We start from the raw sequence: 57,019 nt of genomic DNA on the forward strand, positions 1-57,019 counted from the left end.
ATGCGAGGACGGCAGCGTCGCGGAGGCTGATTTCTAATGGCGATCAATGCAGTGACAATCGACCAGAACGGAGGCGTCTCGGTCGCAAGTTTCGTGGAAATCCGGGAACAGCTGGCGACGGATTACCGCGCCATCTTCGACAGCGAAGGGGAAAGCATCGACCTTGACCCGTCCACTCCGGACGGCATGCTGGTGGACCTTTTCGCCTTCGCATATACCGCCATCGCCGAACACTTGCAGGTGGTCGTCCAGGGAATGAACCCGGCGACGGCTTCGGGGATTTTCCTCGATTACCTGGCGAGCATCACTGTGGGCGGAAGGAACGAAGGCGAGACAGACGAGGAACTGCGTGACCGAATCCAGAGCGCGGACCATTACGGATTCGCCACATACTACGGCATGCTCACGTACCTGCGAGACAAGATCGCATCCGGCGTATCCTTGCAGGTCAACGAAGAGGACGAGACCGTGGACGGGATCCCGGCGCACCGCTTCGAAGTATTCGTCCCGGACGGGGTGACCGCGACGGCGGACGAAATCGCCCAGTTCATCTGGGACTGCAAGCCTGCCGGCATCCTTTCGCACGGGAACAGCTCGGGAACGGCGACGGACAATGATGGATTTACCCATACGGTGAAATTTTCGTCCATTACGGGGACTCCGGTCCTTGCAAGGATCACGATCACGGAATACGAGGAAGAGGACCTTCCGGACGATTACGTCGACAGGATCAAGACGGCGGTGGCCGATTGGGCAACGACCGAATATACGGTCGGAAAGGACGTCATCCCGCAGCGGATCACGGTCCCTGTTTACGGAATCGCGGGCATCGACAGCGTCTCTGTGGAGGTTTCCATGGACGGAGGCTCCACCTGGAGCGGCACACGCCAGGCGGTCGGTGCAGGCGCATACGCCAGTCTTCCGGAAGAGAACATCACGGTCCTGCCTAGCGACCTCTAAGGGGGACCGATGCAATACACGGGCAAGATCGATCTTTTCGAAAAAGCTTGGGAACTCGCGCTGGACCAGTACCAGAGCAGTCCGAAATTGAAGGCCCTCATCCAGGCCATGGTCAAGAACGGCCAACCGTTCGAGCACGCCATCGACAGGTTCACCCGATGGGCGAACATTGACGAGGCGGAAGGCGAATGGCTCGACATTTTAGGCTCTTTGCGGAATTTCCCGCGAGAAGCGGGGGAAAGCGACAGCGACTACAGGCAACGGCTGAAGTCCGACATCCTGGTCGACAATTCAGGCACGCCGGACAACGTGATCGACAACGCCCGGGAACTCAGCGGCGACGAAAAACCGCAGTACATGGACGAAGACAATCCGGACGACCCGCTCGACGTGGCGTTCTTTGTCTATACGCCGAACGGAAGGCAGATCCTACAGGCGAAAGTGCGCAAGCTCGCCCCGGCAGGGGTGCTGGGGATTGCAGGCGCCGCAATCGGACAGGGTGACGGGTCGTTATTGGCGGATGCGGATGGAAAACTTTTCCTGATGGCGGCGGAAGACGCCAACATCGGTACAGGATCACTGCTCGTCGCGGAAAGCGACGGGACACGGCTGGTCGCCGAGGACGGCGTGACCCAGCTCATACCGGAGGCATAGATGGCAGAAGCAAAATTAAGCTCGTATGGACAGAAGACGCTGGCCGAAGCGCAGGCAGGCGGCGCGCTCTTCCCGGCAACGATGAACGGGGCGAACATCAACGTCCCGGCGGATGACTTTCCGCAGGAAAGCGCCTATCAGCCGCACGCGTTAGATGCAGTCAAGGGGGGACTCGTCGTTTCCCAGGGACGCTATACCACGCACATGAAGGTCACGATTGGCAATTCCCCGGTATTGGGGGCTCTCGTTCCCATACCGGGATCCACGGACGCTGGCAAGGTACTTTCCGTGAGCAATGGGATGGGCGAGCTTGAATGGTCCGATACGGGCGCATCGGGAAAGGTGGCCGTGGAATCTGGAGCCGTCGCAGGCTTCCTCAAGGACGTCCTCGTCTCGGATTCCGACCTTTTGGATTTGGTCCCGGTCGGCAACCAGCTCCGCGTCCAGATCAACCTGGAGTACTCCGCAGACCCGAAGATCGCCACGATTGACGAATCGCAGGTCAACAGCGCGACCGCGAACTACGGATCGTACGCTCTCCAGAGCGGAGCGGAACGCCTCGCATGGGGCGATACGTCGTCCGAGACTTACCAGTGGCTCAACGCAAGCGTGCACCAGTGCATGCGTATCGCCGACGCACAGGGAAGCATTACGAAGTGCAACGTTGCCCTTTGCGGATCGCTCAGTTTCCAGAACCCGCCGCCATGCTTCAACGTCGGCATCTTCGACATGCAGGGGAACCTTCTCGGACAGAGCGGGCTCCGGTTCCTTGGAGTGGATTTCCAGAGCGGGGAGGAGCTTTGCGAAGTCGACATGGAAGAGACGAATGAAGGGTCGCTCTCGATCAAGCGCAACACGAGATACATCATCCAGGTATGGACCTGCGGGCTCCAGCTCGCTGCGCTCGACAGACACGACACTTACAACTATACGTACGACTACACTCTCCGTCAGAACCTCGAAGGCACGGTCTCGCAGCCTGCATTCCTGCCCGTCGACAGCGCCATGGGCAGGGCGGACAAGATCCCGTTCGTCACTTTCGGCGCGGCAAGCCTTGTATAGGAGAATGAGATGTACTCAAGAAAGGAATATCTGGAATCTACCGACTGCAAGAAGCAGTGCCTGGCACGCAACAACGAAGGGCTCGACTGGAACTACGCCATCGCGCCGAAGATTGACCGTGACCTGCACGAAAAGCTGCTGAAAATCGACAGCTCCGAAGTGCTCCCGTTCATCCAGCTGTTGCCGCTGATTTCCAGCGGTTATTTCGGGACGGCTGTCGAAATTTTACATGGCGTGACGGCGGAAACCGAATCCTTGGCGGAAGTCAAGGGATGGCTTATCGCTTCGCTCGATGAAGCAAGGGAGGTATAATCATGGCGGAAAACATCACTACACTTCTCGAAAAACCGGATGCGGAAAACGTACAGGGCTCGGATTACCTCTACCTCGTGCAAGGATCAGGAAGCAAACGAGACAGAAAAATCAAGCTCGAGGCCCTCTTCGCGAGCGACCCGGCGCACACGCTCGTCGTCGACGAGCAGGACGACTTCAAGAAGCGTTATCTCGCTCCGGCATTCTTCCGTGGATCCGATTCCGGAAATTTCGACATCTTCTTCTCGGCGTCCGACATCACGCGTGACGGTGCCAAGGTGCGCGTAATCGGCGCCTTCATCGGCATCGAAAAGGTGACGACGAACAAACTGGCGAACGACGCCGTGACGAACGCGAAGATTGCGATGCACGCAGTATCCAACGGAAGTCTCGCGGACAAGTCCGTCAGCACGGAAAAGATCATCGACGGCAATGTAACCACCGCCAAGATCGCGGACGATGCCGTGACTCCGGAAAAGATCGACGAGACGGGCGATTATACGGTCAAGTCGATGACCGTCAAAACCTCGTTGGACGCGGTGGTCTTGAAGGGGAACGTGTCGACGGACAACATCTACCCCAAGACGGTGGGACAGAACATAATCGTTAACGGTGGATTTACGATTGCCATGGATGTATCGGCGAAATCCGTCGCCACGGAAAAGATATCCTGTTCGAAGCTGTCCATGAAGGACAACGGAATGGCCTACGCCCCGGCATTGCCCTACTTTGTCGATACGGCCTACTACTACGACGGCGACCTCTCCAGATACTGTGCCGGGGCGCCGTCCGGCGGGCGCGTGACGTTCGTGAACGCGACCGGGAGCAACCAAACGTACCATTTCAACGGCGGCGCGAACGGCAAGAGCGGCTACTTCACGCTTAAGGACGGACACGCCGTGGACCTGCTGGTATTCGAGGCGCAGTCATCGACGCAGGTATCGCTCGTCCCGATAGGCATCGACTTCTCGACGGTAGACTAGACATGAACGCAGCCACTTTGACCTCCATTGCGAACGAAATCGGAGCTCCCGCCTTCGCCGTTCTCGTATGCATCGCGCTCTTCGGGTTCGGGCTGTACAAGATACTGCCGCGCCTGCAGGACGGGCAGAAGGCGACCGAAGACATCCGCAAGGATCGCGAACGTAAGCAGAAGGAATACTCCGAACGGTTCGACAGGATCGAGCGGTCGGTCATCGAGGAGCGCTCCGCGCGTGAGTCCTTCGAGGCTCTTACGATGCAGAGGCTCAAGGAAGGAAACGACAAGTTCGAGAAGCTCGACTCAAAGGTCGACGACCTCCGGAATTCGGTCGGCAAGGTGGACAACGGCGTGGCGAAGCTTTCCGGACAGATTGACTTGCTCATCAAGATGAAGGAGGCTTGAGGGATGCTCGAATTCGCAATCGCTATCGCGATGGCGGTGGTCGTCGCCGGACTCGGTCTTATCGTGGCCGCGTTTGTCGGACAGGCAATCCTCGACGGCATCGATGACGTATGCAAGGACAAGGACAATGAAGAAGATTCTCGAATTGCTAACAAGCATCGGGATACGGATCACGATCCGTTTCTGACCTAGGAGAAAAAATGGCAAGACGAAACCGCATCACCGTAGACAGCTTCTCGGCGTCAAATTTCCACACGACAGAATCGCGGCCGTACCTTTTCACAGATCCTTCCACAATATGGATCCACTTCACGCGCAGGATGACCGACGGGCGGAAGTACCGTGGCGTCATCAGCATCTGCCTGCTCGACGGCTACGTGACGGACGGTGCGTCCACGAAGTGGCCCGTCTCGCTCCTCGTGCCGAACTGGCGTCACGGCGACGACCGCTACAACGCCGCACCGACGGCGCACGACGTGCTCTACAGCGTCCGCGGCCTGATTCCCGGGCTCGTCCGCGACACGCCCGTCCTCGACCTCTCCCGTGAAGAGTGCGACGACATCATCCGCGGGATGTGGAGGTGCTGGGGCATGTCGCGATTCCTCGCCGGTTGCGCCGACAAGGGGCTCGAATGCTTCGCAGGCGGCAATCAGCACTGGGGCAACGACGGATACAACGTGCGCGACAGGGCCGTCGTCAGATGGAGACGGACGGAAACATGCAATAAGGATCGAAAATGACAAACTATTTCACCGTACTCGAAAGCGAAATCCAGTCCACGGCTAACCGCGTGTGGCGCCTTGAACAGGCGTGCACGGACGAATACGCAGAACTCCACGAGCTCACCGTGGACGACCGTAGAATCATGCGAAAACGGCTCGAAGCGACGAAGGCGCTCTACCGAGTCCTCGTCGAACAGGCGAGCTGCTTCCACGACGAGGAGGAAGGGCTGAAGTTCGACCCTGCGAAATGGGATCTCGACACGGTCGTGGACGTCGAGAATTCACCGAGTCTCTACCGCGACGCCATCACGGATGGCGAAATCGACGACTCGCTTCTCGACATAATGGACCCGCTGTCATTCATGAAGGTCAGAAAGCATGGATAAGTACTTCACCTGCGAGGAACCGCGCTATTTCAGTTTCGCCGAAATGACCCGTACGGACACCGGTCTCGACAACCGCCCGACGACATGGGATCAGGTCGAGAACCTGATGGTGACCGCGAACAGGCTCGACACCGTCCGAGGGAAGTTCGGCAAGGCGGTGCGGGTCAACTGCGCATTCCGTTCCGAGGCGGTAAACGCGCGCGTTGGGGGCGTTCCGACGTCCGCCCATACGCAAGGGCTCGCCGCCGACATCTGCGCCTACGACGGCACGGAAACGGGCAACAGACGGCTATACGCCATCTGCCGGGAGTCCATTCTTTCGCTCTCCATCGACCAGCTTATCCTGTACACGGAAAAGCCCGGCGTGGAATCGTCACGGATCCGTTTCATGCACGTTGGTTTCCGTGCGTTCGGCGAGAAGCCGCGCGGGCAGATCCTTTTCAAGTGAGCCGCGCATGACCGAAACGTTCGCCTTCGAAATTTCGGGAGAGGTCCCGAGCAAGAAGAACAGCAGGCGTCTCGCGATGGCGGGAGGACGGCTCCGCTCGTTCCCGTCGAAGGCGCACGAACGGTGGCACCGGACGGCGATGGCGGAAATCGCCATGCAGAAGGCGGGGCGCATAGGCATCCCGCTGGGCATGCGCCTGCGGGTGGACTGCACGTTCTATCACGCCGACAGGCGCCGTCGTGACCACAACAACCAGATGGCGTCGGTCCTCGACCTGCTCGTGGATTCCGGGATAGTCAAGGACGACTCCTGGGACATCGTGGCGGAGGAATCATGCCGTGGCGAATTCAGGAAGGGGAACGGGGGCGCAAAAATCGAAATCAGGATTTTATCGGAGGTTACGGATGAAAAATGTCGAGATGCATCAAGGATTTCGGGTGCACGAATCCGTTGATCCTTGACAGGAACCCGTCTAGAAATTATTTGTTGCGGATTTCGAAGGAGACCGAATTCACGAGGGTGCTGGTGTCGATGAGAGGCTTGTCGCCGCCATGGCGCCGGTTCGCGATTGTGTAGGGGGAGAGGGCGACCCACTGGCCGTTGCGCATGGAATCCTTGATCTCGTCGACACCTTTCTGCCCGAGGGACTCGAACACCTGGCGGGCGGTCATCTGACCGGAAATGTAACGGTGGAGCAGCCTGCGGAGGATGGCGTCCGCCTTCTTTGCGAAGTTGGCGGAGGCAAGGTCCATGAACGGACGTGGCGGAATGGCAGGATAACGGTGGCCGGAAACGGTGCATCCAGCCTCGCGACCGTAGTTCAGGGTTCGGGCGACCATGGCGAGCGATACCGGCTTCCCGGCAGGGATGGACTTCCCGTTTTTCATGTTTTTCCCGGTTTTCTGCGCGGCGTAATAGACTGCGGTCTTGTTGCCGTCAGGCCATCCGACGGCGAGCTCGCTGTCCTTGAAGAATGCGGAATCCGCGATCTTTGAAAGATTTCCCTTGCTTAGAATTTTCATGGTGCTTTTTTTGAAAAATATATTACATTTTAAGGTAACAAGAACGGACTTAGTGGGAGAATTTCTCACCTTAAAGGAACTCGCCGCCCGGATTGGTTACAACTACTGGACGGTACACGGATGGGTCGATAGCCGGGGGCTCCCGGTGCACCGCGCGACGCCGCGCGGTCGAATGACCGTAAGCTGGACAGAATTCAACTCCTGGTGGGCGAAAATCGGGGCATAGCCATGGTAGACAAGGCTATGCACGAAAAGATGTCGGCTCTCGCGCGACTCGGCGCGAAGGCGTCAAACGGCGGAGAGACACGCCGGTTACAGAACCTTGTCAAGAAGGGGCTCAAGACCAATATCCCCACGAGCGGGAACCTCGCCGATATCCTGTACAAGGTCGGCGTGGACGCCAACGAAAAGGTGGACGCGGCCAGGGGCATCATTTCCGTATTCATATCCAAGGCGCTCGCCGGTGACCTTTCGGCGGCCCGCTTCATCTTCGAGGCGGGAGGCTTGACGCTGAACGCAGCAGAAAAGCGCGCAAGGATCGCCGCAATCTCGAAGATGGCGGAAAACCCGCAAAGGGTCGAAGTCCGTGATATCCAGGCGGTAAGCCCGGTCGAGATGAGGGCGGAAGCCGTGCAGCTCGGGATCTTCGAAGGGGATGCCTTCAAGAAGGGAGCGGCTGAAGCATGACGCCTGCGATGCTTGAACTTTCGAGAAGGAACCTGATGGCTTTCGTCAAGACGACGAAACCGGACTATTCCGTCGGATGGGTGCACCGCGAGATTTGCGGAAGACTCATGAACTTCCTTGCCGACGTGATGGAACGCAAGAGCCCGCGCCTCATCCTGACGATGCCGCCTCGCCACGGCAAGAGCGAAATCGCGTCGAGACGCTTCCCTGCCTGGGTTTTCGGCGTCGCCCCGCAGATGAAGATCATAACGGTCTCCTACAACCTGGACCTCGCGCGATCGATGAGCAGGGACGTGCAACGGATAATGACATCCGACGAATATCGCGAGATATTCCCGCATGTCAGCCTGGGATTCCGGGAAAAGGGCGTCCCTTCGACGAAACGGTCCGACATGTTCGAGATTCCTGGCTTTGACGGGGCCTATATCGCCGCAGGCGTTGACGGTGGCGTGACAGGCAAGGGTGCGAACATTTTCATCATCGACGACCCGATCAAGAACAGGAAGGAGGCGGACAGCCCCACCATACGCCAGAACGTATGGGAATTTTACACGGACTCGGCTCGGACGCGACTTGCGCCAGGAGCCGGGATCATCATCATCCAGACACGATGGCACCAGGACGACCTCGCCGGCCGTCTCATCGCAATGGACCACGCAGGCGTCGGGGAAAATTACAGGCTTGTCAACTACCCGGCCATCGCCGAACACGACGAGCCGCACAGGAAGGAGGGCGAGGCCCTAGATCCGCAACGGTACGACATCGGCGAACTCCTGAAACTCAAGGCCGTTCTCGGATCCTACAGCTGGGCTGCGCTTTACCAGCAGCGTCCGACGCCACGTTCAGGCGGCATCTTCAAGCGCAGCTGGGTGCGGTATTACGATACCGCCCCGGTGGTTTTCGACCGCGTGATTCAGAGCTGGGACTTGACGTTCAAGGATTCGGAATCGGGGGACTTCGTCGCGGGTTTCGTCATCGGACAGATTGGAGCCGACATTTACGTTCTCGACTGCGAGCACTCGAAAATCGACTTCACGAGCCAGATCCGCGCCATACTTCGGATGACGAAAAAATGGCCAATGGCGACGGCGAAGGTTGTCGAGGACAAGGCGAACGGGCCGGCCGTCATCGCTACGCTCAGGAGCAAGGTGCCGGGGATCATCGCTTTCAACCCCCAGGGCAGCAAGGAGCAGAGGGCGAACAGCGCGGCTCCGACGGTGGAGGCGGGGAACCTGCTGCTTCCAAGGAACGCCCCGTGGCTTACCGATTTCGAGAACGAGTTCTTCATGTATCCCGGCGTCGAGCACGACGACCAGGTGGACGCCCTGGACCAGGGCATCCTTTATCTTACACAGCACGCCACGCGCGGGATCGCGGCCTGGCTTTAGAAGGAGTAGACAATGAGCGGCAAACGGAAGACTTTCCAGGACGGCCCTTACAAGAACCTCGTGACGGGTCTGGGCGAAATCGGCATCGACAAGACCGAAGAGACGAAGGCGTCATCGTATACGCCTGCGGACCTCGCGGAACTGGCGCGGATGCAGATGCTCGACGGACTCGCCGACATCATCGTCTGCAATCCCGTCGAGACGGCGTTCATGAACGACCCGACGCTCTCCGGGGATGACGACGGGGAAATCCTCGAGGCAGCCATGCAGGCGGGGCTTGTCGAGGCTATCCAGAGCGCAGGCGAAGAAATGCGCCTGACGGGAGGCGCCGTCATCGTGAAGGAATACGAAGAGGAGCAGACCGGAAACGTCCCGGACTTGAAGGAAGCGCCCGACGACAGGTGGACACTTTCCGGATTCCGGGTGTACGGTGCCGGGGAAATTTCCCTGCAGTCCTCGGATTTCGAGGGCGACACGCCGACCTGTTACCCGGTGAAGCTGATGGACGGGAACGAGGTGCGCATCCATCCGCAGCGGTGCACCGTCTTCCACGGGAAACGGCTTCCGGGAGCGCTCAAGAATTCGGGCTGCATCCGGGAGAAGTTCTTCGGGACGAGCGCCTTGCGTCCGGTCGAAAAGGCGCTGAAGGACATCGCTACGGTCACGGGATCGGTCGTGAACATGGCGACGGAAACCGGGACACTTCTTGTCACCCTCGACGGCATCAACGAGCTGCTCTCGAAGCCGGACTGCGGCTTGAAGGACGTCCACGACCTGATCAGCATGGTGAAGCTATGCATGAACAGCATGCGCGCCGCGTTCGCAGGACCGAGCGACAAGTTCCAGATCCTCTCGCACAATTTCGGAGGGATCCCCGACGTCATGCAGAAGCTGTTCGTCCTTGCCGCCGCGAAGAGCCACATGCCGATGAGCCTGCTCTTCGGGCAGAGCGCCACGGGGCTCGCGCAGACGAACGAGGGCGACGCGAAGGAGTACGCCAAGACGGTGAACGCATGGCGCCAACGCTATCTCTACAAGCCGTCGGCTTCGCTTTTCGCCGATTTCGCGAAGCGCAACTTCGAGAAGGACGTGACCGGGTTCACGTGGGGCACGATCGACACCCGCACGATCACGGAAGAACTCGACGCAAGGAAGAAGGAAAGCGAGATCGACATCGCGTCGATCAACGCGGGAATCATCACGGCGGACGAAGTGAGAAAGGCCCGCTATGCGAACGGGCACTCGTTCGAACTTACGGTCGATTCGGAGGATTAAGGGATGGGAGCATTCCAGGAATTCGCACGTGCCGCGATGGCGGCAGGAACGAAACGCGGGCGTCGTCCCGTCATGAACGCGCAGCAGTTCTACCCGCGCGGTATGGAGCGAGAGCTCCAGCAGAAGACCGTCGCGGAGTTCATGCGCATCTACAGGCAATTCCTGGAAGCCGCCCTGGTCGGATTCTCTACGTTCAGGGACGACCAGGGCGATCTTTCCGAATCGCAGCCGGTGCTGTCCGACGCCTTCAAGGGCGAGCTCACGAGCATCGAGATGCGCACCGACAGGAAGGCTCGCGAGAATTTCAGCAGGCAGTCTGAAATGATCATCGGCGCCCCGTACTACCCTCCGGGATCGACCGAATGGATCCTGAACGACTGGCACGCCACGTTCCAGGACTTGTGCGTATCGGCATGCGCCCAGCAGAAGACGAAGATCGCCGTCATCGTCGCCGGAGCGAAGCAGGCGGGCTGGAACAAGGCGCAGCTCGAGAAGGCGATCGAGAAACAGCTGCCGTCCCAGTTCAAGCACAGGGCGGAACTCATCGCACGGACGGAGCTCGCGAAGCTCAACACGGCCGTGACGCTCGAGACGTACAGGAGCGCCGGGGTCCAGTACTACAAGTGGCTCACCACCATCGACGGGCGCGAACGCGAATCGCACGCGCTGATGAACGACCGCATCTGCTCCGTCACGGACGGAGACGTCTACTTCGAGCAGAACCCGAAGCAGCCGCTCCGCCCCATCGAGCACAGGCGCACGGGAGACATGTACCACGGCCATCCGGGGACGGACTTCCAGTGCCGCTGTTCCATGGTCATGTGGGACCCGGCCATCGACGGCGACTACGAGGTCAAGGACTCCGACCTGCTCGAACAGCGGGAAGCCGAGGAATTGGCCGAAAAGGAAGCGCAGGAACGCGCGGAAGCCGAAAGGAAGGCGAAGGAACAGGCTGAACGGGAAAAGGCCGCAGAGGCGCTGAGAACAGCGAAGGAAACGGCAAAACGGGCGGAAGCCGAAAGACAGGCCGCCGAAAAGGCGAGACAGGAAGCCGAAGAGAACGCAAGGAAGCTGGCTGAGGAAGCGAGAACGGCACGGCTCGAAGCCGCGGCGGTTAAACGCCATGCGGAACGGACCGAAGAGATGGAACGGGCGATCGTTTCCGCCTGGAACCGGCGCAGGATCCTCCGGAACGCGGAAGCGAGACACGCCGAGCGCACGCAGGAACAGGCCACGGCAATCCAGCAGCGCTGGGACGATCGCCAGGCGAAGATCAAGGAAGCCATCAAGACGGTGGACGACATCCGTGGCGAATACTCCGGCATCAAGGGGCTCGCCTTCCCGTCCACGGTCAAGAAGGCGGAAAGTCAGGGCAAGTACACGAAGGCGGCAGGCCTTGCGCAGAATTTCAAGGCGAAGGTGGATGCGGAAGCCTCGAAGCTCGACCTGCTCGCGGAGCCGCTCGAAGCCATGAGGAAACACGGGCTCAAGGAAGCCCAGGCGGTGCAGGATGCCGTCCGGAAGAAGCTCGAGTACCTGGAACAGTTCGACATCGACAAGAAGATCAAGAAGCTCGAGTTCGAGATCGAGTACGTCGAGAAGAACAAGAAGTACGCCACCTGGGAAGTGGCGAAGAAGGCGTACGAGAAGGCGCTCGCGGAAGTGGTCAAGAAGGCTGCCGAAGAAGCCGAAGTCAAGATCGATGTCTTAGCCAGCGCCGCAAAATTCGCAAAGACGAAAAAATTCGTGACGGAAGTCAGCAAACTCCAAAAATTGGCAAAGCCGACGACGAAGAAGGAACTCGACGATTTGAACGCCAAGATAGACAGCGTCGAACAGATGGCGGTAAAGAGCGTCCTTGACCCGAAAGCTGGCGACATTTACAATGAAGTATCGTTCAAGCCGAGTACGGCGAAACAGAGAAATGCAGCCCGGTTCATCGACAGCGGAGAATGGAAATCTCAGGATGCGTCCTTGATGCCGAACGCTTCTGCCGCATGGAGAACTGCCACGCTCGAACAGAAGCAGGCCGCCTACTACTACACGCAGGGATCGAAGGTCAACAACGAACCGCTGTACGGGGCGCATTATTATTCTTCTGGAAAGGACGTGATGGAGGCGGTCACGAAGCACAACCCGAATCTGACTCGGCTTATTGACAGGACGAGCCTGCCGCATGATACATGGCTGAGGAGCGGACAAGGATGGGGGACCTTTTCGGGGGTATTCGGTATTGACCTTGAAGCGGAAATAAATGCGCTAAATAATGGCAAGCGCTCTAATGATGATATAGCAAAGGCGCTGACGAAGAAGTTCAAGGGAAAGACCGGTACGCAGAAGGCGTTTTTGTCGACTTCTTTTTCAAGAAATACGGGATTTCTAAAAAGTGATTTGAATTTTAAAATATTCGCTCCGAAGGGAACAAAATGCCTCTATGCCGAACCTTTTTCTGCGTATGGAGTCCGAGACACGTCTCCGACAACATGGGATGGTAAGGAGGCTACTATGAGATTGCCTGCAACCGATCCTGAATTTGAAGGAATTCTACAGAGAGGAACAGAATTTAAGATAGTCGGATTTGAATACGATCAAATTAATGATCGATGGAGTCCTATCCTTGAAATCATTAAACAGGCCGTTAAACCTTATATCCCAGGGAATCCTGTAATTTATTAAATTCTTTTAACACAAACAGTAGTGCTCCAGCGCCGGGGTCGCAATGTCCCTCGGCGCGATTTACATATAGGCCAAAAAATTCTTTATTATACGGGAAAAAATAACCTTGCGGCAATTCAACGTTATAGCCTTTGGCTGTGCCTTCATATTCTGCCACAAGATCCAGCAGTTCTTTTTTTGTGTATAATTTTTCGCGGGCCATGGTTTCTAAGCCTGCAAAATAATCTCCCATTATTTTTTTACTGCTGGGATGTTTTTCAATTCTAAAATCACCATCCTTCAGAATCGTATATCTTTTTTCTTCCATTTTAAGCCTCCTTTAGGCAATAAAAATAAAGCGTTTTCCGGAAGGGTCTCCTTCCGGGTGACTTCTCACTTGAACCTGAAATAGGCGGCAGGGTCGGAGCCGAACACGTCGGCAAGCTTCACCGCCATCTTGCGGGAAACCGCCCGCCTGTTGTTTTCCATGTCGGAAACGACGGTCACGGCCACGCCGAGCTTCTTGGCGAGCTGCGCCTGGGTCATTCCGCGCATGTCACGGTCCAGGAAGATAGCCTCGCCGGGGGAAGTGTTCTCACGGGCTTCGACGAGTTCAGGAATTTCGTCCGGAGTATAGGTTTCCGGATTGATCTCCACGCCACCAAAATTCTTCCTGAGAAAATCAAGAAGAGATTCCGGAATGACCTCTGCCGAGACCTTAATACGGGGCTTTTTCGCGACTGCCAACATAATAAACCTCGATGATGACTTTTTCGTTCTCTTGACTCCAGCATGCCACCCAGCTGTAAGAAAGGTGTCAGTGGAAAGTATTTTCACCCAGCTTTGAAAAATTCCGGAATGCAGGCTGCATAGGACCGGTTTTCTTCAGGGAATCGACAAGACGGTTTAGACGTTTTCTGTCTATTTCCGAAAGATTGCGGATTCCTTTTTTTGCGGCCTTTGTGAACACTACTTCGAACATATTATCAATATACATTGTTTTTGTGTTCTTTGCAATAATTTTATAAAATTTTTGTCGGTAAAAAAGCGGTATCCGGATGTGCCTTTCGTGTGCCGTTTTTACGGAAACGTTGCTGTCAGTGACTTTTCCGGAAGCCGCGGACTCATAACCCGCTGGTTCCGGGTTCAAGTCCCGGAGGTCCCACGAAACAAGGCTCTCCTTCGCGGAGGGCCTTGTTTTATTGTATGTATTCAAAACCGCCGGCTAGGCCGGCGGCATCCTTTTTTGAAATCGACTTGCCAGGTTTTGACTTAGAAGCCGATTTCGAGTCCCACCTGCGGACCGTGCATGATGTGATTTTCGACCTTGTAGGTGGAGATTGCATATTCGGCACGGATGCGGAAAGTCACCGTGCTTGTACGGTTGAAGAGGAACCCACCGCCTAAGCGAACCCAAATACCGGCCTTGCTATCGCCATCTGGTTCATAAGAGTCGGAGTCATAAGAAGTAACGGTGGTGGCGAATGAAGCACCGCCGCCGAGGAACGGAGTCGAACTGCCGTCTAAGAACGGATAGTAAGCCGAGAGCCCGAACGAAAAGTTCGCGAGGGTTTTGTCAACACTAATGGTTGTTTTTTCGTCGCTGTAATAACTGGTGTAGGTGTAATCTTCCGAACCGTTGTAGAAATTGATAGAAGCATCGATCTGGAAGAAGATGTTGCGGGAATCGTACGACCAGAAGATTTCAAGACCCGGCTGGAACCACGGACCCGGATGGTTGAGCATCGTAAAGCCCATAATACCGAAGCCGAAGGACTTGTTTGCGCGCGTCTTGCGGAGCTTCTTTTCTTCCTTCTGGGTAACGGTGTAAATGTCGTCGGTCTTCGAAGCAACGTTTTCCGTTCCGATATTCTTTGCCATGCGTTCAAGAATCGGGTCAAGATCGTTTGGACCCGCAGCCTTCATCGCATCGGACCAAAGAAGCTTCCCGCTTTGAGTGCCGTACAGAGAAAGGGTGACGACCACGGTTTCTCCGAGACGGGTCAAGTCTGCAAGAATGAACTTGGTGCAACCCTTTCGTTCTGCCGTCTTCTGAACATCTGCCTTGGACGGTTGAACCTGGACAGAGTCCGTCTGAGCCGGGATGACCACTTCATAACGCCCGTCCTTGTCCGCATACCGCTGGAACAACTTGGACGTTGCGTACTGGTAGTCTTCATGGATGTTGGCCAATTCGAAAAGGGGCATATAAACCCTTTCCGAAGCGAATACGCTCATTGTCACTACGGCTACAAACAACAGACTAGTGCGGAACCCCATATTAAACCTCACTGATTGGTTAGTTTGTCTAAGAATATAGTTTATTTCTTTTTCTTACGGTTAGCAAACCATTCATCAAAGCTGATAGAACGGTCTAAATATCCGTTAGGAGTCAATTCGAGGATATGATTTGCCAAAGTTTCGGCAAATTCATGGTCTTCGGTACAGAAAATGACCGGCCCTTTGTAAGCGACAAGGCCGTTGTTCAGAGCGGTGATCGATTCGAGGTCCAGATGGGCGGTTGGTTCGTCGAGCATCAGCATGTTCGAGTTCGAAAGCATCATGCGGCTGAGCATGCAACGCACCTTTTCACCGCCGGAAAGAACCTTTGCCGACTTCAGGGCTTCTTCGCCCGTAAAGAGCATACGGCCGAGGAATCCGCGGATAAAGGTTTCGTCCTGTTCTTTGCTGAATTGACGGAGCCAGTCCACGAGGGAAAGATCTTCGCCAAAGAAGGCGTCATTGTTCTTCGGGAAATAACTCGAAGAAATGGTCGTGCCCCACTTGACCTTGCCGGACTTGATGTTTTCCGGATCCTGGATCGCTTCGAAGAATGCGGTCTTGAGAGTGCCGTATTCACCGACGAGAGCGACCTTGTCTTCGCCGCCGAGGGAGAAGTTCAAATGTTCGAGCTTGACACCGTCGCCTGCGTCGAGCGTTAAATCCTTGACTTCGAGAACGATCTTACCCGGTTCGCGGTCCATCTTGAAGCTGACCCACGGGAACTTACGGCTCGAAGCCGGCATTTCGTCGACGGTCATCTTGTCAAGGAGCTTTTTACGGCTAGTGGCCTGCTTTGCCTTGGAAGCGTTCGATGCGAAGCGCTGGATGAACGCCTTGAGTTCGGCAATCTTTTCTTCGGCGCGGCGGTTCTGGTCTTTGCGCTGTTTCTGGGCGAGCTGGCTTGCTTCGTACCAGAATTCGTAGTTGCCACCGTAGATGTTGATCTTGCCGTAGTCGATATCGCAGATGTTCGTGCAGACACGGTTCAAGAAGTGACGGTCGTGCGAAACGACGATCACGGTGTTTTCAAAGCGTTCGAGATAATCTTCGAGCCAGTTGACGCATTCGAGGTCCATGTGGTTCGTCGGTTCGTCGAGCAGGAGAATGTCCGGGTTGCCAAAGAGGGCCTGGGCGAGGAGGACGCGGATCTTTTCGTTCGCGTCGAGTTCCTTCATCAGCTTCGTGTGGGATTCTTCTGGAATGTCGAGGCCCTTGAGGAGCGTGCCGGCGGAGGATTCCGCTTCATAGCCGCCCATTTCGCCGAACTGGGTTTCAAGTTCGATGGCTTCCATGCCTTCGTCTTCGGTCATTTCCGGCTTGGCGTAAAGTTCTTCGCGGCGCTTGCCGATCTTGTAAAGTTCCGGGTAGCCCATCATGACCGTGTCGAGAACGGTATGTTCTTCGTAGGCGAAGTGATCCTGCTTCAAAACAGAAAGACGTTCGTTCGCGTCATGGGTGACGTCTCCCGTGTTCGGTTCGAGTTCTCCGGAAAGGATCTTCAGGAACGTGGACTTTCCGGCACCGTTTGCGCCGATAATTCCATAGCAATTACCCTTGCGGAAAGAGAGGTTGACATCTTTGAAAAGCACGCGGCTTCCATACTGCAGACTAACATTAGAAACATTGAGCATGGCGCCAAAGATAGTAATTATTCCGAAAGACTCATAATACAAGCCTCGCGAATGCGCCACATTTCTTCGGGCGAATAGGGGAGGAACATTTCATCAAGCCATTTTTCTATGAACTGCTTGTGGTAAGCGGTTTTTTCCACGGCGACGTTTTCGGGATCCGTAAGTTCTTTGGTGTCGAGAATCGTATTTTCGAAATCTTCGATGAACTTACCTGGACGCGTGTAATCTTCGAACTTCCCGTTTTCCTTTAAGTAGCAGTGCGCTTCCGGAATGTAGTCCAGGTGAAAGTGTTCAAGCACATCTTGGACCTTGGGCGTGCTTTCGGCGCTCATTTTGAATGCGGACACCATCAGATGTACGTCGGGAATGGAATTTTCCTTTGCGATGCAGGCGAGGATCGCGTGTTTTCCGCTGCAGGTTCCGCGCCCTTCCTGGAGAACCAAAGAGAGGTCTTTGGGATTCGAGGTTCTGCCGTAGGGAAGGTTTGCCACGTAATCCTTGAGCGCTTCCCAGGTGGTAACGCCTTTTTCCTTGGCGAGCTTTGTGAACGGAGCGTTTGCTGTCAGATCGGTCATGGAAATCCTTCGATTGTTACTTTGTGTGCAAAAAGCGGTCCCGCTTGGGACCGCTTTAAGTTTTTTACTTGGTTGCGGCAGTTTCTGGCTGTACACCGTGCGATTTTTCGAGATCGCGTGCGTTGATGATGAGCATCTGCAAGCGGTTTTCGATGTTCGCAAAGCTTGTATCCGGATCGTAGTCGAGAGAGAGCACCTGGATGTGCGGGTATCTCGCCTTCACAGCCTTGGTGAGTCCTCGGCCGGAAATGTGGTTTGCCAAGCAGGCAAACGGTTGCACAATGATAAAGCTGTTGATGCCGTGCGGAGCGTTGTAAAGGATTTCGCCCGGAATCAGCCAACCTTCACCGGTGTTGTACGTCGGATCGATGATGTCGCCGACGAGCTTGACGAGTTCGTAGCAGTCTGCGTGATGCTCGTAGAGCTTGTAACGCTTGTAATGCTTCTGGATCGTCTTCGCCGCATGCGAGTAGATCTTTGCCGTGATGCCGCCGATGAGCCAGTTTTCGATCGGCTTTGCTATGAGGCCGCGCTTGAGCTTTTCACGGCGGACAACTTCGTCCACGCGGAAGAAGTCTGTCATGCCCGGCAGGTAAACTTCCATGCCGTTGTTGATGAGGTATTCTTCGATGTGGCCGTTTGCGCCGGCGTGATAGTTCATGAGAATTTCGCCGAGTAGAGCGACGCGCGGTTTGCGGTAGCTCGTATCGACTTCAATCTGGTTGAATTCTTCAATCGCTTGGTCGAGCATCCGGAGCGCTTTCTTCGGATAGGCGATATCCTTGTTCGACGTGTATGCGATTTCTTCCATGATCTTCGGCATCCACTTATCGTAAACGCGCTGCGTGTCGCCTGCGTGAAATTCATACGGGCGGCTGCGACGGTAGATCGTTTCGATGCAGTCCATCGTGGTAAGGCCCCAGAGCATGTGCAGCTGGAACGGAAGTCCAAGCTTAAAGCCCGGATGCATATCCTTGGTATCCTTACCGGTCGTGATGATCGGGACGTCTGCGTATCCCATTTCGTCCAAAGCCTTACGGGCGAGTGTTGCATATTGAACGGCACGGCAGTTTTCGCAGTTTTTGGAAAGGCCGACACAAAGCTCGTCATGCGGAATTTCCGGGTGCTGCTGAATCCACAGGAGGTTTTCACCGATGTTCACCTGTGCCGGGAAGCAGATGTCGTTATGCACGTATTTTTTGCCGAGAGCGAAGGCTTCCGGACCGCCGAGCGGGAGCTGTACCGCGTTGTAGCCGAGGGAGCGGAAGTACGCTGTCGCGAGAATGCTGAACGAATAGGAAAGGTTTGGGACGAGAACTGTGCGCTTCTTCTTGTCGGCTTCGAGGAACTTCGCCGGGTAAAGCGGACCTTCCGTTTTCGGCGGGAACTTAACCTTGCGACGGGCGCGAACCGTTTCGATAAAGCTCTTGACGCGGATGCCGACCGGGCCGCGGGCGTCACCTTCGTCGAGCTTCAACATCAGAAGTTCCTTCATGGAAACTTCATGCAGCATACGGTTCATTTCATCGGTGAGGACCGAGTCATGACCGCAACCGAAGCTTACGATCTGAACGAGTTCAAGAGACGGATCCTTGCCGGCGAGCATTGCCGCACCGAGCATTCGCATGTGGAACGTGTTCTTTACTTCCATACGCGTGTGGTGGTCGAGATCCTGGTCGAACACTCCCGGGAGAGATTCCGTCGTAAGGACAGGAATGCCCATGCTCGTGAAGTGCTGCGCAATGTTGTGGTTGATGAGCGTATCGGCGTGATACGGACGACCGGCGAGGCAGATGGCGAATTCACCGTTCTTGCGGACGTCGGAAAGGATCTTTTCGCCTTCTTCTGCAAGAGTGGATCGGAAGGTGTCGAGAGCCTTTTCACCTTCTTCCACAGCCTTCTTGAGGATGCTCTTCTTGATGCCCCAGAATTCGTGGAAGTAGGCGACGGTCTGCTTTCTACGCTGATCCGTATCGGTCCAGTGGAAGACCGGCTGGATCATCGGAATGCCGTAGTTGCCTTCCGGATCATCGGAATTGCGGCTGATGTCCGGGTAACCTTGGACAACCGGGCAAACGGCTGTCGCCTTCTTAAACTTTGTGTGATCGCTCGGCATGGCAACCATCATCGGGAAGAAGATGGAATCGACCTTCTTGTCGACGAGGTCCAGAACGTGGCCGTGGACAAGCTTTGCCGGGAAGCAGATCGTGTCGCTCGCGATGCTCTGTAGGCCACGTTCAAAGAGCTTGTAATCGCTCTGCTTACTGATGACGACCGTGTAGCCGAGAGAGGTGAAAAATGCCTTCCAGAACGGCAGGCTCGACCAGAAGTCGAGAACGCGCGGAATACCGATCGTCTTGCCGGTTTGCGGAAGGAGCTTTGCCGGGGCGTAGTCCTTCACCAAAAGCTGGTTTGTGCGTTTGACCATGTCCGGCACGGCCATCATCTTCTTTGTGATTTCGGCGATGAGCTTTTTTGTTGCCGGATCGTCCGGGTTTGCTGTCACTTCGCCGCGTTCGCAGCGGTTGCCGGTCACAAAGCTCTGGCCGTCGCTGAAGGTGACGATGGTACGGGAGCAGTGGTTTGTGCAGTATTGGCAGATCATGCCGGGCTTGTTGTCCCAGCTCAAATTGCGCGCGGCTTCGAGGCCGATGAAGGAAGTTTTGTGGTCCGGATCTTCCTTCTTCTTCTCTTCCATGAATTTTTTGGTGAGAAGGGCAACGCCGATAGCACCCATTTCGCCCGGGCGTTCCGGACGGATCGGGGTGATGCCCGTCTGCTGCTCGAACGCGCGGAGTACAGCGTCGTTTTTGAAGGTGCCGCCCTGGACGACGACATGCTTGCCGAGGGTTTCTAGGTTGCGGATACGGATCACCTTCGTGAAAACGTTTTGAATAATCGAGCGGCAGATGCCGGCAATGATGTCTTCCGGCTGCTTACCGTCACGCTGTTCCGTGATGATGGAACTGTTCATGAACACGGTGCAACGGGAACCGAGCTGCGACGGATTCTTGGCGTCGAAGGCGAGCTTCGCAATCATTTCGAGCGGAACGCCGAGGGACTTCGCATAGGTTTCGATGAACGATCCGCATCCCGAGGAGCAGGCTTCGTTCAGAATGATACCGGTGACGACGCCGTCGTGGACGGAAATCGCCTTCATGTCTTGACCGCCGATGTCGAGAATGAAGGAAACTTCGGGGCAGAGGTGCTGGGCCGCGTTGGCGTGAGCCACGGTTTCGACCGTATGGTAGTCCGCGTGGACGGCCTTGGCAAAGAGCTGTTCTCCGTAGCCGGTCGTGCCGACGCCCAGAATATTCAGTTTGCAACCGTATTCTTCATAGCGGTCGGCGAGTTCGTTCAAAGCCTTCTTCAACACGGCGAGAGGTTCGCCTTCGTTACTTGCGTAGAAGCCGTCGATGACCTTTTCTTCTTCGTTTACCAGAACAAACTTTGTAGTCGTCGAACCGGCGTCGATGCCGAGGTATGCGTTGATTTCGGAGCCGGGGAGCGGCTGCGGGTAGTTCTTGTCGGCGAGCTTGTGCTTCTGCTTAAAGAGCTCGTATTCTGCTTCGTTTTTGAAGAACGGCTCGTTTTTGTCGGTACGGGCGGCGAGACGCTTCTCGTTGAAGTGGACGAGCATGTCGAGAGAACCGTCGCGGCGGTAACCGCAGTCCTTGTCACCGAACATGCTGCCGACGGAAAGCGCGGCGCCGTAGGCGACGAGCACTTCGGAGTGTTCCGGGCGGATCGCCTGTTCGTCCGAGATACCAAGGCGCTCTTTAAAGGCGCGCACAAGCGTCGGGTTAAACGTCAAAGGTCCGCCTTCGAAAATCACAGGCGGCTTGATTTCCATACCCTGGGCAAGGCCGCCGATCGTCTGCTTTGCAATCGCGTGGAAGCTCGAAAGGGCGACGTCTTCCTTGGAAACGCCGTTGTTCAAAAGCGGCTGAATGTCCGTTTTGGCGAACACGCCGCAACGGCCAGAAATTTCATAAACCTTTTTACCACGAGCTGCGTAGGATTCAAACTGTTCCGTCTTAATGCGGAGGAGTCCTGCGACCTGGTCGATGAAAGCTCCGGTACCGCCAGCACAGACACCGTTCATACGCATGTCGCTCGCAATGAGTTTGCCCGAACCTTTGTCTTTTTCGAAGAACACGACCTTGGCGTCCTGACCTCCCAGTTCGATGGCGACTCGGGATTCCGGATGGGTTGTTCTCACGGCGAGAGCGTTCGCCACGACTTCTTGCACAAAGAAGGCGTGCGTCGCTTCGGCAAAGGGCTGACCGCCCGATCCGCAGAAGGCGACACGGAAGTTCTTATCGGGGAACAAACCGTGGGCTGTAGCCAGCACATCGTGTACTTTCTGCGCCTGCATTGCATTATGGCGCTCGTAAGTAAAGTGAAGCAGTTTTTCAGTGGCCGGATCTACAACGGCGATTTTGACAGTAGTCGATCCAACGTCGACTCCAACCCACAAATCGTTATTCTGATTGCTCATAGTGCCCCAAATTTAGAAAAAAAGGCATGGATTCGAAAGTCAGGCGGTTATATTTGGCGCTTGCATCATTTGATTATTCCGGGCTTGAATAACTCGGGGGCTAGAACTTTGGCAATGTTTCTAGGAAAAGAGTCTTCCCGATACAAGTCGCGTTGTGCAGGAAAACAGGAACCTTCCGGAGAAAAACGATTGTGTGAGTACGGTGCTCGTGGCGCACCGTTATTCTTTTAAAGCTCGGCGTTCTCTTTTGTATTCCCAAATGAAAAGGATCAAACCCGCAAGGGCCATGAGAAGGCAAAGGGTTTGTCCTCGGCTCATTCCGATCAAATCGTTGCGACCGAGGAAGTTGTCCGGTCGGCGGAAAAATTCAATGAAGAATCGGAAGATGCCATAGCCCATCAGGTAAAGCGGAAACATCTGTTTTTTGAAAAGCTTGTAATGGCTGAGCCAGAAGAGGATACCAAAAAGGATGATCCCTTCGAAGACCATTTCGTACAGCTGCGACGGATGGTGCAACTGAAAATCTCCGGCCGCCGGAAAGATCATGCCGATAGGACTTGTCGTGATTTCGCCGAAAAGTTCACCGTTTACAAAGTTTCCCCAACGTCCCCAGCTGTAGCCGAGCGGTACCGCGAGAAATCCGAGGTTCAAGGTTCCCCAAACCGGAAGTTTGTTCTTTCGCATCCCGAGAATGCCAAAGAGAATCGCCCCGATAAGTCCGCCGTGATACGACATGCCCGAAATCCCGACAAAGTAAAAGCCGTGTTCTGCACTGTAGCGGAAAGGCGTGATGATTTCAAGCGGGTTTGCAATGTAATGCGCCGGATTATAAAAGAGTACGTAGCCGAGGCGCGCCCCGATCAGGATTCCTGCGATGACCCAGGTAACAAAGCTGTCCATCTGTTCTTTTTGAATGCCGATGTTCTCTCGGACATTCGTTTTCCAGATGATCATGTAGCAGGTGAAGAAGGCGAACAGGTACATCAGCCCGTACCAATGCACCGGGAAATTCAAACCGGGAATCGTGAGTGCGATGCCGTCAAAATGCGTTGGGATAAGATTCCACCATGTCAAATCTGTCGCTTGAGTCATTTCAGTTCTCTCTTTCCCCAATAGTTGATGATGAGTGATGCTATCATGGACGAAGCTTGTGTCCGGATTTTGCCGTGGGATTGCATAATGACAAGGACAATCGCCTTGTCGGGATTGGAACGGCTCTGGGCGAATCCCATGAACCAGTCGTAGCGGCCTTCGGGGTCACTTCCGTCGAGCGAGCCTGTTTTTCCGCCGATTTCCACGTCGTCATAGATGCTTCGGGAAATAAATCGCGAGCTCATGTATTTTTTAGACGTGCCTTCGGTCGCGGTCGCATGCAGCGCTGTTCGAAGCCCGAGGTAGGCGTTGTCGCTGAATTTTTCGATTCCGAGATGGAGCGGTTTTGTCGGTGCGAAACCCTTGGCCCCGTTTTTTTCCCAGGGAATTTCAAGGGCTTTTCGGGTGACGACGGCGCGCATCATGGCTGCTGCCTGCAAGGGGGAAATCGTGGTTTCCTGTGTAAAGCCGCAGGCGACTTCGGCAAGTCCGTAACCTGTATCCGGAGGATTGTAGTTGCTACGGTTTGGAACGCCTTGCGGATAGTTGCGGTTAAATCCGAATTTGCTCGCCGCTTTTTTTAGACGGCTTGCACCAACGTTCATGCCGATGAGCGCGATGGGCGGATTGTAAGATTTGGCAAAGGCGAGATGCAGCGGAACGGTCGGTCCGCGGTAATTTTCGGGGACTTTCAGCTGTCGCTTGTAGAGCGTGTGGGCGCTGCCGATCATCGGTACTTCCGTGTTGGTCGAATAGCGCTTCGAGTCGAAAGCGGCGGCGACCGTAATCGTCTTGGCGAGGCTTGCGGCGGGGAATGTCGCGCGGGAAAGGTAATCCGGTGTGCTTTGGATGACGCTGTCCTTGCGTTCTCCCCAGGCGAGGATTTCATTCGTTTTCGCATCCACGACGAGGTAAAGGGCGTTCCTTGGGTGATAGCGTCTTAAGTAGGTGTCGAGGGTGTGGGCAAGACCTGTATCCTTTTGGGCGTACACGTGGTCGAGGTTGAACGCCTGGAAGTTGTTTTGTTCTAGATGTTGCGGTTCGAGCGTGTCGGGAAGGATGCGCTGGGGGAGGGAATCTTTGACCGCTTCCGAGTTTTCGGAAATGTCGGTTTTGTAAGAGTCCGCTTCGTCTTTGTCTCTCAGGGCGCAGCGGATACATTGAACAACGCACAAAAAGGCGAGAACAATCAGAATAACCCGGTTGATACGTCGAATGAGTGGGGGTAGAGGCTTTTGGGCAAGCATCTTCTCTATTTAACAAGATGGAAAATGGTCTTCTTGTAATATTCAAGCTCTGCGATGCTTTCGCGTATGTCGTCAAGGGCTTGGTGACGTTCCTGTTTTTCGAATTCGGGCAGGTCCGGGAACCAGCGGAAGGCGAGTTCCTTGATGGAGGATACGTCCACGTTACGGTAGTTTAGCCAGCTTGAAATCTTCGGCATGTACTTGTACAGAAACCTGCGGTCCTGCGTAATGGAATTTCCGCAAAGGAGGTTGCCGCTGTGGTCCTTGTCGTGGCCGACGGTGAACTGCTTGATGAAGTCCAAGGTCACTTTTTCGGCGGAGGCGAGGTCGTACTGGGAATGGCGGACTCGCTCCACCAGTCCGCTCTGCGTATGATGCCTTGTGTTCCAATCGTCCATGGAACTCAGGACATTTTCCGGCTGGTGGATGGCGATTACGGGGCCTTCGCCCAAAATCTTTAAATTCGGGTCTGTGACAATCGTTGCGATTTCGAGGATGACGTCATGTTCGGGATTTAGGCCCGACATTTCGAGATCCATCCAAACTAAATTCGGTGCAGTTCTATTTTGAATACTCATTTAATACGAAATTTATAAATTTATGCCGTTATTAATGAAATCCAGCCACCTTTCGGGGTGGATCACCTGAAAACAAAAGGAATAAAATGGAAGAAGTTGTTGTTACTGGTATGGGCTGCGTTTCGTCGCTCGGTAATGATCCGGATACGCTTTGGGCGAATCTTCTCGCCGGTAAGTGCGGCATCTCGAATATCGAAAAGATGGATACGTCTGCCTACGAAGTGCATTTTGCTTCGGAAGTAAAGGACTTTGACGATTCCGAAAATTTTAACGCCCGAGACCAGAAGCGCTATTCTCGTAACATCCGTTATGCGGTCTATGCAGCCTTGAACGCTGTCAAGGATTCTGGTTTGAATCTTGAACAGGTGGACAAGACCCGTGCTGGCGTAATCGTCGCTTCCGGTATGGGTGGCATGGACATCTATTATGATGGTTCTGCAGCTCTTGCTACAAAGGGCCCGCGTCGCGTGTCTCCGTTTTTCATTCCGATGTCCATTACGAACATGGCAACGGGTGAAATCTCCATCCGTCTCGGCTTCATGGGTCCGAATTTTGTGACGACCTCTGCTTGCGCTTCCTCCAACCATGCTTTGATCGCCGCTGCAGACCAAATCCGTCTCGGTCGCGCTGACGTAATGATTGCTGGTGGTACCGAAGAAGCGGTGACGCCTGTCGCTCTCGCTGGCTTTGCCAACATGCATGCTCTTTCCCGTCGTAACGACGATCCGGCTCATGCTTCCCGTCCGTTCGACAAGAACCGCGATGGCTTCGTTATCGGCGAAGGTTCTGCTATCATGGTTCTCGAAAGCCGCAGCCACGCTGAAAAGCGCGGAGCAAAAATCTTAGCAACAATTGCAGGTGTAGGCCTTTCCGCTGACGCTCACCACATTACCGCTCCGCGTGAAGACGGCGCAGGTGTGAAGCTCGCTATCGAAGCGGCTCTTCGCGATGCAAAGCTCGAACCGCAGCAAGTCGGCTACATCAACACGCACGGCACTTCCACTCCGCTCGGCGATGTGGCAGAATGCGGCGCTATCTATGACGTTTACAAGGGCGACGTGGCCAACCTGAAGATCAACTCTTCGAAGGGGATGATCGGTCACATGCTCGGTGCTGCTTCCGCGATCGAAGGCATCATCACCATCAAGTCTCTCATCGACCAGAAGGTGCATGGTTCCATCAACATCGAAGAACAGGATCCGGCGATTAAGCTCGACGTCTGCAAGGACGGCTCTGTCGATCACAAGTTCGACTATGCGATGTCCAACAGCTTCGGATTTGGCGGTCACAACAGCGTTGTGATTTTTGGCAAGGCGAAGTAATTCTCGGTTAGGATTATGAAAAAGACCCGCGTTGCGGGTCTTTTTTTGTTAAGGAGATTGTTTCTGGACAAAGTCCCTCGCAATGACACTCGACAACATGCCACTACGAGGCTCGTTTCATTGTCATTGCGAGACCCGGAGGGTCGTGGCAATCTTCTGGGTCATCGCATCGGTAGTCATCCCGAGGTTTGCGAGGAGTTCCTCGGGGTTGTAGCGGTCGTAGAACTTCTTTTCAAGCCCGTAAACCAGAACCTTCATGGAGCTATCTCCGTAGAACGCGGCAATCTTTTCGCCAAAGCCGCCCTGCACAATGCCGTCTTCAAGGGTCACCACCAGCTGGTGATTTTCCTTTAACCTTTCCAGGGTTTCGCAGTCGATGTCGCTTGCAAAGCGCGGGTTCACGAGGGTCGGCTTAAAGCCAAGTTCCTTTTCGACCTGGCGCGACAAAGCTTCGCCGCGCTGGTAAAAATCGCCAAGAGCCATGATCGCCACCTTGGAGCCTTGTTCTTCCACGCGGAACTTCACTTGTGCGTAATCCTTGTCGGCGGGGCGGTTGTCGTTCACCACGCCATTCCCCGGAACGAGCACAATCGTCGGGTGGTCGTTCTGGTCAATCGCATATTCCATCATCGCCATGTATTCCGCTTTGTTCGTGGGCGCAAGCACTCGCACATTTGGAATATTGCCATAAATGGAATTGATGTAAATGCCGAGGTGCGTCACGTCGGTCATGGTGTTGAATGCGGAGAAGTTTAAAATCACCGCAATCGCGCTGTTGTTCAGAGCCGTATCTTGCGCCATCTGGTCGTAGGTACGCTGCAAAAAAGTCGCGTTCGTAATTACCACAGGCTTTGCACCGCGCTTGGCTGCACCCGATGCCATGGCGATCGCCTGTTCTTCGGCAATGCCGCAGTCGGTGTACTGCACGGGTCCGATCATTTGCCGCTTTTCCGGGCCAAGGCCCAATGCCATCGGCATCGCTGGGGAAATCACGAGCACCTTCGGGTCGCTCTTTGCCTTTTGCACCAGATAGTTGCTTGTGAGGTCTTCATAGCTTTCGCCGCCGCCCCAGTTTACGGTCGCCTTGCCGGTTGCTCGGTCAAAAGGCGGGTGCCAGTGCCAGGTTTCCTGGTCGGTTTCGGCGGGGGTATAGCCCTTGCCCTTTTGCGTGTGGATGTGCACCACCACCGGGTGCGAGGAATCTTTTACAGATTCGAAAACGCGCACAAGGCTTGCAATGTCGTTGCCGTTCGGTTCGTACACGTAGTCGAGCCCGAAAGCCTTGAACAGGTTGTGTTCCGCTTTGCCGTTCGTGTCGCGGAGTTCCTTTAGGTTCTTGTAAATGCCGCCATGGTTTTCGGCAATTGCCATTTCGTTATCGTTTACAATCACGATCAAATTTGAACCGAGTTCCGAACCTGCGTAATCGAGGCCTTCGAGAGCTTCGCCGCCGCTCAAGGAGCCGTCGCCGATGAATGCGATAATGTTTTCTTTGCCGTGTAGCAGGTCGCGGGCGCGAGCAAGTCCCGTGGCAAGCGAAATGGAGGTCGAGGTGTGACCGATGTTAAAAAAGTCGTGCTCGGATTCATCCGGGTTTGTGTATCCGGAATCTTCGCCAAAACGCGTATCGTCGATGTAACCCGCCTTGCGGCCCGTGAGCATTTTATGGGTGTAGCTCTGGTGGGAAACGTCAAAGACGAACTTGTCGACGGGAGAGTTAAAAACGTAGTGCAGAGCGATTTCTGCCTCCACGGAGCCTAGGTTTGGACCGCAGTGTCCGCCGATTTTGGTCAGTCGGTTGAACAGGGCTTCGCGGATGTCGCTAGCGAGGGTTGTCAGGGCTTGCAGATTGAGTTTTTTGACGTCTGCCGGGGAATGGATTTGGTTTAATACTTGGTACATGCTATTATAGATTAGGCAGATAAATACTTTACAAAACAAGCAAAGTTTACTATATTTGCATCATGGAAAAAGATGATGCAAGAAAGAATGTCCAGAGCCTTCTCGAAAAACGGAAGACAATCGTAAAAATGAAGAAGGCGGGATTCAAGAAAAGCAAGATCGCAGAGACCTGCGGCGTGAGCCGCCCCATGGTGGATGCAGTTCTATCGCTTTACGAGAAAGGCGGGATGAATGCGCTCAAGCCGAAGACAAGGGGCCGCAAGGAAAGGGAAAAAAGGCTCCTTTCCGCCAATCAAGAATCCGAGATACAGAAACTAATCCGGGACAAGCGTCCCGAACAGCTCAAGTTCAAGTTCGCCCTCTGGACCCGCGAAGCGGTTGCGGAGCTTGTCCGCAGCAAATTTGGAGTGAAGCTGGCCAAGAGAACGGTCGGCGACTACCTCAAAAGATGGAACTTCACCCCGCAAAAACCGATTGTCCGCGCGTACGAGCAAAACCCCGAAGCGGTGAAGAAGTGGCTCGAAGAGGAATACCCGAAAATAAAGGCCGATGCGGTATGCGAGAATGCGGAAATCCACTGGGCGGACGAGACCGCCATCGTGAACACGGATGTCCGTGGCCGCAGCTACGCCCCCTGCGGGCAGACCCCGGTCGTGAAGGCTCCCGGATGCAGGGAGCGCTTTTCCATGATATCGGCGGTGAACAATCGCGGGAAGTGCCACTGGATGATGATTGACGGGGCGTTCGACGCGACGAAGCTCATCGACTTCATGACGGCTCTGGTGAAGGATGTGTATGCAGACGGGAAAGGGAAGAAAGTGTTTCTCGTGATGGACAACCTGAGGGTTCACCACAGCAAGCCGGTAAAGGAATGGCTTGAAGCGAACACGGACAAGATAAGCGTATTCTACCTGCCCAGCTACAGTCCCGAGCTGAATCCTGACGAACGTCTTAATGCCGACCTGAAACACGAAATATCTTCCAACGCACCGGCTCGGACTCGCGAAAAGCTACGCTCCCATGCGGAATCCCACATGAAAATGGTGAGCAACAGCCCTGAACGAGTAATCAAGTATTTTGGCGACAAGCATGTCTCTTATGCAGCATGACTATGTAAAAAATATATCCGCCGGAGCAATAATATACGACTTTGAGTTAGCTTTAAGGCAAGATAAAACGCTAAAAAGGAAACAGCTGTAACCGATTTTTGTTTTCTACGCGGGTCATGAGACTCGCAGTGCGCCAATCGAGCTTACAACTTTCGATGATGCCTTCGTCCACTGCTTCCACGACTGGATTGTAGATTTCAATGCCGTCAATGTTGTAACCATCGTACCAGCGTCTGCATTTCTCGAAATCAATGCTGTGCTCGTCGCCAAGAGCCTTCGTCTCTTCGGCGGAGAATCCCACGAACTCCGCCAGCCGCCCGAAACCCGCCATGGTGAATTCCTTGAACACGTTCAGTTTGGGCTGCACCTTGTCGCGCACGACGAGCAGAATCCCGGTGAGGTAGGCAAGGGCTATTGCTGGAGCGAGGTCGGCATTTTTGAGCATGGCAGTCGGAATGATGTCGTCATCTGTCCGCCTAGAGCGGACTGTTCAAGCTCCTTTGAAAATTTGCATTGTTCGGATTGACGTAGATACCCATCCTAACGAACATAATAAAATAGGAGAGTGAATCTTCCTTGAAGTTTCCCTTTTTATTTCAAGGATGTCGAAAGCAAACGCAAAAAATGCGCCGAATTGTGAGTGGGGCTTGTCGGAAAAATGTACCCCATTCCCGACCAGGAAATCAAGATATACATTGAGCGCGTCTTGGAATCCTTCGATGATGCCGCGAAAAAATTGAACTGGGGAACCTGTGGGCTTCAAAGGCCGGCAATGAATATCGTTGTACAAATTAACACGCTTTTCGTCGGTGAGCATAAAAATATACCCATCTTTTCCGGATGCATACAAGTGCAAGTCCATTTTTGGAAATGCGACTCCCTCTAGTATTTCGTAACTCTCATACCGCAGTCTTTTATGTGACAACACGAATGTAGAAAATAGGCGTGGCAATGCTGCACAAGGTGAAAAAGCGATGGGCATCGCAATCAGAAATTTCTATCGTTGATGCATGAAAAAAATGCTTTCCATTTTTTTGATTCTGTTCAGCTGCGGGGCCGCTTTTGCAGAAAGCGCGGATTCTACGGCTGTGTCAGGAGCGCAAGTTTCGGCGGATACGGTCCACTGGCGAGATGTGAATTTTTCGTACCGTGAAGAAGATCCGGGGATGGATTCCTTGCAGGTTTTTTCTCCGCTCAAGTTCGGTGGCATGGTGGCGTTGACAGCGGCGAGTTACGGTGCGGCTTATGGGCTTGTCTTTGCGAAGGGTTGGTGGGACGAAGAAGGTTCGCAGTTCCATTTTGAAAATGATTTTGAGTACGCGAAAAATTTAGACAAGCTTGGACATTTTGCAGCGGGCGTTGCGATTGCGGAAATTTTTTACCAGGGGTATTACTGGTCAGGCCTTACGGAGTTTCAGTCGTACGCTGCCGCCGCGGTTTCGGCGATGCTTACCCATGTAGCAATTGACGTGAAGGATGGTTATTCTCCAGAATGGGGTTTTAGCATTTTTGACGTGCTTTCGGGAACGCTCGGCGGTCTTTATCCGATGGCAAAACGTTATGTGCCGGTTTTCCAGTATTTTGATCTCAAATGGAGCTATTGGGTTAATTCCAAGGCTTATTACCGCCAGAGCGATACGGGAGTCTTTACCGATGACTATTGTAATGAAACATTTTGGTTTTCGTTGAAGGTTCATAAGTTGCTCCCGAACGGCGCTCGTAAGTATTATCCGTCGTGGCTTGCGATTGCAGCGGGCTTAAGTATTGATGAAGGCGTTTTCCAGCATAAAAAGGGCAAATATGAAGTTTACATTGCTTTGGATTACGACTTTGAAGCGATTTTTCAACCACATAAACGTTGGGCGCGTAATCTCGTCCGTTGGATCAATTACTTCAAGCTTCCGGCTCCGACCATTCAGGTTTATCCGGACGTGAAGTTCTATTTGCTGTACCCGATCAAGTTCTAAGGCGTTGAAGTTTGTATTTTATGGCTATGAAAAACGCACTGATTACAGGAATTACGGGCCAGGACGGCTCTTACTTGGCCGAACTGCTTTTGGAAAAAGGTTACAAGGTCTACGGCCTTGTTCGCCGCAAGAGCAAGCTGGATTTTAACAATGCGGAACACTTGAAGGGCAAAGTCGAATTCATTTTCGGCGATATGACGGATTCCGCATCGCTTCTTCGCGCCATGGAAATTGCAAAGCCGGATGAAATTTACAATCTCGCGGCGCAGTCCTTTGTGACGACTTCTTGGGAAACCCCGCTTTCGACTGCCGACATCAACGCGATCGGTGTGACGAAGCTCCTTGAAGCAGTGCGTCTTGTAAAGCCCGAAACCCGCGTCTATCAGGCGAGCACAAGCGAAATGTTCGGCAAGGTTCAGGCGGTTCCGCAGAACGAAACGACTCCGTTCTATCCGCGAAGCCCGTATGGCGTTTCAAAGCTTTACGGCCATTGGATTATCAAGAATTACCGCGAAAGTTATGGCATGTTCGCCTGCTCCGGCATTCTTTTTAACCATGAATCCGAACGTCGCGGTGCAGAATTCGTGACGCGCAAGATTACGATTTCCGTGGCGAAGATCAAGGCGGGATTGCAGGAATGTGTGGAACTCGGAAACTTGAACGCGAGCCGTGACTGGGGACACTCGGCGGATTACGTCCGCGCGATGTGGCTCATGTTGCAGCAAGACGTGGCTGACGATTATGTGGTTGCGTCGGGTGAAACGCACACAGTGCGTGATTTTGTGACGCTTGCATTCCGTGCTGCGGGCATGGAACTGGAATTCCACGGCGAAGGCGAAAAGGAATATGCGACGCTCCAGGGAACGGACCGAGTGCTTGTGAAAGTGAATCCGAAGTTCTTCCGCCCGGCAGAAGTCGACCTGTTGATCGGGGATGCGTCGAAGGCGAAGAAGGTTCTCGGCTGGGAACCGAAGATCTCTTATGCGGACTTGGTGAAGCGTATGGTCGAAAGCGACATGAAGCTTCTTGCTGAAGGAAAGATTTAATGCCGCGGACTTTAGTCGTCGGCGCTACGGGATTTGTGGGCGGATATCTTGTCCGCGAACTTGAAAGCGCTGGGCACAGCGTGGTCCAGGCGAATTTCCCGGAATTCAACCTGCTGAATTTGGAACAGGTCGAAAAGACAGTACGAGACGCCGCCCCTGATTACGTGGTGAATCTCGCCGCGGTGAGTTCTGTCGGTCAAAGCTGGAAAGATCCGTTGATGACCGTGGACGTGAATATCAAGGGCTCGCTCCACTTGCTCGATTCCATTCAGAAATTTGCCCCGAAGGCGAAAACGCTTTTGATCGGCAGTGCGGAAGAATACGCTCCTAAGGATTCTCCGTTAAAAGAAACGGATGCGCTCGAAGCGAGCAATCCTTACGGCATTACGAAGGTCGCACAGGAAAACTTTGCGAACCTTTACCGCAAAAAGTTCGGAATGCAGATCGTTTGCACACGCTCATTCAATCACACGGGCGTGGGACAGCTGTTGAGTTTTGCCCTGCCGAGCTTCTGCAAACAGGTCGCGGATATGGATCGGAGCGGTAAGCCTGGAAAAATTTACGTTGGAAACCTGAGCGCGTTCCGCGATTTTTCGGACGTGGAAGATGTGGTGCACGTTTACCGCATGCTTCTTGAAACGGAAAACGATTACACGGTTTACAACGTGGGATCGGGAAAGGCGCATTCCATGCGAGAACTTCTGCAGATGATTATCGACCTTGCAAAGGTCCAGATCGAAGTCGTGCAGGATCCGGAAAAAATGCGCCCTGTCGATATTCCGTACCTTTGCGCGGATAATTCCCGTGTGCAAAAGTTCTTTCGTGGCACGGACATTCGGGAGACCATTCGAAAAATGTTCTCCGCTTTCCGCAACGCTTAATGCAAAACGTTAGGAATTCAGACAGGCTTCGACTGCCTTCTGCATTTTGTCCGTCATCGCGTCCCAGCTCATGCCGAGGGCGCGTTCTTTTGCATTCGCTTCGAGCTTAGCCAAACGTTCCTTGTCGTGCAGAACGGAGGCTGCCTTTTGGCAGAAGCCTTCCACGTCATCGTTTTCGTACAGAAGCCCAGTGACACCGTCGATGACGGAATCCTTGAGGCCCGCGACGTTATTCGAAAGGGAAATGGTGCCGCAGAGGTTTGCTTCGATGTTATTGATGCCCCAGCCTTCCTTCAAGGACGGATTGATGAAGAGCGAAGAACGGCTTAAAAGGTTGCGTTTTTCGTCTTCGGAAACGCGACCGAGGAATTGTACGGAGTCTTTGACGCCGAGCTGTTCCACCATCTGTTCGAGTTCCGGACGGAAGTCTCCGCTGCCGGCGATCTGCAACTGAATGCCCGGCACGAGTTCATTCAGGCGCGGCATGGCCGAGATGACGAATTGTGCGTTTTTGTACTTCATCAAGCGGCCGACGTAAGAAATGACAGGCGGATTTGCTTTGGCTTCGGTCGGGTGGAAATATTCCGTGTCGATGCCCGGTTCCACGACAAACATTTGCTTGTAGCGAATGCCCATATCGTCGATTTCTTCTTTGGTGCTTTCGGAGATGGCGAGGAAGTTCTGGTTGCGGTAGAAGAGCGCGACAGCGCGTTCCATTAAGTAAACGTACAGGGCGATAGGGAAGACCGTTTCGCGGAAGATGGACTTGCGGAAAAAGTGCATCACCATGTGGAGGCTCTTGGTTCCCTTGAGACAAGTCGGTGTGAAGAATGGGATCTTGTTCAAGTTTTCGACAACGAGATCGTATTCTTTGCAGTGTTTCTTGACGTAGCTGTGCACGCTGAAGTTGAACAGAAATTTGTTGCCGATGCGGACCGTGCGAACTCCATCGATGAATTCTTCGTTCGGGAGCCCTTTGACGCGGTGAGAAAGGAATGTGACTTCGTAATCGCGTTCATTCAGCCGCTTAAAAATCTCGTGATGGTAAAGTTCTGCGCCACCCGCTTCCGGATTTTTGATGTCTCGCCAGTTAATCGCTAAAATTTTCTTCTTTGCCACGTAAAACTCCGTTTTATTGAAAATTAACAATTCACAATGGAGAATTATCCATTCACAATGAACAATTGTCAAAAACTGGGAAAGGAGTTTTACGTCAAAGGTAAAGGTTCCTCGAAGATTGAAGATTGCCTTACAGCTCCGCTTCGATCAGCTTCAAAATTTTGGGAATCACGACGTCTGGATGTTCGCTTGTGCTTGCGCCTGCGGCTTTTGCGTGTCCGCCACCGCCGAAGGTCCCTGCGATCTTGTTCACGTCTACGATATAGTTCGAGCGCAAGCTGATTTTATACTGACCATTGACCGGATACATGAAAAGAGCCACTTCGGTTTCGCTGACTTCGCGGATCGTGTCGACGACGGAACCCAGATCCATCGGGGTGACGTCAAAGCGCTGCATGTCTTCTGGGGTGACGTAAGAGTAAACCACTTTGCCGTCCAAGCCGAGCTTGCACTTTTCCATAGCGAGGCCCGTGATGAGGGTTGCTTTGTAAGATCGTGTGTAATAGGTGTCGTTGATGATTTGTGCGAAGTCGCAGCCTTTGTCGATGAAGTCACCGACAGCGGTCATGGTGCGCTTGCTCGTACAGCTGAACTTGAAGGCGCCTGTATCGTGGACGATTCCGAGGTACATGCTGTTAGCTGTGTTTTTGCTTACTTTGTTCGAATCCAGCAGGAAGTAAAGAACTTCGCTTGCGGAACTTGCACTGGGTTCGACGAAATTGACTGTGCATAGGTTCAGCGGATTGCTGATATGATGGTCTATGTTGCAGGTGAATTTTGCTTTTTTCAAACATTCTACACCATTTGCACCGCAGCGTTCAAAAGACGGTGTATCCATGAGGAAAGCGAGATCTACATCGCGGCCATCGTATTCGTGCAAAATTTTGTCGGCACCGTTCAAAAGATTGTAACTCGGCGGGAAAGCTTCGGCAAAAACCTGCGCCTGTACATTCGGGAAATTGTCTGCGATATAATTGTACAGACCGAGGCAAGAACCGATACAGTCACCGTCCGGACGGACATGTCCAAAAATCGCCACGGAACTCGCTTTCGAAAGTATTTCTTCAATCGTCATACAGGTAAACCTTTTTTGGAGGAAAGTTAATAATTCTAAGGGAGGGGTTAATTGAAAATTCCTGCTAAAACTTCCCATCTTCAGCATACCTCAGCTTTTCGCATTTTTTCTTTTTTATAAATTTCTACTCAAACACATCTCACATCAAGAAGGTTTTTCATGTCTCGCTTGCGCGTTTTGGTTTTTATGGGCGGTTATTCCACGGAACACGATGTTTCTGTCACCAGTGGTACCGGCGTTATCCGCGCGATGGATCGTACTAAGTACAACATTCATCCGGTTTTGATTCAAAAGGACGGAACCTGGATTTGGTCTTCTCGAGAACTTTCTCCGTATCAGAAGGATAACTTTAGCGAGAATTATTTCTACAGCTTGGAAGGTCCGAGTGCAAGACAGGAAAAGAATCCGGCTCTTTCGGAACTTCCGAGTGCAGACATCGCCTTCCTCGCTTTGCACGGCAAGTGGGGCGAAGACGGCCACGTTCAGGCTCTTCTCGAAAACTGGGGCATTCCGTACACGGGTTGCGGCCTTCTTGCTAGTGCTCTCGCCATGGACAAGGTTCTTTGCAAGGCTGCATACCTTTCTGTTGGCATCGATACGCCTCCGTACCGAGTTCTTTTCCGCGATGATTTCTCGGGCGATAAGCTTGTGGATGCGGCAGACGCTTTGGGCTTCCCGCTTGTGATCAAGGATCCGGTGGGCGGTTCGAGCATCGGCATGGGCATTGCGAAGGATTTGGACGAAGCCGGTCAGATTGTGAACAATCTCTTCAAGAATTCGAACCGTCTCCTTTGCGAAAAGTTCATCCAGGGTCAAGAAGCGAGCTGCGGTTATATCGAAGGCGTTGAAACGCCGCTTCCGCCGACCGAAATGCGCATGACCACCCGTGAATATTTTGACTTCGAAGCGAAGTATAACGGTGAATGCCGCGAAGTGACTCCGGCAGAATTCCCGGAAGAACTCACTAAGCGCATCCAGCAACTTTCCAAGAAGGCTCATCTCGCAATCGGTGGCGCTGGCTACAGCCGCACGGACGTTCGCATTGACGCAGACGGCAAGCTCTGGGCTCTCGAAACGAATACGCTTCCGGGCATGACGCCGACTTCGATCCTTCCGGCAGAAGCCGCAGCTGTCGGCATTGACTACACTCATCTGATTGATCTGATCATCGACACAAGCCTCAAGATTGAGCGTTAAAATGGAACTCGATCTCATTCTTGATACATCGCGCAAAGGGATTGCTCTTGGCATCTACGCCGCGGGGAAGCCTGTATGTGAACATTTTGAACCGGAATCCCGCGGTGAAAACCTGGGACGGATTCTCGATGCTGCCTTGGAACAGGCGAAGGTGGCTCTTGACGACGTAAAACGCGTTCTCGTGACGCTCGGTCCGGGATCCTTTACGGGACTTCGCACGGGCATCGCCTTCTGCGAAGGACTTTGCTTTTCGGGAAAACGCTCCTTGTACGGGATTTCGACTCTGAAGGCGCTGCGCTCTCTTTGCGCAGATGAAAATTCCGTCGTTGTGCTGTATGCGCGTACGGGATTCTTCTACGTGGGAACGCAGACGGAAGAACTCTTTATTCCGGTCGAAGAAGCGCTTCAAAAGTTTGAAGATTTGAAGATTGCATCTTTTGTCGTGGACCATCGTTCCGCGGAAGAAGAACGGTTGAAGGCTTTGGTTCAAAAAACGAACGCACAGCTAATCGTTTCGGAGGGAAATGAAATCGCTCCGTTTTGCAAGTTCTTTGCGGAAGTGGAACCGAACATTGTGCAGAGTGCGAACTACATTCAGCCGTCTTATTACGAACGCCGTGGTGCAGAGGGGGTTATTCGCTAATGTCTGAAGTTGCAATGACAGTCCGTGAAATGGAAGATCGTGACATTCCAGCTGTGCTCGAAATTCAAAATGCGACGCACTTTGAAAACTGGGATGAAAAGACTCTCCAGAAATTCTTGTTGAAAACGTACACGTTTGCGTTTGTGGCAGAAGCTCCAGATTCGGCTGGGAACTGGAAGCTTGCGGGTTACGCAGTCTTCTCTTTGGCTGCCGATGAAGCGGAACTGCTTGCTATTTCGACTGCGCCTGAATTCCTTCGCAAAGGCGTGGCTACGGAAATCTTTGCGGAAGGCGAAGAAGCCCTTGCCGATGCGGGTGCTCGGAACTTTTACCTCGAAGTCCGTGAGCATAATGAATCTGCTATCGCATTCTATCGCAACCTGGGCTTTGAAAAGAACGGGGAACGCGGAGGTTATTACTCTGACGGGGAAAATGCGGTCTTGATGACTCGTCCTCTTTAATGCGAGATTTTTATGAGCCGAATTTTTAAGCCGATTTCCGATATCCGAAAAGAGAAGCGCCGTGCGAAGATCGTGACGCGGACTCGAATCGTTGTTGCTGTCGTTTTGTGCATTCTTCTCTTTTACGTTTTGGTCTCTTACAGCGGCCACTGGCTTGTACGGGATGACTCCTTTGAACATGTGAACTGGGTCGTTGTCCTGGATGGGCAGAGCGGAGATTTGGAACGCTCGGATTACGCGGCAAAGCTTGTGCGCGAAGGCAAGGCGGATTCCGTGTTGATTCTTGGACGCCGTGTGTTCCGCGATAAGAACAATGCGGACTTTTATGCCGAAGACATGGAAGAAGTCGGCGGAGTCGATCCGAGCCGCATTTACATCTACCGCCACGACGATCCGAGTACGATCGAAGAAGCGGTCTCGGTCATTCCTTGGTTCAAACGTCGCGCTCCGAAGGATACGGTCTTATTGCTTACGGCCGCTCCGGCAACACGCCGTGCAGCGTTCCTCTTCAATACGCTTTCCGGTGGACATCCCGCATTCATCACGGTGGATTTGCACGATTGGCGTTACAATGCAAAGACCTGGATTTTTGAACGGGAAGCTCGCAAGAACTGGCTCCGCGAATGGGCAGCCATTTTGAATGCAAAATGGGATTTGCTCGGCGTGGATACGCTTCTTGTTTCGGACCGTCCAGTCCGCTTCCCGGAACGTTGGGAAAACGCAGTCTCTTCAAAGACAAACGTTACCCCTCCTCCTCTTTCTCAGTTGGTTTCGATCAAAAAGGCGATCGCTTCTCAGGATTCTACCGTTAAGGAAATTCAGGCAGAAGCTCAGCAAGAATCGATGCCATTACCGGATTCCCTCTAAAAAAAGGAGCTGCGGATGAAAAAGTTCTTTACAGCGCTTTCTTTGGCTTGTTTTGCAGGCTGTTACAGTCCGGAGCAGTATAAGGCTTCAACCAATCAAAATCAAACAGCGACTTCGGATTTCGGTACGCTGTATGAAATCAACGGAGGAAAGCAAATTTGCAATCCTTCCGTGACGCAGGATGAAGAAAACTATCCGGCTTCGATGCTTTGGCTCAACTTTTCGGGAACTTTGAACGTGGAAGACGCTCCGGATGGCTATTCGACGACCGGTGCGAAAACGCATGACCGTTTGACCGTTTCCGATACCGCAGGCAAGGTCCTCTGGTATTTGACAAGAGATGAAGTCGAAGGCGTGGACTGTGAATTCCAGGATCCGGAATGGACGACTCATGGCAACTTTATCATTACGCTTGCCGCTTCGAACGTAGAAGGTTCTAAGGGTTGCGACGAATTGAACTACGGACTTTTGGTGGTGAGACTTTCCGACAAGAAGACGTTCTTCCTTGCAGACAGCGGGATGGATGAATCCGCGAATCCGCACCTTTGGATTGGCGAAGAACAGGATGAAGTCGGCGAAGATGACGAACGTGCAGAATTCTTCGGTACAAATGAAGTCAAACTCGTGTACATGAATACATCGGGCAAACTTGTGTATGTGGATTATGCGAAGAGTGAAAAGCCGGTGACGCTCAAGGCTCCGAGTGTAGAAGGCTTGCTCGACGGTCCGATGATTTCTCCGGATGGAAAGTTCATCGTTTATGATGTCTTAGAATCTTCGTATTCCTGGAGCTCTTACGTGCAGGAACTTTCTTCGACCTCTTCGCCGGTGGAAATTAAAAAACTCGACGGCATGATTTCGAATCCTGTGTTCCCGCATTGGTGGAAGCTCGGTTCCCGTCTTTTTGTTGTTTGGACGGAATTTGCTGCAGGAAATGCGTATTTGAATAAGAGCGACTTAACCGATGAAAGCACTTGGACTGGAACGCTTGGCAGAACTGCGATGCGTGAAGTCACGGTGACCGCAGGCGCTCCGAGCGATGTGGCGGTGGAATGGAACGGAGATGTGCGTGAAATCGCGCCGGTTCCGCTGATCGGGGGACGTTCTCCGAGTGGACATTTTGTTTCGACGGGAACGAATAACGGTTACATGCTTTATATTCCTTAAGGAGATGGCAAGATGAAAAAATATTGGACACTCGCTCTTGCCGCTCTTTGCGGTTTTTCGCTTTCGATGCTCGTTCCGGAATCTCCGGCGACGCCATGGGAATCCATTGGCGGTTGCGGTGCTGGCGGTAGCGGTGGCGGTGCTTCGGATGGCATCAAATGGATCGGTCAGGGTGTGAATGGTGGCCTTGTCGAAACGGAAATCTTTGCCAAGGCTTCGGTCGGGGAAAATTATTCCGGATTCACCTTTACGCCGCGATTCTCTTTTAAGCCGACGTGGTCGACTTCGGTCGGGGTGACACTTCCGTTTATGACGCATAGCGGTGAAGTGCAGTACCGCACAAACCAGGCTCCGGTAGACCGTACAACGGGCGGCTTTGGCGATATCTCGTTTGATGTTTCACAGATTGTCGGCGGCGGCGGTGCTGCGAACATTTCTCTTGCGCTCACGATTCCAACGGGCCAGTATGATATCAAGCGTGGAACGGACGCTTCGCAGGAATTCCTCCCGTCGAGCTTCCAGAAGGGCTCGGGCGTTTATTCTTTAGCTCTCGGCTGGAATTACACGCGTGATACGGAAAACGGCATGTGGCTTTATTCTTTGACGTATACGCATCCGTTTAACGTGAGCTTTAGCGGTGAAAACGAATTCAACGATTCGTACTTTAAGGATTACGATACCGATGGCGACGACCGCTTTGAATATCACTTTAAGTGGTATGGTGAAAATGACTTGGGCGGATATACGCCGCCGAGTGTTTCTGCAAGCCTTGCTTACGCTTACCGCGGTCAGGAAAACTTTGTACATTCCTTTGGAATAACCTTCTCGGCGCCTCTGGGCGTTGCCTGGATTCCGTCCGAAAAGGTGGGCACGTACGATCCGCGCCCAGACCCGGATCATAAGGCTTGGTCTTTCGCATTCGTTTACGGTCTTGAATTTTCTCGTGCGGACTATCCGATTTTTCTCGCCTTCTCGCTTCCGCTGCACGACAAGTCGAATGGCGCAGATGCGGATGATGAATACGACGAAAGTGCGATGCGCAAGTGGGACTTGCCGGACTTTGGCGCGTTCCTCGAAGAATGGACTTTGGCAGTTGGCATCAAGGCTAGCTTCCTCTAAAATTGGACATAGGAGATTATTATGAAAAAACGATTTACTCTTTCTCTCGCTCTTTTAGCTGGCGCCTGGATGGTGGGTTGCAGCTCTAGTTCGAGCGCTTCCGATGAAGATTCTTCTTCGTCCTCCGCTTCTTACAATTCAGAGGATTGCACCCTTTCTGAAAAAGGCGTCAAGATTTTGCTCCCGGCGGGAGATGAAGAATACAAGATCGGTGATTCCATTACGATCGTCTTTGTTGCAAACTATGCGAATGCGAACGGTTTCAACGTTCTTTATAAGGCAAATGCGGATGATAAAGGCTCTGAACTTTTTACGGGCTCTGTAGGCGACGAATCTCCGGATGGCACGGAATGCACCGAAGTCAAGGCTCTCCTAAAGGAAGAACTCACGCCTTCGACGGAAGCTTTCATTCGCGTGGAGGCTTATAACGCTGCGAAGATTCGCGCCAATTCCAACACTTTCACAGTGAAAGCGAAGTAAATTGGACTGTACGATCGCTCTTGTCGGAGCAGGAGGCTTTGTCGGCTCGCACCTGCTCTGGGCTCTTTTGGAACGGACTCCGTGGAAAATCCTCGCTGTAGATTTGGATTTTCACCGGCTTCAAAATTTGCGGTCGCAGAAGGATTCCCGGGTGGAATTCCTATTGGCAGATATTGCCGAACCGCAGATAATCCAAATGGTTTCCCAGTGTGAAATCGTGGTGAACCTTGCGGCGATTTGCACCCCGAGCCGTTACATGAGTGAAGCGCTCGCAGTCATCGAAAGTAACTTTTCGCATCCCGCGGCCCTTGCCGATGCCTGTGCTAAAACGGGCTCCTGGCTTGTTTATTTTTCGACGTCGGAAGTTTACGGTAAAACCACTTTGGCGACAGAAGTCCTGGACGAAGATGCTTCGGATTTTATCCAAGGTTCGGTCAAGGCTTCGCGTTGGTCTTATGCGGTAGCAAAGCAACTTTCCGAACGTTACATCGCTGCGATTCCGAACCTGAAGTATTCGGTGGTGCGACCTTTCAATTTTATCGGTCCTTGGATGGACTTTATGCCGGGCGTGGATGGCGATGGCATTCCGCGGGTCCTTGCGAATTTTTCGAGTGCCTTGGTGCAAAACGAGCCGATGGTGCTTGTGAACGGTGGGGAAGCGAGACGCTCCTTTACATCGATCCATGACGCTGTGGACTTTATGTTCTGTCTTTTTGAAAATCGGGAAAAGGCTTACGGCGAAGCGTTCAACGTGGGCAATGCAAAGAATGAACTTTCGATTCGCGAGCTTGCCGTTTTGATGCGCCGCATTTATGCTCGCATTCTTTCTGTTCCAGAAGAAAAACTTTCGCCGTTCAAAGAACTTTCGGGCGAAGCTTATTACGGTGAAGGTTATGAAGATTCCCTGCGCCGCATTCCTTCGGTTAAAAAGTCCAAAAGCTTGCTCGGCTTTGAAGCCAAGATTCCTTTAGAAGAAGCTTTGGAAGAATCGCTTCGTTGGTTCCATGCGCATTATACTTCGGAGTGTAAACGTTCATGACCCGTGACCTGTTCCTGTTCATTCCGGCTTACAATGTGGAGCGGGAACTTCTGGATTTATTAAAATCCATTCCGTCTTCCGTTTTGCTGCGCACGGCGGAGCTTTTGATTGTGAACGATGGGAGCGCCGATAAGACCCTCGCCGTCGCCAAAAAGTTTGCCGATGAAGAAATTCGAACGAGCGTTCGCGTCGAAAGCTTTGCGAAGAACTCAGGTTATGGCGCGGTCATCAAAACGGGCCTTTTGCGCGCCAAGGAACTAGCCGGACTTTTGAACGTAAAATTTGCCGTTTGCTTACACGGAGACGGTCAATATCCCGCAAAGTCCATTCTACCGATGATCGAAACGCTCGAAGGATCGGACGCGGTCATTTGCCAGGGATCGCGGCATGCCTTGCAAGGTGGCCCTCGGGAAGGACGCATGCCGCTTTACAAGTTTCTCGGCGGAAAGCTTTTGACCTTTATTGAAAATTGCGTTTTTATGAACAAGCTCTCGGATCGTCACAGCGGCTTGATCGCTTACCGAACCTCTTACTTGAAAAAACTCAACTTGAAAAAGCTCAGCGGTTCGTTCGATATCGATCTTGAAATTTTAGCGACCGCGGATGCGCAAAAGGAAAAACTTTTGGAAATTCCCATTGAAACGCGCTATGCGGGGGAAGTTTCCAATTTGCGCGTGATACCTTACGGTTTCCGTGTGTTGCGCGTTGCACTTCGCCGTTTGAGAGGCTTTTATGGTTGATGTCTTGATTACTGGAGGCGCAGGCGTTGTCGGGTCAAGGCTTTGCCAAAAGTTCCTTTCGATGGGACTTTCCGTTCGTGTGCTCACGCTTCCGGGGCAAGGCGAAGTGAAGCGCCTTCCGAAAGAAGTGGAAATTTTTTACGCCGATGTGACGGACCCGAAAACGCTTTCGTATGCGTTCCAGGGTGTGCATACGGTTTGCCACTTGGCAGCGGTGATTCTTGCGAAGGACCGTTCTGCATTTGAACGCATCAATTATCAGGGAACAAAGAACGTTCTGCTCGCAAGTAAGTCGGCTGGGGTCAAGCGTTTTTTGCTGGTTTCGAGCATTTCGGTAACGTACCCCGTTTTGACGGATTATGGCCTGAGCAAATTGCAGTGCGAGACTTTGGTAAAAAATTTTGGAATTCCGTACACGATTGTACGGCCTACTTTGGTCGTGGAAGAAACCGGCGGTGCGGAATACATGCTCTTTGTGAAGTATTTGAAAAAGACCCCGATCGTCTTTTTGCCGGGCGGAGGAAAGTGCTTAAAACGCCCTGTTCCAACGGAAGATTTGGTATCGGGGATTGTAATGGCGGCGACTTCTCCGAAGGCGCTTGGAAAGATTTACGCCTTGGGTGGCTCCAAAGTGCTTTCGATGGCGGAAATGGCTCGAATTTCGCTTGAACGTGCAGGCATGCATAAAAAAATTCACAACATTCCGCTGTGGATATGCCATATTTTAGCCACTTTAAAACAGATTTTCATCCCGGGAAGCGTTTCGGCAAAGCAAGCACTTGCAGGATTTTGGTATAATGCATCACCGGAAATTGCAGATGCGGAAAAGGATCTCGGTTATAAGCCAGGGACTCCTTTTTAAACATTATTTTTTGAGCAATTCCAAAAAGAAAAGAATAGTTTAAGGAAATAACAAAGAGGTTTTTATGAATTTGAAGAAATTTTCTTCGGTCGCTTTGACGTCGGCAGCGCTCCTTTTCACGGCTTGCGGTAGCGATAGTTCAAGCAGTCCGAACCGCGAATCGGATTCTTCATCTTCGACCGGAACATCATCTTCTTCGGTAGAAAATGAAAAAGCGGCGGAAATCGATGCTCTTGTGAAAGAAACTCCGAACATGCTTTTGACGAAAAAGGGTGATGCGAACATTTGGCTTGTCGCCGGTTCCACGGGGCTTTATTCTTTGTGGGCAATTGATACTGCATCCTCGTCGACTTCTTACGCCAATGCTTTGACCAAGGGTGATATTACCACGGGAAAACTTGAATTCAGCAAGCAGGCGGACGGATTCGTTTATTCCAAGGGCGTTGCGCAGGCGGAAGCCTTTATTGAATGGCTGGAAGACGGCATTACGCTTGAGTTCTCTGTGGAAGACGACGTTTTGATGGTTTCGATCGACGGCGACAAACCTGTGGCTGTGCAAAAGGCAACGCGCAAGGTGACTTCGGGCTATCTTTCCAAGGCGGATTCTCTCGTCGGAAAGCAGCTCGAATGGAGCAACGGAGATTCTTCTTCGGTCTACCGCTTCTTTAAGAACGGCGAATATGTGCGCCTCGGATTGGATGACGAAAAGAATTCTTTTGAAGCGGGCTATTATGATGTGCATCGTCAGGTTCTTTTGATGAAACCGGTGGAACACACGGGAACCGTGAGCGTCCTGACCGCTTATACGGCAAAGGTCGATGGCGATACTTATGATTTCGACGATGGACTTGCGCTAAAATCTTATAAGGCATCGACGATGAAGGTTTCTTATCCGGATGTCGAACTTTTGAAAGCAAACGGCTGGGAATCGAAAAGCAACGATACGCTGCTCTGGACTTTAGACTTGCAAGAAGATAATCGATATCTGATTGAAGGCAAGACCGGTGTCACGGACAACACGCTCAAAATTCGTCGTAAGGGCAATTGGAGCGTTTACGGCGACTATCTGGTGATGACCGTGGATACTTGCCAGGCGGTTACTTCTGTGAAATGCCCGACGGAATACGGACAAATCACGACTCTTTCGGAAGGCGGATTCGAATTTGACAACGTGATTGAAGATCTCGAATACGCCGCCCCAAAGAAATGGACTCCTGTTATTGAGGAATAACCGTTTCTGGCCAGGGATGCTTCGGGTACCTTCCCCGAAGCTCTTTTCGTATCTCGGGGTAAGTGTTCTTCCAGAAGCCCGTTAAATCCCACGTCTTTTGCGCCGTGCGGAAGTTCGGGGCTAGAATGTCGTAGCGGACTTTGATTTTTCCCTGCGCAATCGTATGTTCTCCACGCATCTGCATCAAGTCTTCGATGCGGGCAGAGATTTCCACGGGAGCGTCTTCCTCGTAATGGTACCGCGCCTTTTTCCCGTTGGGCAGCACAAGCGTATCCGGGAACATTTTTTCCATCCAACCGATCATGTTTTCGCCGAAGTATTCCTTCATCTTTTTGCGGAAACGTTCTGCGGTCAGATCGCGCATTAAAAAGACGCCGTCCATAAAATCTTCGACGACAATGTCCATATCGTCTCCGGACCATTCGGGAAGGGAATATTCGGGGAAGTTCGCCGCGGCGAGCTTCATTTTGCAAAGAAGGATCTTGTTCGCATCGTCCATCCAAAGGTGAGAAAGACCTTCGCGCTTGTGACGTTCCATCCAGGTGCTACCGGTCAGCGCTTGGAGCTTTTTTAAAATCTGCGGGGAAGCTTCTTGCGGCTGAATTTCCTTGCGGGAAATTTCAGCGCCGTTGGACGTGCGAATTTCAAGACCGATGTAACGTTCTTGGCCCGAGCGCCAAAGCAGTTCGTAATGAACTTCGGCATTGTCGTTTTGAAGGAACTTGTCAGGCACTGGCACATAAAGGCTTGCATGCATTTCTGACTTTTGCGCGGAACTGGTGCGCAGTAAATGAAAGACGAGAATCGCGTTCGCTTCTTGGACGCTTGCCGGCGCAATCGGGAACGTGTCCGTCGGCGTCTTGTAAGCGCTTCCGCTTTGAATGGCGAGCGCCTGGGGAAAAGCTTTCAAAAGGGCTTGGATGGTCGAATCGGAATCGTTCTGGGTGAAACGGGCTGCGTCTTTTTCTTTGGCGTGGTCTGCAAGGCGTTTGAAGGTGAGGCGCGTTTCTCGGGCGGTCCGGTTTCCCTTGTGCAAAAGGTCTTCGGCAAGCTCTAGCGCATTCTGCGGAACACGATCCTTGCCCGAAGACTCTTCGCTGTCGAGAATGGAAAAAAGAGCGAGCGTTTGGTTTGAAATCCGGGAGGCTTCGAGGTAAGCCTTTGCCAAGGCAAGATCATTCAGCGGAACGTCCAAGGCTTTTTCGCCGAGTGCTGTAATGTTCCCATCGGCGAAAACAAAACCGTTTGCAGCAAGCTCTTTCAAAGCCTTTGCAGAGAACTTTGCGTCCGGTTCGGTGGGCAGGTGCAGGTCGGTGGGTTGCACACGGGCGATCTTTGCAAGAGCGGCACGTTCCAGAAGAATCGGACGCAGATCGCTCTTTTGCACTTCGGGAACGATTCCCTTGGGAAAGAAAGTCTCTTCGCGGCTGCTCCACAGTCGAATGCAAACGCCTTTTTGTGTACGGCCTGCACGACCGGTGCGCTGTACCGCATTCTGCAAACTGATGCGGCTGAGCTTTAACAGATTTTTGTTCTGCAGCGCATTGAATTCCGTGGTGCGTTCAAGGCCCGAATCGATTACGCCTGTGACGCTCGGAATCGTTAAGCTTGTTTCGGCGATGTTTGTCGAAAGGATTACGCGCGGTGCATCGGTACTTGCAAAAATTTCTCGTTCGACGGATTTATCTTGCCCTCCGTAGAGCTCGTAAATCGAAAGCTTGCCGTAACCGTAGACTTCGTCCAGGTGACGGTGTACGGTTGAAATTTCGCCCTTACCCGGTAAAAAGACGAGGGTCGTTCCCCAGACACCGTTTCGTTCCAAAGTGCGCAGTGCCTTTTCCACGTTCTTTGCAAGGGGAGTGCCTGCGGGGGAGTCCTGGTTCAAAATCTGCACGGGGAATCCCGGACGTCCGACCTTTAAGCAGGGGACCTGTAATATATTTTCGAGTTCTTCGCGGTTCAGCTCTGCCGAAAGAACAGCGATCTTCGGCACGAACGCTCTGTCTTTTGCGGACTGTTGCATCGCCAAAAAGTAGGCGAGTAAAAGGTCCATTTCGGCACGGCGCTCGTGGAATTCATCGAAGACAATCCAGTCAAAATGTTCGGGCTTGTGCAGCTCGGACTGGAGAAAATTCCCGTAGGTGGTAAAAAGGATCTGCGTCTTATCGCTGACGGCGCTTTCAAACCGGATCTTGTAGCCGATGGTAGAACCTTCCGGTGCGCCGGAAAGTTTTGCCAGGTAGCCGGAAAGGCTTGTAGCGGCAAGACGTCTCGGTTCAAGGACCGCGACTTTGGCTGTGCCGTTCTTTTCGGAAGCGAGCAGCCATGGGACAAGAGTCGATTTACCGGAACCGGTCGGGGCGGTCAAAAGAATGTTTTGACCCTTGGCGATTTCGGCGCGGATGGCTTCTGCGCTTTCGTAAAGAGGAAGCGAGTGAAAAGCGGAATTAAGCACGCGGGAAGCGGAGATGTTCGGCAGTCGCCTTGTCCGCATACGGCCAGTGGCTGTTCTTTGCCTGTCTGTCGAAGAGAAGGTTCTGGAGACGGCGCTGCAGACCCGCTTCTGACTTGCAGAAGAAGTAGACGACCTTGTCTTCCTTGGCGATGTAGAAGGAAGCAGCCTTGTACTTTGCCTTGTAGGCGGTACGGAAGGTCATGATGTCTTGCTTCTTCGGTATCACGCGGCCATTCTTGATTTCGCAGATGACGTCTGCGTCCTTCATCATGGCCTGACCTTTCTGGCGCACAAATTCCAGGTTCGGAGCGGTGTTTTTCTTGATGGTGTTCAAATCAAAGGCTCCACCACCTTCTTTTATGACGCGACGCACGGCACGGATCACGGCGACAATCGCGACCACGACGAAGATAATCAGGATGAGCCACCAGTAATTGGCAAAAAATTCAGCAACTTGGGACATATAGCCTCATCTATGTAAAAACTGTTTTGGAAGATAGAAAAAGAATTCGGAGCCCTTAAATCGGAGAGTGAAAATTTCTATCGTTTTTGGAAATTTCACAACCTAAAGAGGTACTCAGACGAAATGAAAAATTGGCGTATCGACGATTCCCGCGATCTTTACAACGTCCGCGGGTGGGGCATCAATTACTTCGACATTAACGAAGAAGGCCACGCAACGGTGAGCCCGCTTCGCGACAAAGGTCCGGCAATTGATCTTTATAAGTTGGTGCAGGAACTCGATCTTCGAGACATGCCGGCTCCGGTGCTTGTCCGCTTCCCGGACATCCTCGATATGCGCATTGAAAAAATCAATGAGTGCTTCAACAAGTCGATTCAGGAATACGGTTATCACGGTTCTTTTTACGACGTGTTCCCGATCAAGGTGAACCAACAGCGCGCGGTTTTGGAAGAAGTCGTTCGCCACGGAAAAAAGTTTAACATCGGACTCGAAGCCGGTTCCAAGCCGGAACTTCACGCTGTCCTTGCCAACATGGACAATCCGAATTCGCTCATCATCTGCAACGGCTACAAGGACGAAGACTTTATTGAACTCGCCCTCCTCGCTCAGAAGATGGGGAAGAATGTGTTTGTCGTCGTCGAAAAGATGAACGAACTTCCGATGATCATCGAAATTTCTCGTCGCATCGGAGTCAAGCCGAACATCGGTCTTCGCATTAAGCTCGCTTCGAGCGGTCAGGGCAAGTGGGAAGAATCCGGTGGATACCACAGCAAGTTCGGCCTTTCGAGTTCGGACCTTCTTTGCGCCATGGAAATCATTCGCAAGGAAAAGATGTGCGACTGCGTGAAGCTCATCCACTGCCATCTCGGCAGCCAGATTACGAACATTCGCAAGATCAAGGCGGGCCTTCGTGAAATCTCCGAATTTTACGCACAACTGAAGCAGCTCGGCATGGGCGTCGAATTTGTGGACGTCGGAGGCGGTCTGGGCGTGGACTATGACGGTAGCCGCAGTGCCGCAACCGGTTCTGTGAACTATTCTATCCAGGAATACGCAAATGACATTGTGTATTCGATTTATGAAACTTGCGAAAAGTTCAATCTTCCGCATCCGAACGTGATTGCTGAAACGGGCCGCGCCCTTTCTGCGCATCATTCCGTACTCGTGTTTAACGTTCTCGAAGCGGCAGGCCCTGCATTCTATGAAGAAGCGGAAATTGAAATCCCGGAAGATGCAGCCGATTGCATCAAGGATCTTTACAGCATTCTCAAGTGCTTGAACGTAAAGAACCTGCTTGAAAACTGGCACGATGCCATGCAGATTAACGATGATGTTCTTTCCGGATTCCGCGTGGGAACGGTCGACCTGCAGACGCGCGCCCTTTCGGAACGCTTGTTCTGGAGCGTTGCGCGCAAGGTTTGCGAACTTTCGACGGAACTGCGCCATTCCCCGGCTGAACTTTCGGAACTTCCGCGTTTGCTTGCCCGCAAGTACTTTTGCAACTTTTCGCTCTTCCAGAGCCTTCCGGACAGCTGGGCGATTGACCAGATCTTCCCGATCATGCCGATCCAGCGCTTGAACGAAGCTCCGACGGTGGATGCGACGCTTCAGGATATCACCTGCGACTCCGACGGTAAAATTGACATGTTCGTGAGCGGGGAAGGCGTCGTGAGAACGCTTCCGGTGCATCCGTTAAAGGCTGGTGAACCGTATTATTTGGCGGTTTACCTCGTCGGTGCTTACCAGGAAATCCTCGGTGACTTGCACAACCTTTTTGGCGATACGAATGCTGTGCATGTGGTCTGCGACGGAAACGGCTACCGTATCGATCAGATGATTGACGGCGAATCCGTGGAAGATGTTCTCGACTACGTGAACTTTAGCGATAAGGCTCTCGTGCGCACCATGGAAAACTGGGTTTCGAGTTCCGTGAAGGAAGGCAAGATTACTTTGCAGGAAGGCAAGGAATTCTTGAACATTTACCGTTCGGGACTTTATGGCTATACGTACTTGGAAGAGTAGGCTTATTCCTTCCACCTGCGATTCGACGTGAGGGGAGGCTTCCCTCACGTTTCATCAAAATCATCACCGGCATCCGCAGGTGCGGCAAGTCGGTCGCTCTTTCGCTGATTTGTTTAACTCCATTCGCGCCCACGACGGTTTTTTCGACTTGACGCACCATCTGGAGAATGTTGTTTACGATGAACTCCTGTATAGGGGATATTCTCTGAGCGTCTATTCAGGAAAGCAAGAAATGGGTGCGTTTGCCGACATCGACTATTTCACTTGTACCGTCAGGCACATCAAGCTATGGGACTTCTTGGAAATGGACGATTTATAGCTTTTCAGCCGGGCAGCAAATAGGGGAGGCTCCCTATTGACAACTTGTCAATAGAATCTCCTTTAAGGAGGTTCTTTTTTGGAAGCCTTTTTCTATGTAAGCAACCGATTCATCTTAACAAATCTTCCTGGCTTTGACCATTGTGTGACGCATAGGATGGGGTATTTTGGGATTCGAAAAGAGAATTGTCTTGGATTGCGTTTTGCACCTTCTTGAACACTTTTTCAAAAAGTGAGAAAGTATAGGCGCTGGAGTATGCGTCTAAATGGAGCCTATTGAGAAGGTTTTTGCGATTAAAATGGGAGGTTTTACATTTTCGAAATCAAAAAAATCGTATTTTTCTTATGTGAATTTTGCCACTTTAGCAAGATTTCTGTTGAACAATCACAATTGAATTGAAAAATAAATATGAGTCTTAAAATCGTTGTGCTTGCTAAGCAAGTACCTGATACACGAAACGTGGGTCCCGATGCCATGACGGAGCAGGGAACCATCAATCGTGCCGCATTGCCCGCGGTCTTCAACCCCGAAGACCTGAACGCCTTGGAGCAAGCCCTTCGTTTGAAGGACCAGTTCCCGGGTTCCACCATCTCTGTGCTGACGATGGGTCTCCCGAAGTCTGCCGAAGTTATCCGCGAAGCTTTGTACCGCGGTGCCGACGAAGGTTTCGTGGTGACGGACCGCCCGCTCGGTGGTGCTGACACTCTCGCTACGAGCTACACGCTCGCCCAGGCCGTGAAGAAGATTGGCGACTACGACATCATTCTCGGTGGCCGCCAGGCTATCGACGGCGATACCGCACAGGTCGGTCCGCAGATTGCAGAAAAGCTCGGCCTTACCCAGGTGACCTACGCTGAAGAAATTTTGAGTCTCGACGAAAAGGCCAAGAAGGTCGTGATCCGCCGCCACATCGACGGTGGTGTGGAAACGGTGGAAGCACCGCTCCCGCTGGTCGTGACCGTGAACGGAAGTGCGGCCCCGTGCCGTCCGCGCAACGTAAAGCGCCTCATGAAGTTCAAGAACGCGACGGTGGTTGCCGAACGCAAGCCGGAAGACGCCGAAAAGTACGAAGCCCTCATCGCGAAGAAGCCCTACCTGAACATTCCGCAGTGGGGTGCCGCCGACATCGACGCAGACCCTGCACAGATCGGTAAGGCCGGTTCGCCGACGAACGTGAAGGCCGTCAAGAACATCGTGTTCAAGGCGAAGGAAAGCCGCACGCTCACCGCAAGCGACGCCGACGTCGAAGGACTTATCAAGGAACTTTTAGACGGGAAGATTATTGGCTAGCCTATGAATAACGTATTTGTATATTGCGAAATTGAGGGCACGACCGTTGTCGATGTTTCCCTCGAACTTTTGTCCAAGGGCCGCAAGCTCGCCAACACGCTCGGCGTTCAGCTCGAATGCATCTGCGCAGGCAAGGGCCTCGACGGAATTGAAAAGCAGGTGTTCCCCTACGGTGTGGACAAGGTCCATGTGTTTGATGCCGAAGGGCTCTTCCCCTACACCACCAACCCGCACGCATCGCTCGTGGTGAACCTCTTCAAGGAAGAGCAGCCGCAGATTTGCCTGCTCGGTGCAACGGTGATTGGCCGTGACCTCGGCCCGCGCATTTCCAGCGCCATGCACAGCGGCCTTACCGCCGACTGTACCGAACTCGAAATCGACAGCTTCGAAATGAGCATCGGCGGCGTGAAGAAGTTCTACGAAAACCAGCTCTGCCAGATTCGCCCGGCGTTCGGCGGCAACATCGTTGCTACCATCGTGAACCCGGAACACCGCCCGCAGATGGCGACGGTGCGCGAAGGCGTGATGAAGAAGGAAATCGTGGACCCGAACTACAAGGGCGAAGTCATCCAGCACGACGTGGCCAAGTACGTGCCGGAAACGGAATACGTGGTCAAGGTGCTCGAACGCCATGTGGAAAAGGCCAAGCACAACCTCAAGGGCGCACCCATCGTGGTCGCCGGTGGTTACGGCATGGGCTCCAAGGAAAACTTCGACATGCTGTTCGAACTGGCGAAGGAACTCCACGCCGAAGTGGGCGCAAGCCGTGCCGCTATCGACGCGGGCTTTGCCGATTATGACCGCCAGATTGGCCAGACCGGCGTGACCGTACGCCCGAAGGTCTATATCGCCTGCGGTATTTCCGGCCAGATTCAGCACCTCGCCGGCATGCAGGATTCAGGAATCATCATCTCTGTGAACTCCGACCCCGACGCCCCGATCAACGCGATCGCTGACTACGTGATCAACGGCACCGTCGAAGAGGTCATCCCGAAGATGATCAAGTATTACAAGGCAAACAACAAGTAGGCGTTATGGCGAATTTTTACACAGATCATCCAGAGATTAAGTTCAACCTTGAAAGCTCTCCTCTGATGCAGCGCATCGTGGAGCTCAAGGAAAACGGCTACGCCGACAAGGACAGCTTTGACTACGCGCCGGAAGACTACGCCGACGCGATAGACAGCTACAACCGCGTGCTCGAAGTCGCAGGCGACATCACCGCAAACACGGTCTTCCCGAACTCCGAAGACGTGGACGCCGAAGGTCCCCACTGCGAAGACGGCCGCGTGCGTTACGCAAGCAAGACCTACGAAAACCTCGAAGCCACCCGCAAGGCTGGCCTCAATGGCGTGACCATGCCGCGCCGCTTCGGCGGCCTGAACTTCCCGATTACCGCCTACACGGCCATCAACGAAATGATCGCCTCTGCGGACGCCGGTTTCGAGAACATCTGGTCCCTGCAGGACTGCATCGAGACCTTGTATGAATTCGGCGACGAAGACCAGCGTTCCCGCTTTATCCCGCGCGTGTGCGCCGGCGAGACGATGTCCATGGACCTGACCGAACCCGATGCCGGTTCCGACCTGCAGCGCGTGATGCTCAAGGCCACCTACAGCGAAGCTGACAAGTGCTGGTACCTGAACGGCGTGAAGCGCTTCATCACGAACGGCGACAGCGACATCCACCTGGTGCTCGCCCGCTCCGAGGAAGGCACCCACGACGGCCGCGGCCTCTCCATGTTCATTTACGACAACCGTGAGCACAAAGCGACTCGTATTAACGAGTCGTGTGTGCGAGAGCGAGGCGAAACCATCGGTTCTTCTAGCGATGGAGCCGAGCGGTCGCAAAAAGACGGCGGCGTGAACGTGCGCCGCATCGAGAACAAGCTCGGCATCCACGGAAGCCCGACCTGCGAACTTGTCTACAAGAACGCGAAGGCGGAACTCTGTGGCCGCCGCAAGTTCGGCCTCATCAAGTACGTGATGGCACTCATGAACGGCGCCCGCCTTGGCATTGCAGCACAGTCCGTGGGCATCAGCCAGATGGCCTACAACGAAGCTCTCGCCTACGCCAAGGACCGCAAGCAGTTCGGTCAGGCCATCGTGAACTTCCCGGCCGTCTACGAGATGATTTCCAACATCAAGGCTCGCCTCGACGCAGGCCGCGCACTCCTGTACCAGACAGCCCGCTACGTGGATATCTACAAGGGCCTCGAGGACATCGAGCGCACCCGCAAGCTCACCGACGAGGAGAAGGCAGAACTCAAGCTCTACCAGAAGCTCGCTTCCGCTTGCACTCCGCTTGCGAAGGGCATGAACTCCGAATACGCGAACCTGAACGCCTACGACAGCATCCAGGTTCACGGCGGTTCCGGCTACATGCTCGAATACGCCTGCCAGCGCCTCTACCGCGACGCTCGTATTACTTCGATTTACGAAGGCACGACGCAGCTCCAGACCGTGGCAGCCCTCCCGCACATCAACACCGGCACCTACAGCCAGATGCTCGAGGAACTGGAAGCGGGCGAAGTGGCCGCCGAATACGAGAGCCTCAAGGCCCGCGCTAAGGCCATGGACGCGAAGTTCTACGAAGCCGTGGAATATGTGAAGGCGGCTAACAACAACGAGTTCACCGACCTCTGCAGCCGCCACCTCTACGAACTCGCCGCCAACTGCGTGATGACCCAGTTGCTCCTCCGCGATGCAACCAAGGCGCCCGAACTGTTCGAAAAGAGCATGAAGGTGTACCTGAACCTCGCCGAAGCCGAAGTCGCCAAGCACTACAACTTCGTGAAGAGCGTGGATGTGGAAGCGATCGCGAATTATAAGAAGGCGTAAGTAGTAGTCAGTGGTTAGTGGCTTGTGATTAGTGAATAATCGCGGCTTCGCCGCCTACTGGCGATGTCATTCCCGGCGCCTGTCCTCGCTTGACGGGGATGACCGGGAATCTCCCTTTAAAGCAGAAAACCTCGGATTTTTCATCCGAGGTTTTTCTTTTATTCTAAATTAATTTGGAACTATTTCAGCACAACATTTTTCCCGCTGACAGAACCGTTGTGTTCGATAGTCACCATGTAGCGACCACTCGGAACATTTTCGGAATTCCATTTCAGGGAATTGTAGCCGGGCCGTGCATTCTCGCTAACAAGCGTTGCAACCACGGCACCATCGGCATCCATAATGGAGATTACAGCCCTGCCAGCAGATTTCAATTCAAAGCCAACGGATGTTCGGCTAAGCCCCTTCAATGTTGCAGAAGCATTCTTATTCAAATTAGGTTGCTTTATCTTGGGTGCAAACTCGTCTGCCTTTTCGACATAGATTCCGTTCAGCGATTTAGCGGAAACAGGCGACTCAGATTTTACCAAAGTTCCGTTTTGCAGTACGGCTACAAGTTGTTTGCTACTTTCAGTCGCACTGGCGTATGTTTCAAGTTCCTCCGCATTAAATTCGGACTTGTCACCATACCAGGATTCGACACCTTCGCTTTCCAAATCCTTTACCGTAATTTGAGTGCGGCGAAGAGTTGCCGATAGCGTATCAACGCCACTTACAAAGGTAATCTCAAGCGGCTTGTTCTTTTGACCGCGAAGTTTCGCCTTCGACTCTTCGATAGACTTGCCTTTGAGCGATTCTCCATCGACAGCAATGATAACATCATTTGCTTGCAGTTTTGTTTCCGCAGCCGGTGTGCCGGGGATTACCTCTGCAACCTTAACGCCGTCGCGTACCTGGTAAATTGACACACCAATGCCACCGAAAGATTCGGAAGCAAGAAGAGGTGCAGTAAATAAAGTTATCGCTATCACAATTTTTTAAAGTTGTCTTTTTCAAATTTAATCTCCTAAAAGTTCAGAATTGCACCAGCTCCGAAGCCAGCGCTTGCAAAATTGATCATGGGGAAAAACATTAATTGAACCGAACCCATCTCTTCCTGCCCCTTTTGTAGTTTATATTTATTTAAGGAATCTTGATATTCATCTCGCTTTATCGCATGCTTTTTATGAACATTATATTTATAAATATTATATACAAGAACAGGAATGCCTACAAGATAAAGGGGAATTGAGATTCCAAGCATAGCGCCACCAGCTATTGCAGTAAAAGTTTCATCTCCAGCATCACCACTTTTGTGATTAAGTGCATATAATCCGCCTATTAGAAAATAAGTTCCAACTCCAGTAAGTCCGCCACCAACGGCTATACCAGCTATATTTGGTCCATAAGAAGATTCGCTATTTTCTAAAGAAATTAATTTCGCATAGATATCCACACTATCTATTTCTATAGCAGTATTTTCACTATTCGATTGCAACAAAGGTTGTTTTAAGCCCTGCGTACCATCTGCAGCATATATAACTGAGACATAAAAAAGAAGTAAGGCGCAAATTCGTTTGCAAATTTTCATTTCAAATTTCTCCTTATTATAAGAATGCCTCCATGCTTAGTTTGTACTCTAAAATTGGTTTTCATTGAACTAATAAGCCTTTGGGGTTTATCACCACAAGCATCCTTTATATTAAAGGAAAAGATTTTTCCCGCCGGAATATTTTCACATTCAATTGATCTAAAAAATTCTCTTGGTGGGTGTCCCGTTTTCACGCCATAAAAAAGTTTCGACTCTCGCCCCCAAAACTCTTTGTTTGAATTAAAAGTCATATTTTCATAGTCACTATATTCGCCTTCAATCCAAAAATATTGTTTTTCTGATTCCAAATCCATTTTAATGTTAATTTCTACATTATCTTCTACTTTTCCAATAGAATATGACATTTCAACATTCTTAACAGAAATGTCCAAAAGCTGTTCGGATTTAGTAACATAACTATTCAACAGAACACCATATTCCTGTTTCCATAATTCTATTTCACCATCTATATTAGAAAAAAATTTCTTAATCGTTGAAGTTATTGAATTATTTGTTATCCCCGCAAGCGAAAAAATGGCATCTAAAGTTTTTCCGATACTCATTACCGTAACATACGCATCGTTAAGACTCGACTCGCGCACAATTATCACATCCTTAAATGGGATCTCTCCTTTAATTAATCCATTAGATATTATTAGTGTCCGGTAAAAAATATAGCCAAAAATAAAAATGGCAGGTTCCTCAGGCGAAGAACCTGCCCGTTTTGTTTTTACCTTGTAATTACCACAAAACAAAGGGAAACAAAACGCTATGGCCAAAAGTACATTTTTTACCGGACAGCCGGTCTTCGCGCAACTCTGCAAGTATCTCGACAGGGACGAAATCCTCAGAATCAGCACGGAATCCGGCGGAGAACGCTACAGGAAGTCCTTCGACGCATGGACTCACCTGCTTTCGATGCTCTATGCGGTCGTGATGCGGTTCGATTCCCTGCGGGAGATAGAGGCGTC

58 protein-coding genes and 1 tRNA gene (2 of these 59 only partly in view) are annotated in these 57,019 nt (G+C 52.7%); 40 read left to right on the top strand and 19 right to left on the bottom strand.

Annotated elements, in window-relative coordinates:
• The 12 genes in view from BGX16_RS12000 to BGX16_RS12055 are tightly spaced (at most 9 nt apart) and all read left to right on the top strand, a layout consistent with a single transcriptional unit that may run on beyond the window.
• Positions 1–37, top strand: partial view of a contractile injection system sheath initiator gene (locus BGX16_RS12000; protein ID WP_100426251.1) — the 3' portion only. It extends 335 nt beyond the left edge of the window; 37 of the gene's 372 nt are visible here — the last part of the coding sequence; its start codon lies off the left edge, out of view; its stop codon occupies positions 35–37.
• The gene (locus BGX16_RS12005; protein ID WP_100426252.1) at positions 37–960 is read left to right on the top strand and encodes a hypothetical protein; all 924 of its coding nucleotides are present in this window, start codon (positions 37–39) and stop codon (positions 958–960) included. The genes BGX16_RS12000 and BGX16_RS12005 overlap by 1 nt, the downstream gene beginning before the upstream one ends.
• Before the next feature lie 9 nt (positions 961–969).
• The gene (locus BGX16_RS12010; protein ID WP_100426253.1) at positions 970–1,614 is read left to right on the top strand and encodes a baseplate wedge 1 family protein; all 645 of its coding nucleotides are present in this window, start codon (positions 970–972) and stop codon (positions 1,612–1,614) included.
• Entirely contained in the window at positions 1,615–2,676 is a 1,062-nt protein-coding gene (locus tag BGX16_RS12015) for a hypothetical protein (RefSeq protein WP_100426254.1), read from the top strand.
• 9 nt (positions 2,677–2,685) lie between these two features.
• Positions 2,686–2,988, top strand: a complete 303-nt coding sequence (locus BGX16_RS12020) for a hypothetical protein (RefSeq protein ID WP_100426255.1) — start codon at positions 2,686–2,688, stop codon at positions 2,986–2,988.
• A 2-nt stretch (positions 2,989–2,990) separates the two neighbouring features.
• Positions 2,991–3,971, top strand: coding sequence for a hypothetical protein (locus tag BGX16_RS12025; protein WP_100426256.1), 981 nt, complete (start codon positions 2,991–2,993; stop codon positions 3,969–3,971).
• Between the two features lie 2 nt (positions 3,972–3,973).
• Entirely contained in the window at positions 3,974–4,372 is a 399-nt protein-coding gene (locus tag BGX16_RS12030; protein WP_100426257.1) for a hypothetical protein, read from the top strand.
• 3 nt (positions 4,373–4,375) lie between these two features.
• Complete coding sequence (locus tag BGX16_RS12035; protein ID WP_100426258.1) at positions 4,376–4,564, top strand: hypothetical protein; 189 nt, start codon at positions 4,376–4,378, stop codon at positions 4,562–4,564.
• A gap of 8 nt (positions 4,565–4,572) precedes the next feature.
• Positions 4,573–5,112 (top strand): DUF1353 domain-containing protein, encoded by a 540-nt coding sequence (locus tag BGX16_RS12040; RefSeq protein ID WP_157798035.1) that lies wholly within the window; start codon positions 4,573–4,575, stop codon positions 5,110–5,112.
• On the top strand, positions 5,109–5,480 hold the full coding sequence (locus BGX16_RS12045; RefSeq protein WP_100426260.1) for a hypothetical protein: 372 nt from the start codon (positions 5,109–5,111) through the stop codon (positions 5,478–5,480). The genes BGX16_RS12040 and BGX16_RS12045 overlap by 4 nt, the downstream gene beginning before the upstream one ends.
• On the top strand, positions 5,473–5,928 hold the full coding sequence (locus tag BGX16_RS12050; protein WP_100426261.1) for a D-Ala-D-Ala carboxypeptidase family metallohydrolase: 456 nt from the start codon (positions 5,473–5,475) through the stop codon (positions 5,926–5,928). The genes BGX16_RS12045 and BGX16_RS12050 overlap by 8 nt, the downstream gene beginning before the upstream one ends.
• The gene (locus BGX16_RS12055) at positions 5,885–6,382 is read left to right on the top strand and encodes a RusA family crossover junction endodeoxyribonuclease (RefSeq protein ID WP_198514919.1); all 498 of its coding nucleotides are present in this window, start codon (positions 5,885–5,887) and stop codon (positions 6,380–6,382) included. Before BGX16_RS12050 ends, BGX16_RS12055 begins: the two co-directional genes overlap by 44 nt.
• A gap of 25 nt (positions 6,383–6,407) precedes the next feature.
• On the opposite strand, the gene BGX16_RS12060 is transcribed toward BGX16_RS12055, so the two are convergent.
• Positions 6,408–6,950: a hypothetical protein gene (locus BGX16_RS12060; protein ID WP_100426263.1), complete on the bottom strand. Its 543-nt coding sequence runs from the start codon at positions 6,948–6,950 to the stop codon at positions 6,408–6,410.
• Positions 6,951–7,002: 52 nt separating this feature from the next.
• On the opposite strand from BGX16_RS12060, the gene BGX16_RS12065 reads away from it, so the two are divergent.
• From BGX16_RS12065 to BGX16_RS12085, 5 genes are read left to right on the top strand one after another with little or no spacing between them, the layout of a single operon-like run.
• Positions 7,003–7,176, top strand: a complete 174-nt coding sequence (locus BGX16_RS12065) for a hypothetical protein (protein ID WP_157798036.1) — start codon at positions 7,003–7,005, stop codon at positions 7,174–7,176.
• Between the two features lie 2 nt (positions 7,177–7,178).
• The gene (locus tag BGX16_RS12070) at positions 7,179–7,637 is read left to right on the top strand and encodes a hypothetical protein (protein WP_100426265.1); all 459 of its coding nucleotides are present in this window, start codon (positions 7,179–7,181) and stop codon (positions 7,635–7,637) included.
• An 8-nt stretch (positions 7,638–7,645) separates the two neighbouring features.
• Positions 7,646–9,025, top strand: coding sequence for a phage terminase large subunit (terL, locus tag BGX16_RS12075; protein WP_157798037.1), 1,380 nt, complete (start codon positions 7,646–7,648; stop codon positions 9,023–9,025).
• Positions 9,026–9,037: 12 nt separating this feature from the next.
• Complete coding sequence (locus BGX16_RS12080) at positions 9,038–10,300, top strand: anti-CBASS protein Acb1 family protein (protein WP_100426267.1); 1,263 nt, start codon at positions 9,038–9,040, stop codon at positions 10,298–10,300.
• Positions 10,301–10,303: 3 nt separating this feature from the next.
• Positions 10,304–12,976 (top strand): minor capsid protein, encoded by a 2,673-nt coding sequence (locus tag BGX16_RS12085; RefSeq protein WP_100426268.1) that lies wholly within the window; start codon positions 10,304–10,306, stop codon positions 12,974–12,976.
• Here BGX16_RS12085 and BGX16_RS12090 read toward each other — a convergent pair.
• Positions 12,939–13,283, bottom strand: coding sequence for a hypothetical protein (locus BGX16_RS12090; protein WP_100426269.1), 345 nt, complete (start codon positions 13,281–13,283; stop codon positions 12,939–12,941). The genes BGX16_RS12085 and BGX16_RS12090 overlap by 38 nt on opposite strands.
• Positions 13,284–13,348: 65 nt before the next feature.
• Positions 13,349–13,705 (bottom strand): helix-turn-helix transcriptional regulator, encoded by a 357-nt coding sequence (locus tag BGX16_RS12095; protein WP_100426270.1) that lies wholly within the window; start codon positions 13,703–13,705, stop codon positions 13,349–13,351.
• A gap of 350 nt (positions 13,706–14,055) precedes the next feature.
• Between BGX16_RS12095 and BGX16_RS14735 the strand changes: the two genes are divergently transcribed.
• Positions 14,056–14,120: transfer RNA gene (locus BGX16_RS14735), tRNA-Leu, on the top strand.
• A 107-nt stretch (positions 14,121–14,227) separates the two neighbouring features.
• On the opposite strand, the gene BGX16_RS12105 is transcribed toward BGX16_RS14735, so the two are convergent.
• The 7 genes from BGX16_RS12105 to orn form a co-directional block, all read right to left on the bottom strand.
• On the bottom strand, positions 14,228–15,163 hold the full coding sequence (locus BGX16_RS12105) for an outer membrane protein (RefSeq protein WP_100426272.1): 936 nt from the start codon (positions 15,161–15,163) through the stop codon (positions 14,228–14,230).
• A gap of 113 nt (positions 15,164–15,276) precedes the next feature.
• Positions 15,277–16,869, bottom strand: a complete 1,593-nt coding sequence (locus BGX16_RS12110) for an ABC-F family ATP-binding cassette domain-containing protein (protein WP_100426273.1) — start codon at positions 16,867–16,869, stop codon at positions 15,277–15,279.
• A 17-nt stretch (positions 16,870–16,886) separates the two neighbouring features.
• Entirely contained in the window at positions 16,887–17,444 is a 558-nt protein-coding gene (locus tag BGX16_RS12115) for a hypothetical protein (protein WP_100426274.1), read from the bottom strand.
• A 64-nt stretch (positions 17,445–17,508) separates the two neighbouring features.
• Entirely contained in the window at positions 17,509–21,945 is a 4,437-nt protein-coding gene (locus BGX16_RS12120) for an acyl-CoA dehydratase activase (protein ID WP_100426275.1), read from the bottom strand.
• Between the two features lie 219 nt (positions 21,946–22,164).
• On the bottom strand, positions 22,165–23,037 hold the full coding sequence (lgt, locus tag BGX16_RS12125) for a prolipoprotein diacylglyceryl transferase (protein ID WP_100426276.1): 873 nt from the start codon (positions 23,035–23,037) through the stop codon (positions 22,165–22,167).
• Positions 23,034–24,284: a penicillin-binding transpeptidase domain-containing protein gene (locus BGX16_RS12130; protein WP_100426277.1), complete on the bottom strand. Its 1,251-nt coding sequence runs from the start codon at positions 24,282–24,284 to the stop codon at positions 23,034–23,036. The genes lgt and BGX16_RS12130 overlap by 4 nt, the downstream gene beginning before the upstream one ends.
• Before the next feature lie 5 nt (positions 24,285–24,289).
• Positions 24,290–24,862, bottom strand: coding sequence for an oligoribonuclease (gene orn, locus BGX16_RS12135; protein ID WP_100426278.1), 573 nt, complete (start codon positions 24,860–24,862; stop codon positions 24,290–24,292).
• A gap of 86 nt (positions 24,863–24,948) precedes the next feature.
• On the opposite strand from orn, the gene fabF reads away from it, so the two are divergent.
• Complete coding sequence (gene fabF / locus BGX16_RS12140) at positions 24,949–26,184, top strand: beta-ketoacyl-ACP synthase II (protein ID WP_100426279.1); 1,236 nt, start codon at positions 24,949–24,951, stop codon at positions 26,182–26,184.
• A 123-nt stretch (positions 26,185–26,307) separates the two neighbouring features.
• Here fabF and BGX16_RS12145 read toward each other — a convergent pair whose 3' ends face one another.
• The gene (locus BGX16_RS12145; RefSeq protein WP_100426280.1) at positions 26,308–28,086 is read right to left on the bottom strand and encodes a 1-deoxy-D-xylulose-5-phosphate synthase; all 1,779 of its coding nucleotides are present in this window, start codon (positions 28,084–28,086) and stop codon (positions 26,308–26,310) included.
• 62 nt (positions 28,087–28,148) lie between these two features.
• Here BGX16_RS12145 and BGX16_RS12150 point away from each other — a divergent pair, with 62 nt between their 5' ends.
• Positions 28,149–29,195, top strand: a complete 1,047-nt coding sequence (locus tag BGX16_RS12150) for an IS630 family transposase (RefSeq protein ID WP_073306514.1) — start codon at positions 28,149–28,151, stop codon at positions 29,193–29,195.
• A gap of 70 nt (positions 29,196–29,265) precedes the next feature.
• Here BGX16_RS12150 and BGX16_RS12155 read toward each other — a convergent pair whose 3' ends face one another.
• On the bottom strand, positions 29,266–29,640 hold the full coding sequence (locus BGX16_RS12155; RefSeq protein WP_100426281.1) for a P-loop NTPase family protein: 375 nt from the start codon (positions 29,638–29,640) through the stop codon (positions 29,266–29,268).
• Positions 29,641–30,214: 574 nt separating this feature from the next.
• On the opposite strand from BGX16_RS12155, the gene BGX16_RS12160 reads away from it, so the two are divergent.
• From BGX16_RS12160 to BGX16_RS12170, 3 genes are read left to right on the top strand one after another with little or no spacing between them, the layout of a single operon-like run.
• Positions 30,215–31,162, top strand: a complete 948-nt coding sequence (locus BGX16_RS12160) for a YfiM family lipoprotein (protein ID WP_157798038.1) — start codon at positions 30,215–30,217, stop codon at positions 31,160–31,162.
• 26 nt (positions 31,163–31,188) lie between these two features.
• On the top strand, positions 31,189–32,208 hold the full coding sequence (gene gmd / locus BGX16_RS12165) for a GDP-mannose 4,6-dehydratase (RefSeq protein WP_100426855.1): 1,020 nt from the start codon (positions 31,189–31,191) through the stop codon (positions 32,206–32,208).
• Positions 32,208–33,089 (top strand): GDP-mannose 4,6-dehydratase, encoded by an 882-nt coding sequence (locus BGX16_RS12170; protein ID WP_100426283.1) that lies wholly within the window; start codon positions 32,208–32,210, stop codon positions 33,087–33,089. The genes gmd and BGX16_RS12170 overlap by 1 nt, the downstream gene beginning before the upstream one ends.
• A gap of 9 nt (positions 33,090–33,098) precedes the next feature.
• Here BGX16_RS12170 and BGX16_RS12175 read toward each other — a convergent pair whose 3' ends face one another.
• Positions 33,099–34,208 carry a glycosyltransferase family 4 protein gene (locus BGX16_RS12175; protein WP_157798039.1) on the bottom strand — a complete coding sequence of 370 codons (1,110 nt, stop codon included), beginning with the start codon at positions 34,206–34,208 and terminating at the stop codon, positions 33,099–33,101.
• Positions 34,209–34,338: 130 nt separating this feature from the next.
• Positions 34,339–35,283: a DHH family phosphoesterase gene (locus BGX16_RS12180; protein WP_100426285.1), complete on the bottom strand. Its 945-nt coding sequence runs from the start codon at positions 35,281–35,283 to the stop codon at positions 34,339–34,341.
• 159 nt (positions 35,284–35,442) lie between these two features.
• Here BGX16_RS12180 and BGX16_RS12185 point away from each other — a divergent pair, with 159 nt between their 5' ends.
• The 11 genes from BGX16_RS12185 (at position 35,443) to BGX16_RS12235 (ending at position 45,089) form a co-directional block, all read left to right on the top strand.
• Complete coding sequence (locus BGX16_RS12185) at positions 35,443–36,480, top strand: D-alanine--D-alanine ligase family protein (RefSeq protein WP_100426286.1); 1,038 nt, start codon at positions 35,443–35,445, stop codon at positions 36,478–36,480.
• A gap of 1 nt (position 36,481) precedes the next feature.
• Positions 36,482–37,123: a tRNA (adenosine(37)-N6)-threonylcarbamoyltransferase complex dimerization subunit type 1 TsaB gene (gene tsaB, locus BGX16_RS12190; RefSeq protein ID WP_100426287.1), complete on the top strand. Its 642-nt coding sequence runs from the start codon at positions 36,482–36,484 to the stop codon at positions 37,121–37,123.
• On the top strand, positions 37,123–37,584 hold the full coding sequence (locus BGX16_RS12195; RefSeq protein ID WP_100426288.1) for a GNAT family N-acetyltransferase: 462 nt from the start codon (positions 37,123–37,125) through the stop codon (positions 37,582–37,584). The genes tsaB and BGX16_RS12195 overlap by 1 nt, the downstream gene beginning before the upstream one ends.
• 12 nt (positions 37,585–37,596) lie before the next feature.
• Positions 37,597–38,451, top strand: a complete 855-nt coding sequence (locus tag BGX16_RS12200; RefSeq protein WP_100426289.1) for an ElyC/SanA/YdcF family protein — start codon at positions 37,597–37,599, stop codon at positions 38,449–38,451.
• 15 nt (positions 38,452–38,466) lie between these two features.
• Positions 38,467–39,618, top strand: coding sequence for a hypothetical protein (locus BGX16_RS12205; protein WP_100426290.1), 1,152 nt, complete (start codon positions 38,467–38,469; stop codon positions 39,616–39,618).
• Positions 39,619–39,630: 12 nt separating this feature from the next.
• Entirely contained in the window at positions 39,631–40,737 is a 1,107-nt protein-coding gene (locus BGX16_RS12210) for a hypothetical protein (protein WP_100426291.1), read from the top strand.
• Between the two features lie 21 nt (positions 40,738–40,758).
• On the top strand, positions 40,759–41,217 hold the full coding sequence (locus BGX16_RS12215; RefSeq protein WP_100426292.1) for a hypothetical protein: 459 nt from the start codon (positions 40,759–40,761) through the stop codon (positions 41,215–41,217).
• A gap of 1 nt (position 41,218) precedes the next feature.
• Positions 41,219–42,256, top strand: a complete 1,038-nt coding sequence (locus tag BGX16_RS12220) for an NAD-dependent epimerase/dehydratase family protein (RefSeq protein WP_100426293.1) — start codon at positions 41,219–41,221, stop codon at positions 42,254–42,256.
• A complete protein-coding gene (locus BGX16_RS12225) occupies positions 42,253–42,996 on the top strand; it encodes a glycosyltransferase family 2 protein (RefSeq protein ID WP_100426294.1) in 744 nt (247 codons plus the stop codon). The genes BGX16_RS12220 and BGX16_RS12225 overlap by 4 nt, the downstream gene beginning before the upstream one ends.
• Positions 42,989–43,858, top strand: a complete 870-nt coding sequence (locus BGX16_RS12230) for an NAD-dependent epimerase/dehydratase family protein (RefSeq protein WP_100426295.1) — start codon at positions 42,989–42,991, stop codon at positions 43,856–43,858. Before BGX16_RS12225 ends, BGX16_RS12230 begins: the two co-directional genes overlap by 8 nt.
• A gap of 64 nt (positions 43,859–43,922) precedes the next feature.
• Positions 43,923–45,089 carry a hypothetical protein gene (locus BGX16_RS12235; protein WP_100426296.1) on the top strand — a complete coding sequence of 389 codons (1,167 nt, stop codon included), beginning with the start codon at positions 43,923–43,925 and terminating at the stop codon, positions 45,087–45,089.
• Here BGX16_RS12235 and BGX16_RS12240 read toward each other — a convergent pair.
• Positions 45,076–47,544: an ATP-dependent helicase C-terminal domain-containing protein gene (locus BGX16_RS12240; protein WP_198514920.1), complete on the bottom strand. Its 2,469-nt coding sequence runs from the start codon at positions 47,542–47,544 to the stop codon at positions 45,076–45,078. The two genes, BGX16_RS12235 and BGX16_RS12240, sit on opposite strands and share 14 nt — an antisense overlap.
• On the bottom strand, positions 47,537–48,007 hold the full coding sequence (locus BGX16_RS12245; protein ID WP_100426298.1) for a hypothetical protein: 471 nt from the start codon (positions 48,005–48,007) through the stop codon (positions 47,537–47,539). Before BGX16_RS12245 ends, BGX16_RS12240 begins: the two co-directional genes overlap by 8 nt.
• A 123-nt stretch (positions 48,008–48,130) precedes the next feature.
• Here BGX16_RS12245 and speA point away from each other — a divergent pair, with 123 nt between their 5' ends.
• The 5 genes from speA to BGX16_RS12270 all read left to right on the top strand — a co-directional run bounded on the left by speA (position 48,131) and on the right by BGX16_RS12270 (position 54,478).
• On the top strand, positions 48,131–50,029 hold the full coding sequence (speA, locus tag BGX16_RS12250) for a biosynthetic arginine decarboxylase (protein WP_100426299.1): 1,899 nt from the start codon (positions 48,131–48,133) through the stop codon (positions 50,027–50,029).
• Positions 50,030–50,108: 79 nt separating this feature from the next.
• Positions 50,109–50,348: a hypothetical protein gene (locus tag BGX16_RS12255; protein ID WP_100426300.1), complete on the top strand. Its 240-nt coding sequence runs from the start codon at positions 50,109–50,111 to the stop codon at positions 50,346–50,348.
• Between the two features lie 408 nt (positions 50,349–50,756).
• Positions 50,757–51,638: an electron transfer flavoprotein subunit beta/FixA family protein gene (locus tag BGX16_RS12260; RefSeq protein WP_100426301.1), complete on the top strand. Its 882-nt coding sequence runs from the start codon at positions 50,757–50,759 to the stop codon at positions 51,636–51,638.
• A gap of 3 nt (positions 51,639–51,641) precedes the next feature.
• A complete protein-coding gene (locus BGX16_RS12265) occupies positions 51,642–52,667 on the top strand; it encodes an electron transfer flavoprotein subunit alpha/FixB family protein (protein ID WP_100426302.1) in 1,026 nt (341 codons plus the stop codon).
• Positions 52,668–52,672: 5 nt separating this feature from the next.
• Entirely contained in the window at positions 52,673–54,478 is a 1,806-nt protein-coding gene (locus BGX16_RS12270; protein ID WP_100426303.1) for an acyl-CoA dehydrogenase family protein, read from the top strand.
• A 179-nt stretch (positions 54,479–54,657) separates the two neighbouring features.
• On the opposite strand, the gene BGX16_RS12275 is transcribed toward BGX16_RS12270, so the two are convergent.
• The 3 genes from BGX16_RS12275 to BGX16_RS12285 form a co-directional block, all read right to left on the bottom strand.
• Positions 54,658–55,386 (bottom strand): PDZ domain-containing protein, encoded by a 729-nt coding sequence (locus BGX16_RS12275; protein WP_241899557.1) that lies wholly within the window; start codon positions 55,384–55,386, stop codon positions 54,658–54,660.
• A gap of 98 nt (positions 55,387–55,484) precedes the next feature.
• The gene (locus BGX16_RS12280) at positions 55,485–56,048 is read right to left on the bottom strand and encodes a hypothetical protein (RefSeq protein WP_100426305.1); all 564 of its coding nucleotides are present in this window, start codon (positions 56,046–56,048) and stop codon (positions 55,485–55,487) included.
• Positions 56,045–56,827, bottom strand: coding sequence for a hypothetical protein (locus tag BGX16_RS12285; RefSeq protein ID WP_157798040.1), 783 nt, complete (start codon positions 56,825–56,827; stop codon positions 56,045–56,047). The genes BGX16_RS12280 and BGX16_RS12285 overlap by 4 nt, the downstream gene beginning before the upstream one ends.
• Here BGX16_RS12285 and BGX16_RS12290 point away from each other — a divergent pair.
• Positions 56,820–57,019, top strand: the start of a protein-coding gene (locus tag BGX16_RS12290; protein WP_100426307.1) for an IS4 family transposase. It continues 1,012 nt past the right edge of the window; 200 of the gene's 1,212 nt are visible here — the first part of the coding sequence; its start codon is at positions 56,820–56,822; its stop codon lies beyond the right edge, outside the window. The genes BGX16_RS12285 and BGX16_RS12290 overlap by 8 nt on opposite strands.

The organism is Hallerella succinigenes (assembly GCF_002797675.1).
GTDB lineage: Bacteria > Fibrobacterota > Fibrobacteria > Fibrobacterales > Fibrobacteraceae > Hallerella > Hallerella succinigenes.

Bases quoted from the DNA above. Each gene is read 5' to 3' on its own strand.
- BGX16_RS12245 (WP_100426298.1), bottom strand. From the start codon at position 48,007: ATGTCCCAAGTTGCTGAATTTTTTGCCAATTACTGGTGGCTCATCCTG.
- BGX16_RS12265 (WP_100426302.1), top strand. From the start codon at position 51,642: ATGAATAACGTATTTGTATATTGCGAAATTGAGGGCACGACCGTTGTC.
- BGX16_RS12200 (WP_100426289.1), top strand. From the start codon at position 37,597: ATGAGCCGAATTTTTAAGCCGATTTCCGATATCCGAAAAGAGAAGCGC.
- orn (WP_100426278.1), bottom strand. From the start codon at position 24,862: ATGAGTATTCAAAATAGAACTGCACCGAATTTAGTTTGGATGGATCTC.
- terL (WP_157798037.1), top strand. From the start codon at position 7,646: ATGCTTGAACTTTCGAGAAGGAACCTGATGGCTTTCGTCAAGACGACG.
- speA (WP_100426299.1), top strand. From the start codon at position 48,131: ATGAAAAATTGGCGTATCGACGATTCCCGCGATCTTTACAACGTCCGC.
- tsaB (WP_100426287.1), top strand. From the start codon at position 36,482: ATGGAACTCGATCTCATTCTTGATACATCGCGCAAAGGGATTGCTCTT.
- BGX16_RS12095 (WP_100426270.1), bottom strand. From the start codon at position 13,705: ATGTTGGCAGTCGCGAAAAAGCCCCGTATTAAGGTCTCGGCAGAGGTC.
- lgt (WP_100426276.1), bottom strand. From the start codon at position 23,037: ATGACTCAAGCGACAGATTTGACATGGTGGAATCTTATCCCAACGCAT.
- fabF (WP_100426279.1), top strand. From the start codon at position 24,949: ATGGAAGAAGTTGTTGTTACTGGTATGGGCTGCGTTTCGTCGCTCGGT.
- BGX16_RS12005 (WP_100426252.1), top strand. From the start codon at position 37: ATGGCGATCAATGCAGTGACAATCGACCAGAACGGAGGCGTCTCGGTC.
- BGX16_RS12270 (WP_100426303.1), top strand. From the start codon at position 52,673: ATGGCGAATTTTTACACAGATCATCCAGAGATTAAGTTCAACCTTGAA.
- BGX16_RS12015 (WP_100426254.1), top strand. From the start codon at position 1,615: ATGGCAGAAGCAAAATTAAGCTCGTATGGACAGAAGACGCTGGCCGAA.
- BGX16_RS12145 (WP_100426280.1), bottom strand. From the start codon at position 28,086: ATGTACCAAGTATTAAACCAAATCCATTCCCCGGCAGACGTCAAAAAA.
- BGX16_RS12040 (WP_157798035.1), top strand. From the start codon at position 4,573: ATGGCAAGACGAAACCGCATCACCGTAGACAGCTTCTCGGCGTCAAAT.
- BGX16_RS12110 (WP_100426273.1), bottom strand. From the start codon at position 16,869: ATGCTCAATGTTTCTAATGTTAGTCTGCAGTATGGAAGCCGCGTGCTT.
- BGX16_RS12025 (WP_100426256.1), top strand. From the start codon at position 2,991: ATGGCGGAAAACATCACTACACTTCTCGAAAAACCGGATGCGGAAAAC.
- BGX16_RS12070 (WP_100426265.1), top strand. From the start codon at position 7,179: ATGGTAGACAAGGCTATGCACGAAAAGATGTCGGCTCTCGCGCGACTC.
- BGX16_RS12215 (WP_100426292.1), top strand. From the start codon at position 40,759: ATGAAAAAACGATTTACTCTTTCTCTCGCTCTTTTAGCTGGCGCCTGG.
- gmd (WP_100426855.1), top strand. From the start codon at position 31,189: ATGAAAAACGCACTGATTACAGGAATTACGGGCCAGGACGGCTCTTAC.
- BGX16_RS12020 (WP_100426255.1), top strand. From the start codon at position 2,686: ATGTACTCAAGAAAGGAATATCTGGAATCTACCGACTGCAAGAAGCAG.
- BGX16_RS12230 (WP_100426295.1), top strand. From the start codon at position 42,989: ATGGTTGATGTCTTGATTACTGGAGGCGCAGGCGTTGTCGGGTCAAGG.
- BGX16_RS12160 (WP_157798038.1), top strand. From the start codon at position 30,215: ATGCTTTCCATTTTTTTGATTCTGTTCAGCTGCGGGGCCGCTTTTGCA.
- BGX16_RS12035 (WP_100426258.1), top strand. From the start codon at position 4,376: ATGCTCGAATTCGCAATCGCTATCGCGATGGCGGTGGTCGTCGCCGGA.
- BGX16_RS12180 (WP_100426285.1), bottom strand. From the start codon at position 35,283: ATGACGATTGAAGAAATACTTTCGAAAGCGAGTTCCGTGGCGATTTTT.
- BGX16_RS12210 (WP_100426291.1), top strand. From the start codon at position 39,631: ATGAAAAAATATTGGACACTCGCTCTTGCCGCTCTTTGCGGTTTTTCG.
- BGX16_RS12115 (WP_100426274.1), bottom strand. From the start codon at position 17,444: ATGACCGATCTGACAGCAAACGCTCCGTTCACAAAGCTCGCCAAGGAA.
- BGX16_RS12280 (WP_100426305.1), bottom strand. From the start codon at position 56,048: ATGAAAATTTGCAAACGAATTTGCGCCTTACTTCTTTTTTATGTCTCA.
- BGX16_RS12045 (WP_100426260.1), top strand. From the start codon at position 5,109: ATGACAAACTATTTCACCGTACTCGAAAGCGAAATCCAGTCCACGGCT.
- BGX16_RS12085 (WP_100426268.1), top strand. From the start codon at position 10,304: ATGGGAGCATTCCAGGAATTCGCACGTGCCGCGATGGCGGCAGGAACG.
- BGX16_RS12185 (WP_100426286.1), top strand. From the start codon at position 35,443: ATGTCTCGCTTGCGCGTTTTGGTTTTTATGGGCGGTTATTCCACGGAA.
- BGX16_RS12225 (WP_100426294.1), top strand. From the start codon at position 42,253: ATGACCCGTGACCTGTTCCTGTTCATTCCGGCTTACAATGTGGAGCGG.
- BGX16_RS12170 (WP_100426283.1), top strand. From the start codon at position 32,208: ATGCCGCGGACTTTAGTCGTCGGCGCTACGGGATTTGTGGGCGGATAT.
- BGX16_RS12205 (WP_100426290.1), top strand. From the start codon at position 38,467: ATGAAAAAGTTCTTTACAGCGCTTTCTTTGGCTTGTTTTGCAGGCTGT.
- BGX16_RS12235 (WP_100426296.1), top strand. From the start codon at position 43,923: ATGAATTTGAAGAAATTTTCTTCGGTCGCTTTGACGTCGGCAGCGCTC.
- BGX16_RS12260 (WP_100426301.1), top strand. From the start codon at position 50,757: ATGAGTCTTAAAATCGTTGTGCTTGCTAAGCAAGTACCTGATACACGA.
- BGX16_RS12090 (WP_100426269.1), bottom strand. From the start codon at position 13,283: ATGGAAGAAAAAAGATATACGATTCTGAAGGATGGTGATTTTAGAATT.
- BGX16_RS12130 (WP_100426277.1), bottom strand. From the start codon at position 24,284: ATGCTTGCCCAAAAGCCTCTACCCCCACTCATTCGACGTATCAACCGG.
- BGX16_RS12150 (WP_073306514.1), top strand. From the start codon at position 28,149: ATGGAAAAAGATGATGCAAGAAAGAATGTCCAGAGCCTTCTCGAAAAA.
- BGX16_RS12080 (WP_100426267.1), top strand. From the start codon at position 9,038: ATGAGCGGCAAACGGAAGACTTTCCAGGACGGCCCTTACAAGAACCTC.
- BGX16_RS12195 (WP_100426288.1), top strand. From the start codon at position 37,123: ATGTCTGAAGTTGCAATGACAGTCCGTGAAATGGAAGATCGTGACATT.
- BGX16_RS12050 (WP_100426261.1), top strand. From the start codon at position 5,473: ATGGATAAGTACTTCACCTGCGAGGAACCGCGCTATTTCAGTTTCGCC.
- BGX16_RS12060 (WP_100426263.1), bottom strand. From the start codon at position 6,950: ATGAAAATTCTAAGCAAGGGAAATCTTTCAAAGATCGCGGATTCCGCA.
- BGX16_RS12010 (WP_100426253.1), top strand. From the start codon at position 970: ATGCAATACACGGGCAAGATCGATCTTTTCGAAAAAGCTTGGGAACTC.
- BGX16_RS12155 (WP_100426281.1), bottom strand. From the start codon at position 29,640: ATGCTCAAAAATGCCGACCTCGCTCCAGCAATAGCCCTTGCCTACCTC.
- BGX16_RS12120 (WP_100426275.1), bottom strand. From the start codon at position 21,945: ATGAGCAATCAGAATAACGATTTGTGGGTTGGAGTCGACGTTGGATCG.
- BGX16_RS12105 (WP_100426272.1), bottom strand. From the start codon at position 15,163: ATGCCCCTTTTCGAATTGGCCAACATCCATGAAGACTACCAGTACGCA.
- BGX16_RS12030 (WP_100426257.1), top strand. From the start codon at position 3,974: ATGAACGCAGCCACTTTGACCTCCATTGCGAACGAAATCGGAGCTCCC.